This is a genomic window from Pseudomonas sp. TH41, assembly GCF_016650695.1.
GTDB lineage: Bacteria > Pseudomonadota > Gammaproteobacteria > Pseudomonadales > Pseudomonadaceae > Aquipseudomonas.
The window spans coordinates 1364311-1421093 of record NZ_JAEKFH010000003.1; the positions used below are offsets into that span (position 1 = coordinate 1364311).

General features: G+C 58.9%; 54 protein-coding genes, 1 other RNA gene and 2 pseudogenes (2 of these 57 only partly in view). 27 read left to right on the forward strand and 30 right to left on the reverse strand.

The genetic code is table 11. The annotated features are described in order from the left end of the window. Both JFU37_RS08970 and JFU37_RS08975 read left to right on the forward strand, forming a co-directional pair. On the forward strand, positions 1 to 1829 hold the 3' portion of the coding sequence (locus JFU37_RS08970; RefSeq protein ID WP_201114958.1) for an FAD-binding and (Fe-S)-binding domain-containing protein. 982 nt of this gene lie to the left of the window's left edge; only the last 1829 of its 2811 coding nucleotides appear in the window; its start codon lies off the left edge, out of view; its stop codon occupies positions 1827 to 1829. Between the two features lie 199 nt (positions 1830 to 2028). Next, entirely contained in the window at positions 2029 to 2304 is a 276-nt protein-coding gene (locus JFU37_RS08975; protein ID WP_201114959.1) for a hypothetical protein, read from the forward strand. A 696-nt stretch (positions 2305 to 3000) separates the two neighbouring features. Here the strand turns inward: JFU37_RS08975 and JFU37_RS08980 are convergent. Beyond that, the gene (locus JFU37_RS08980) at positions 3001 to 4029 is read right to left on the reverse strand and encodes an IS110 family transposase (protein ID WP_201112718.1); all 1029 of its coding nucleotides are present in this window, start codon (positions 4027 to 4029) and stop codon (positions 3001 to 3003) included. A gap of 248 nt (positions 4030 to 4277) precedes the next feature. Between JFU37_RS08980 and JFU37_RS08985 the strand changes: the two genes are divergently transcribed. The 4 genes and pseudogenes from JFU37_RS08985 (at position 4278) to JFU37_RS08995 (ending at position 5570) form a co-directional block, all read left to right on the forward strand. Continuing rightward, a complete protein-coding gene (locus tag JFU37_RS08985) occupies positions 4278 to 4556 on the forward strand; it encodes a hypothetical protein (RefSeq protein WP_201114960.1) in 279 nt (92 codons plus the stop codon). A 95-nt stretch (positions 4557 to 4651) separates the two neighbouring features. Continuing rightward, positions 4652 to 5049: a transfer-messenger RNA gene (gene ssrA, locus JFU37_RS08990) on the forward strand. Positions 5050 to 5142: 93 nt separating this feature from the next. Then, positions 5143 to 5358 (forward strand): annotated as a pseudogene (locus JFU37_RS30620) (hypothetical protein); the annotation flags it as partial. Then, positions 5355 to 5570, forward strand: a complete 216-nt coding sequence (locus JFU37_RS08995) for a hypothetical protein (protein WP_201114961.1) — start codon at positions 5355 to 5357, stop codon at positions 5568 to 5570. The pseudogene JFU37_RS30620 and the gene JFU37_RS08995, both read left to right, overlap by 4 nt. Before the next feature lie 59 nt (positions 5571 to 5629). Here the strand turns inward: JFU37_RS08995 and JFU37_RS09000 are convergent, their stop codons facing one another. Further along, positions 5630 to 6304: a hypothetical protein gene (locus JFU37_RS09000; protein WP_201114962.1), complete on the reverse strand. Its 675-nt coding sequence runs from the start codon at positions 6302 to 6304 to the stop codon at positions 5630 to 5632. A 65-nt stretch (positions 6305 to 6369) separates the two neighbouring features. Between JFU37_RS09000 and JFU37_RS09005 the strand changes: the two genes are divergently transcribed. Together JFU37_RS09005 and JFU37_RS09010 are read left to right on the forward strand one after the other, a co-directional pair. Next, positions 6370 to 7218: a hypothetical protein gene (locus tag JFU37_RS09005; protein ID WP_201116526.1), complete on the forward strand. Its 849-nt coding sequence runs from the start codon at positions 6370 to 6372 to the stop codon at positions 7216 to 7218. Then, positions 7218 to 8648, forward strand: coding sequence for a hypothetical protein (locus tag JFU37_RS09010; RefSeq protein WP_201114963.1), 1431 nt, complete (start codon positions 7218 to 7220; stop codon positions 8646 to 8648). Before JFU37_RS09005 ends, JFU37_RS09010 begins: the two co-directional genes overlap by 1 nt. Before the next feature lie 24 nt (positions 8649 to 8672). Here the strand turns inward: JFU37_RS09010 and JFU37_RS09015 are convergent, their stop codons facing one another. From JFU37_RS09015 to JFU37_RS09050, 8 genes are all read right to left on the reverse strand, one after another. Then, positions 8673 to 9584, reverse strand: a complete 912-nt coding sequence (locus tag JFU37_RS09015; RefSeq protein ID WP_201114964.1) for a LysR family transcriptional regulator — start codon at positions 9582 to 9584, stop codon at positions 8673 to 8675. Positions 9585 to 9620: 36 nt separating this feature from the next. After that, the gene (locus JFU37_RS09020; RefSeq protein WP_201114965.1) at positions 9621 to 10346 is read right to left on the reverse strand and encodes an SDR family NAD(P)-dependent oxidoreductase; all 726 of its coding nucleotides are present in this window, start codon (positions 10344 to 10346) and stop codon (positions 9621 to 9623) included. Positions 10347 to 10370: 24 nt separating this feature from the next. Beyond that, entirely contained in the window at positions 10371 to 11294 is a 924-nt protein-coding gene (locus tag JFU37_RS09025) for an NAD-dependent epimerase/dehydratase family protein (protein ID WP_201114966.1), read from the reverse strand. Between the two features lie 9 nt (positions 11295 to 11303). After that, positions 11304 to 12134 (reverse strand): polysaccharide deacetylase family protein, encoded by an 831-nt coding sequence (locus tag JFU37_RS09030; protein WP_201114967.1) that lies wholly within the window; start codon positions 12132 to 12134, stop codon positions 11304 to 11306. A 14-nt stretch (positions 12135 to 12148) separates the two neighbouring features. After that, positions 12149 to 13105 (reverse strand): agmatinase, encoded by a 957-nt coding sequence (gene speB / locus JFU37_RS09035; RefSeq protein WP_201114968.1) that lies wholly within the window; start codon positions 13103 to 13105, stop codon positions 12149 to 12151. Between the two features lie 63 nt (positions 13106 to 13168). Continuing rightward, entirely contained in the window at positions 13169 to 14593 is a 1425-nt protein-coding gene (locus JFU37_RS09040; protein WP_201114969.1) for an APC family permease, read from the reverse strand. Between the two features lie 343 nt (positions 14594 to 14936). Next, the gene (locus JFU37_RS09045; protein WP_201114970.1) at positions 14937 to 16136 is read right to left on the reverse strand and encodes a type II toxin-antitoxin system HipA family toxin; all 1200 of its coding nucleotides are present in this window, start codon (positions 16134 to 16136) and stop codon (positions 14937 to 14939) included. Beyond that, the gene (locus JFU37_RS09050; RefSeq protein ID WP_201114971.1) at positions 16133 to 16384 is read right to left on the reverse strand and encodes a helix-turn-helix transcriptional regulator; all 252 of its coding nucleotides are present in this window, start codon (positions 16382 to 16384) and stop codon (positions 16133 to 16135) included. Before JFU37_RS09050 ends, JFU37_RS09045 begins: the two co-directional genes overlap by 4 nt. A gap of 170 nt (positions 16385 to 16554) precedes the next feature. Here JFU37_RS09050 and JFU37_RS09055 point away from each other — a divergent pair, with 170 nt between their 5' ends. From JFU37_RS09055 to JFU37_RS09080, 6 genes are all read left to right on the forward strand, one after another. Then, positions 16555 to 17961 (forward strand): DUF2252 domain-containing protein, encoded by a 1407-nt coding sequence (locus JFU37_RS09055; protein WP_201114972.1) that lies wholly within the window; start codon positions 16555 to 16557, stop codon positions 17959 to 17961. A 222-nt stretch (positions 17962 to 18183) separates the two neighbouring features. Continuing rightward, positions 18184 to 18618 carry a hypothetical protein gene (locus tag JFU37_RS09060; protein WP_242485721.1) on the forward strand — a complete coding sequence of 145 codons (435 nt, stop codon included), beginning with the start codon at positions 18184 to 18186 and terminating at the stop codon, positions 18616 to 18618. Then, positions 18615 to 20075, forward strand: a complete 1461-nt coding sequence (locus JFU37_RS09065; RefSeq protein WP_201114973.1) for an ATPase domain-containing protein — start codon at positions 18615 to 18617, stop codon at positions 20073 to 20075. Before JFU37_RS09060 ends, JFU37_RS09065 begins: the two co-directional genes overlap by 4 nt. Positions 20076 to 20084: 9 nt before the next feature. After that, on the forward strand, positions 20085 to 21107 hold the full coding sequence (locus JFU37_RS09070) for a sensor histidine kinase (protein WP_201114974.1): 1023 nt from the start codon (positions 20085 to 20087) through the stop codon (positions 21105 to 21107). An 84-nt stretch (positions 21108 to 21191) separates the two neighbouring features. Further along, a complete protein-coding gene (locus tag JFU37_RS09075) occupies positions 21192 to 22703 on the forward strand; it encodes an ArnT family glycosyltransferase (protein WP_201114975.1) in 1512 nt (503 codons plus the stop codon). Positions 22704 to 22983: 280 nt separating this feature from the next. Then, the gene (locus tag JFU37_RS09080) at positions 22984 to 23244 is read left to right on the forward strand and encodes a DUF6124 family protein (RefSeq protein ID WP_201114976.1); all 261 of its coding nucleotides are present in this window, start codon (positions 22984 to 22986) and stop codon (positions 23242 to 23244) included. Positions 23245 to 23514: 270 nt separating this feature from the next. On the opposite strand, the gene JFU37_RS09085 is transcribed toward JFU37_RS09080, so the two are convergent. Together JFU37_RS09085 and pmrG are read right to left on the reverse strand one after the other, a co-directional pair. Then, entirely contained in the window at positions 23515 to 24342 is an 828-nt protein-coding gene (locus JFU37_RS09085) for a phosphatase PAP2 family protein (protein WP_201114977.1), read from the reverse strand. A 34-nt stretch (positions 24343 to 24376) separates the two neighbouring features. Beyond that, positions 24377 to 25048, reverse strand: a complete 672-nt coding sequence (gene pmrG / locus JFU37_RS09090; RefSeq protein WP_201114978.1) for a lipopolysaccharide core heptose(II)-phosphate phosphatase PmrG — start codon at positions 25046 to 25048, stop codon at positions 24377 to 24379. A 437-nt stretch (positions 25049 to 25485) separates the two neighbouring features. Here pmrG and JFU37_RS31220 point away from each other — a divergent pair. Next, positions 25486 to 26364 (forward strand): annotated as a pseudogene (locus JFU37_RS31220) (methyl-accepting chemotaxis protein); the annotation flags it as partial. Between the two features lie 201 nt (positions 26365 to 26565). After that, positions 26566 to 27270, forward strand: a complete 705-nt coding sequence (locus JFU37_RS31225; protein WP_446739438.1) for a methyl-accepting chemotaxis protein — start codon at positions 26566 to 26568, stop codon at positions 27268 to 27270. A gap of 238 nt (positions 27271 to 27508) precedes the next feature. Here JFU37_RS31225 and JFU37_RS31125 read toward each other — a convergent pair whose 3' ends face one another. From JFU37_RS31125 to JFU37_RS09135, 9 genes are all read right to left on the reverse strand, one after another. After that, positions 27509 to 27649 (reverse strand): FitA-like ribbon-helix-helix domain-containing protein, encoded by a 141-nt coding sequence (locus JFU37_RS31125; protein WP_342214943.1) that lies wholly within the window; start codon positions 27647 to 27649, stop codon positions 27509 to 27511. Between the two features lie 43 nt (positions 27650 to 27692). After that, complete coding sequence (locus tag JFU37_RS09100) at positions 27693 to 28061, reverse strand: glyoxalase superfamily protein (RefSeq protein ID WP_201114980.1); 369 nt, start codon at positions 28059 to 28061, stop codon at positions 27693 to 27695. A 217-nt stretch (positions 28062 to 28278) separates the two neighbouring features. Beyond that, the gene (locus tag JFU37_RS09105; protein WP_201114981.1) at positions 28279 to 29736 is read right to left on the reverse strand and encodes an N-acyl-D-amino-acid deacylase family protein; all 1458 of its coding nucleotides are present in this window, start codon (positions 29734 to 29736) and stop codon (positions 28279 to 28281) included. A 1-nt stretch (position 29737) separates the two neighbouring features. Further along, complete coding sequence (locus JFU37_RS09110) at positions 29738 to 30598, reverse strand: MurR/RpiR family transcriptional regulator (protein WP_201114982.1); 861 nt, start codon at positions 30596 to 30598, stop codon at positions 29738 to 29740. 15 nt (positions 30599 to 30613) lie between these two features. Further along, positions 30614 to 31963 carry a GntT/GntP/DsdX family permease gene (locus JFU37_RS09115; RefSeq protein ID WP_201114983.1) on the reverse strand — a complete coding sequence of 450 codons (1350 nt, stop codon included), beginning with the start codon at positions 31961 to 31963 and terminating at the stop codon, positions 30614 to 30616. Between the two features lie 293 nt (positions 31964 to 32256). Then, positions 32257 to 33702: a SulP family inorganic anion transporter gene (locus JFU37_RS09120; RefSeq protein ID WP_201114984.1), complete on the reverse strand. Its 1446-nt coding sequence runs from the start codon at positions 33700 to 33702 to the stop codon at positions 32257 to 32259. Positions 33703 to 33889: 187 nt separating this feature from the next. Continuing rightward, on the reverse strand, positions 33890 to 34783 hold the full coding sequence (locus tag JFU37_RS09125) for an NAD-dependent epimerase/dehydratase family protein (RefSeq protein ID WP_201114985.1): 894 nt from the start codon (positions 34781 to 34783) through the stop codon (positions 33890 to 33892). Positions 34784 to 34879: 96 nt separating this feature from the next. Beyond that, a complete protein-coding gene (locus JFU37_RS09130) occupies positions 34880 to 35797 on the reverse strand; it encodes a LysR substrate-binding domain-containing protein (RefSeq protein WP_201114986.1) in 918 nt (305 codons plus the stop codon). 125 nt (positions 35798 to 35922) lie between these two features. Beyond that, positions 35923 to 36513 (reverse strand): NAD(P)H-dependent oxidoreductase, encoded by a 591-nt coding sequence (locus tag JFU37_RS09135; protein ID WP_201114987.1) that lies wholly within the window; start codon positions 36511 to 36513, stop codon positions 35923 to 35925. A 161-nt stretch (positions 36514 to 36674) separates the two neighbouring features. Here JFU37_RS09135 and JFU37_RS09140 point away from each other — a divergent pair, with 161 nt between their 5' ends. Then, positions 36675 to 36989: a putative quinol monooxygenase gene (locus JFU37_RS09140; protein ID WP_201114988.1), complete on the forward strand. Its 315-nt coding sequence runs from the start codon at positions 36675 to 36677 to the stop codon at positions 36987 to 36989. Here JFU37_RS09140 and JFU37_RS09145 read toward each other — a convergent pair. Next, entirely contained in the window at positions 36979 to 37743 is a 765-nt protein-coding gene (locus JFU37_RS09145) for a sulfite exporter TauE/SafE family protein (protein WP_201114989.1), read from the reverse strand. The genes JFU37_RS09140 and JFU37_RS09145 overlap by 11 nt on opposite strands. Before the next feature lie 235 nt (positions 37744 to 37978). Here JFU37_RS09145 and JFU37_RS09150 point away from each other — a divergent pair, with 235 nt between their 5' ends. The 3 genes from JFU37_RS09150 (at position 37979) to JFU37_RS09160 (ending at position 39919) form a co-directional block, all read left to right on the forward strand. Beyond that, entirely contained in the window at positions 37979 to 38863 is an 885-nt protein-coding gene (locus JFU37_RS09150) for a LysR family transcriptional regulator (RefSeq protein ID WP_201114990.1), read from the forward strand. A gap of 45 nt (positions 38864 to 38908) precedes the next feature. Continuing rightward, positions 38909 to 39484, forward strand: coding sequence for an NAD(P)H-dependent oxidoreductase (locus tag JFU37_RS09155; RefSeq protein ID WP_201114991.1), 576 nt, complete (start codon positions 38909 to 38911; stop codon positions 39482 to 39484). Between the two features lie 63 nt (positions 39485 to 39547). Beyond that, on the forward strand, positions 39548 to 39919 hold the full coding sequence (locus JFU37_RS09160; RefSeq protein WP_201114992.1) for a MerR family transcriptional regulator: 372 nt from the start codon (positions 39548 to 39550) through the stop codon (positions 39917 to 39919). 28 nt (positions 39920 to 39947) lie between these two features. Here JFU37_RS09160 and JFU37_RS09165 read toward each other — a convergent pair whose 3' ends face one another. The 3 genes from JFU37_RS09165 to kynU form a co-directional block, all read right to left on the reverse strand. Then, positions 39948 to 41357, reverse strand: coding sequence for an amino acid permease (locus JFU37_RS09165; RefSeq protein ID WP_201114993.1), 1410 nt, complete (start codon positions 41355 to 41357; stop codon positions 39948 to 39950). A 63-nt stretch (positions 41358 to 41420) separates the two neighbouring features. Beyond that, the gene (locus JFU37_RS09170) at positions 41421 to 42734 is read right to left on the reverse strand and encodes an OprD family porin (RefSeq protein WP_201114994.1); all 1314 of its coding nucleotides are present in this window, start codon (positions 42732 to 42734) and stop codon (positions 41421 to 41423) included. 105 nt (positions 42735 to 42839) lie between these two features. After that, positions 42840 to 44090, reverse strand: coding sequence for a kynureninase (gene kynU, locus JFU37_RS09175; protein WP_201114995.1), 1251 nt, complete (start codon positions 44088 to 44090; stop codon positions 42840 to 42842). 174 nt (positions 44091 to 44264) lie between these two features. On the opposite strand from kynU, the gene JFU37_RS09180 reads away from it, so the two are divergent. Continuing rightward, positions 44265 to 44738 (forward strand): Lrp/AsnC family transcriptional regulator, encoded by a 474-nt coding sequence (locus tag JFU37_RS09180; RefSeq protein WP_201114996.1) that lies wholly within the window; start codon positions 44265 to 44267, stop codon positions 44736 to 44738. A gap of 127 nt (positions 44739 to 44865) precedes the next feature. Here JFU37_RS09180 and JFU37_RS09185 read toward each other — a convergent pair whose 3' ends face one another. Beyond that, a complete protein-coding gene (locus JFU37_RS09185; protein WP_201114997.1) occupies positions 44866 to 45873 on the reverse strand; it encodes an AraC family transcriptional regulator in 1008 nt (335 codons plus the stop codon). A gap of 581 nt (positions 45874 to 46454) precedes the next feature. Between JFU37_RS09185 and antA the strand changes: the two genes are divergently transcribed. Genes antA through JFU37_RS09205 form a run of 4 tightly spaced genes read left to right on the forward strand, consistent with a single transcriptional unit; the run spans position 46455 to position 50822 of the window. Further along, positions 46455 to 47843, forward strand: a complete 1389-nt coding sequence (gene antA, locus JFU37_RS09190; RefSeq protein WP_201114998.1) for an anthranilate 1,2-dioxygenase large subunit — start codon at positions 46455 to 46457, stop codon at positions 47841 to 47843. A gap of 2 nt (positions 47844 to 47845) precedes the next feature. Beyond that, positions 47846 to 48337 (forward strand): anthranilate 1,2-dioxygenase small subunit, encoded by a 492-nt coding sequence (gene antB, locus JFU37_RS09195; protein ID WP_201114999.1) that lies wholly within the window; start codon positions 47846 to 47848, stop codon positions 48335 to 48337. A gap of 18 nt (positions 48338 to 48355) precedes the next feature. Further along, positions 48356 to 49375 (forward strand): anthranilate 1,2-dioxygenase electron transfer component AntC, encoded by a 1020-nt coding sequence (gene antC / locus JFU37_RS09200; protein WP_201115000.1) that lies wholly within the window; start codon positions 48356 to 48358, stop codon positions 49373 to 49375. A 43-nt stretch (positions 49376 to 49418) separates the two neighbouring features. Then, a complete protein-coding gene (locus tag JFU37_RS09205; protein WP_201115001.1) occupies positions 49419 to 50822 on the forward strand; it encodes an amino acid permease in 1404 nt (467 codons plus the stop codon). A 235-nt stretch (positions 50823 to 51057) separates the two neighbouring features. Here JFU37_RS09205 and kynA read toward each other — a convergent pair whose 3' ends face one another. Together kynA and kynB are read right to left on the reverse strand one after the other, a co-directional pair. After that, complete coding sequence (gene kynA, locus JFU37_RS09210; protein ID WP_201115002.1) at positions 51058 to 51912, reverse strand: tryptophan 2,3-dioxygenase; 855 nt, start codon at positions 51910 to 51912, stop codon at positions 51058 to 51060. Then, positions 51909 to 52574, reverse strand: a complete 666-nt coding sequence (gene kynB / locus JFU37_RS09215) for an arylformamidase (protein ID WP_201115003.1) — start codon at positions 52572 to 52574, stop codon at positions 51909 to 51911. Before kynB ends, kynA begins: the two co-directional genes overlap by 4 nt. Before the next feature lie 286 nt (positions 52575 to 52860). Here kynB and JFU37_RS09220 point away from each other — a divergent pair, with 286 nt between their 5' ends. Beyond that, on the forward strand, positions 52861 to 53205 hold the full coding sequence (locus tag JFU37_RS09220) for a cupin domain-containing protein (protein WP_008024653.1): 345 nt from the start codon (positions 52861 to 52863) through the stop codon (positions 53203 to 53205). A 164-nt stretch (positions 53206 to 53369) separates the two neighbouring features. Here the strand turns inward: JFU37_RS09220 and mmsB are convergent, their stop codons facing one another. Together mmsB and JFU37_RS09230 are read right to left on the reverse strand one after the other, a co-directional pair. Further along, entirely contained in the window at positions 53370 to 54257 is an 888-nt protein-coding gene (mmsB, locus tag JFU37_RS09225) for a 3-hydroxyisobutyrate dehydrogenase (RefSeq protein ID WP_201115004.1), read from the reverse strand. Positions 54258 to 54267: 10 nt separating this feature from the next. Next, complete coding sequence (locus tag JFU37_RS09230; protein ID WP_201115005.1) at positions 54268 to 55794, reverse strand: CoA-acylating methylmalonate-semialdehyde dehydrogenase; 1527 nt, start codon at positions 55792 to 55794, stop codon at positions 54268 to 54270. Between the two features lie 163 nt (positions 55795 to 55957). Between JFU37_RS09230 and JFU37_RS09235 the strand changes: the two genes are divergently transcribed. Beyond that, a protein-coding gene (locus JFU37_RS09235) for a LysR family transcriptional regulator (RefSeq protein WP_201115006.1) crosses the window boundary here: on the forward strand, positions 55958 to 56783 show its 5' portion. It continues 125 nt past the right edge of the window; only the first 826 of its 951 coding nucleotides appear in the window; it begins with the start codon at positions 55958 to 55960; the stop codon falls past the right edge of the window.

A 56783-nucleotide genomic window follows, 5' to 3' on the forward strand; every position in this document is an offset into this window, starting at 1 on the left:
TGCTGATCGAATCCCGCGCGGCATCGTCCACGTTGCTGCACGAACAACTGGCGAAAATCATGGCGTCGCTGACTTCGTTTCCGGTGGAGAAACAAGTCGACTTCACCGAAGACCCGGTAGAAAACGCCCGGCTCTGGGCGATCCGCAAGGACACCTTCCCCGCCGTCGGCGCCGTGCGCAAAACCGGCACCACGGTGATCATCGAAGACGTGACCTTCCCGGTGGAACAACTGGCCAGCGGCGTGAATCGTCTGATCGAGCTGTTCGACAAACATCACTACGACGAAGCCATCCTTTTCGGACACGCCCTGGAAGGCAATCTGCACTTCGTCTTCACTCAAGGCTTCAATAACCCGGAAGAAGTCGCACGCTATCAGGCGTTCATGGACGACGTGGCACACTTGGTGGCGGTGGAGTTCGGCGGTTCGCTGAAGGCTGAACACGGTACCGGCCGCAACATGGCGCCCTTCGTCGAACTGGAATGGGGCAGCGAGGCCTACCAGTTGATGTGGCAGCTCAAACGCCTGCTCGACCCCAACGGCATACTCAACCCGGACGTGGTGCTCAGCGACGATCCGCAGATCCACCTCAAACATCTGAAACCGTTGCCGGCCGCTGACGAAATTATCGATAAGTGCATCGAGTGCGGTTTCTGCGAGCCAGTCTGCCCGTCGAAAGGACTGACCCTGAGCCCGCGCCAGCGCATCGTGATCTGGCGGGATATTCAGGCGAAGAAGCGCGCAGGCGTGGACACCACCGAACTCGAAGCCGCTTACGAATACCAGGGCATCGACACCTGCGCCGCCACGGGCCTCTGTGCGCAACGCTGCCCTGTAGGCATCAACACTGGCGAGCTGGTGAAAAAGCTCCGCAGTCGTAACGCGACTCATACGAAAACCGCCAACTGGCTGGAAGGCAACTTCGCCACCGCACTGCAAGGCGCGCGCTTCACCCTGCACGTGGCCAACGGCGCGCGAATGCTGCTGGGGGCACCACGCCTGGCGAAACTCTCGGCAACGCTCACGCGTTTGTCCAAAGGTCAGGTCCCGCAATGGACCAACGCCATGCCCCAATCGGAAAAAGCCATTCGCTTCAGCCCGACCGTGTCGGACCAACGTCCTCGTGTGGTGTACCTGGCGGCTTGCGTGTCGCGGGTCATGGGCCCCGCGGCGGGTGATCAAGAGCAGATGTCGTTGTACGACAAAACCCGAGGGCTGCTTGAAAAGGCCGGTTACCAAGTGGTCTTTCCGGACAATCTGGACAGCCTCTGCTGCGGTCAGCCCTTCGCCTCCAAGGGCTACACCGAACAGGCCGAACACAAGCGCCAGGAACTGATCGGCGCGTTGCTGCACGCCAGTCGTGGCGGGCTCGACCCGATCTATTGCGACACCAGCCCCTGCACCTTGCGACTGGTCCAGGACCTGGGCAATGTTCGACTGGACCTGTACGACCCGGTGCGGTTCATCCGTACACATTTGATGGAACGGCTGGATTTTACGCCGCAGGAAGCACCGATCGCGGTGCACGTCACCTGCAGCACTCAGCATCTCGGCGAGAGCCAGGCGCTGATCGATCTGGCGCGCAAGTGCAGCAAAACAGTGGTCATTCCTGAAGGTATTCACTGCTGCGGGTTTGCCGGGGACAAGGGTTTCACCACGCCGCAATTGAATGCTCACGCCCTAAGAACGCTCAAGGACGCGGTTCAGCAGTGCAGCGAGGGGATTTCGACCAGTCGCACCTGTGAGATTGGTCTGACGCAGCACGGCGGAATTGACTACCACGGGCTAGTCTATCTGGTGGACCGCGTTACCAAGGCCAGGGTGACCTGATCGCAAGACCTCAAGGAAGGCGTATTGAGTCGTCTTTTTAATGGTTCTTGCCGGAATCGACAGGATTACCGTAAAAAATAGAACCCTGACGTGTCGCCGCAGTCCACTGATCAACCCCCGCAAACGTGGGGCCTCCCAAAACTCGGCAGCCCGTCCTGATGGTCAGCGATGCCTAGTCCCTCAGCTCAAGGAGATACACATGAAACGTTCTGTACTGTTTGGTCTGTTCGTTACTGCCTCATTGCTGGCCTCCCCTTCGTTTGCCGCCGACAAAGATCTATGTGCGGCCAATCTGAAAACCATCGAAAACGCCAAGGCACAGATTCCTCAGGAAATGGCTGACCAAGTAGCGGACTCCGTCAAGCAAGCCAAAGCCGACCACGCAAAAGGCACCAAGAAAGGTATGGATGATTGCGTCGCCGAGACCAATCAAACCATCCAGGACCTCAAGAACGCGAACAAAGGCGGGAAGTAACTCAGCTCAGGGCCAACCATCGGGTTGGCCTTCTGAGCCTTGTTCGCGTACACCGCGCAGGCTTGTTGCTCATCTGGCAGCCGGGAATTCAAATCCCCCCGGCCCACCCAATACGACTCAAAAAAAACCCGCCAATAGCGGGTTTTGTTGCCTCTGGGGTTTGGTAATGTGAACCGCCCGTGTCGCTGTGAAAAAATGCGACACCATGCCCAAATCTGCAGAAAGAGCAAGGTTTGCCCTTGAAGAGGCCACCAGAGAAAAGGGGCAATTGCGCCTAATGCCTGTCAGTTAAGAAATCTCAGGCGAAACACGCTTCCTGTAGCAGCTGGCGAAGCCTGCGTTCGGCGGCGAAGCCGTCGTGAAATCAGCCAACGCGGTGCATCAGAAACACCTCGTGCACAGGTTTCACGACGGCTTCGCCGCCGAACGCAGGCTTCGCCAGCTGCTACATCTATGGTTACCCCCTTTTCTGCAATACTGTTTTTGATGCGTGTTTGGCTTGCTTTCATCTATCCGGCGTCTGAGTGGGGTTGTGGCCCCGCGCCTCGATGAGAATCGATGCCTAACGACCCTAATTAGATTGACGGCCTTTCAGCCGTGTAGCAGCTCAGGGTTGTCGTCAGGCCGGTTGGCCGTTCACGTCATCTGTTATCCAGCATCGCAAACCAGGTGGGTGGTGCTTGGGTGACAGCAGGGTCAGGCGTTCATCACGCTTGGCCCTGCATCGAATTCGGTGTGGTGTGCCGCAATCGCCCAGGCGATTCTTGCCAGCTTGTTGGCCAACGCACAGACCACGAGATTGGAGTGATGGTGGGACGCTAATAGCTGGCGGACCCAGTCCGCCAAAGCACCTTTCTGTCGTTCCAGCTGTATCAAATAAACACGGGCACACTGGATGAGTAGGCGTCTCTGGTTTCGATCACCACGCTTGCTGATGCCCAGCAGAACGGTCTTGCCGCCCGTGGAGTGCTGTTTGGGCACCAACCCGATCGAGGCCGCATAGCCTCGGCCACATTTGAACTGTTTGCCATCGCCCAACTCGGCAGCCAGGACGGTGGAGGTGATCGGGCCGATGCACGGCATGGTCATCAAGCGCGTTGCCAGATCATCTTCAGCGGCCTGGCATTCCATGTCTTTGTCCTGCGCCTTGACCTGCCCATCCAGATAGTTGAAGTGCCCATGCAGCACCATCAGATTTTTCTTGATGCGTTCAGAAAATGAACTCACCTCAAGCAACGCTGGAAGCTCTTTGATGGCTTTGAAGCCGGCTGCGAGGCTGACACCAACCTCCAGAAGGGCTGCGTGAATCCGATTGACGGTCGCAGTGCGGTCTTTAATGAACGACTCACGGAGCGAGTTGGACATGGCCAGCGCCTGTTGGGCTTGGGTTTTTGGCGGCACAAAACGCATCGTGGGCCGGGTCGCCGCCTCGCAGATCGCCTCGGCATCAGCGAAGTCGTTTTTGTTGCTTTTCACATACGGACGCACGAGATGAGGTGCAATGAGCTTGGGCGTATGCCCCAGCTTGGCGACCTCCTGCGCCATGAAGTGGGCGCCGCCGCAGGCCTCCATCACGACGGTGCAGGATTCCAAGTTGGCCAGGTACCGAATGAGCGTCACCCGATTGAATTTTTTGCGGCAAAGCTCATGACCGCGATCATCTTGTGCATGCAGATGAAAAGAGTGTTTTCCCAAGTCGATGGCGGCAATAGCTACTTTGGTCATGGCATCAGTCTCCGATGAGCCCCCGGTGAAAGCTTAGTGGGCGATCACAGGGGGCGGCGGGGGTAGCCATTTCATTAGATCGCATTACGCCTTAACTGAGTTTTTCATAACTTTTCTGAAAAAACCGAATTCCTGTGCCGCTTCGCAGTCTTTTAGGTAGGCCCCATCAATCGTGGCTTATTATTCGGATTCGGTCGAGCCACCCGCTCATACGGCAGCACCGAGACCATCAGTTCAAGGAGATACCCATGAAACGTACCGCACTCGCGGGTCTGTTCATTTCTGCTGCAATGTTGGCGTCTCCCGTATTTGCAGCGGACAACAACCTTTGTACGAGCAAGCTGCAAGAGCTCAAAAGCAAAGTGAATGCACTGCCGGCGTCCTCCGATAACTCCACAATGGAGATCAAAAGACTGATGGCCAGCGCCGAAGCTTCAAAAGCCTCCGGGGACAACAACAAATGCGTGAGCGAGGCCACCCAAGCCCTCACCCGCGCTGATAGTCTGAGCAACCAACCCAAGCCATAATCAGTCGCGGCCAACCTTCGGGTTGGCCTTCTCATGCGTGTTGGCGTACACTGCACAGGCTTGTTGCTCACTTTGATTCACAGAGCAATGGGCTCGGGGCCGTTTAGGATTCGACGCCGGTTGCGAAACTTTAGGTGCATGCCGAGTTGGTAACAGAACTCGTAAATCCACTGTTGCAACTACTTATAGTTGCCAATGACGAAAACTACGGCCAGGAATTCGCTATCGCTGCGTAAGCAGCCTTAGACCCTGAGCTTCTGGTACCTTCGGGTCCAGCAATCACTAGAGGATGTCTGTAAACTCGAAGTGATTGTCATATAGAACAGAATCGCCGTGCAGTACGTTGTGGACGAAGCGGCTAAAACTTACACAACTCGCCCAAAGCACCCTGCCCGTCGGGTCGCTGAGGGTTAACTTAATAGACACGGCTACGCATGTAGTACCGACAGCGGAGTACTGGCGGACGGGGGTTCAAATCCCCCCGGCTCCACCAAATCCAAAAAAAAAGACGTCCACGGACGTCTTTTTTTGTGCCTGAAATTTAGTAAATACGGGGGGCAGCGCTTTTGAGCTCCGCAGAGAATTTTTGAGTTCCAGCCGTTTGGGTATTCCAAAGGGTATTCCAAGCTCACCGGTGCTATTTCGCGAGCTACTGGCACAAGGCTTCGATCCCAAAGCGCAACGCAATGCGCGGGAGGAAGCCAAACGAACGGAGACGGAACACACGTTCGAGAACGTGGCCACCGCCTGGTTCGATCTGAAGAAGGACTCTGTCACATCGGCATACGCCGAAGACATTTGGCTGATCAGTCGGCCAGCCTGGAAAAAGCGGTCACCGACAGACTGACCAAACACGGCCAAAAACCGGGCATGGAGGAAGTCCGCGAACTACTGGAACGGGCACTGTTCTTGGTCCGCGAAGGCTACCGCCCGACCCCGAACGCATTGGTGAGCTGGGCGAGTATCCGGGGTAGCGGAGGTCCGCCAGGCCATCCCGCACGTCGTGCGGGATAGCGCATAAACATCACGACAAAATCGAGCGTCGGCATCCAAGGGGCTAAGCCGCGTGCCGCTCAAGATGGCGTGAAACCTACCCATTTGGCGAACCTTTTCTCCATGAACTCTTCGCAGCCATTCTCCAGTTGCTGTTGTTTGATGAGCGCATTGGGGGTGAACAGGCGATCGGGGAGCATACCTAAAAGGCCAAACGCCGCTTTTTGCAGGATCGTGGATTTAACGTTCAGGTTGGCAAAGTCGATTTGAGGCAGCTCCTTTCCGGAAGTGGTATTGCCTGTACTATCGGTATGGAACCGCGCTCCGCCTGTCAGCCTGATTGTGTTGTCCAACGCATCGCCCGTGGGGTAGATAAGCGCCTTGGAGCCGGTGATGGCATGAAAGCAGCCCCGGCCTTTCTCTCTGTCGTCGAATACTTTTGCGTATTTGCCCGCCGCAGGGTTTTCATCGAAACCACCGAGAAAAAGCACCCGTTGATCACTGTCCAGCGTGGCTTTATTGGCCTCGTAAAAGCTAATGTCCCAAAGGCGGCAGGTGTAGCCAGCAAACGCCTGGATTCGTGCTTCGATGATGTTGGCACCACCTTCGTAATCCTTGGCGTATACCACCGTTATCTGCTTTGCTTGTGCGCCAAAATTCATCATTCCTCTCCCTGTTTGCTGCTGTTTCAGCATGACGGCCTTTGTATCGGCAGCTATGCGTGCTTCCAGAATAATCTCATCGACTAAAGGCAAATTGCTATTACTGTCGAATTTATTAAGATATGGCTCTTTGCCATATTTGATAAGGAAGTCGCTGCATGTTCAACGGTGATCTGAAAAAACACGCACTGGAGCAACTCGACAAGGCCCGCAACCGCTACCAACTAGTAGCCGCCGATGTCGAAAAGGGCTGTACAGAGCTGCACGGTGTACGTCACCACGCCAGCACTGACTTGATGGCCACGGTTGAGTCATTCGTCAGCCAACTAGCCAACTCACCGAAAGAATTCGATAAATCCTACGGCACCTTCAAGGCGGAGACCCAGTCGTTCTGCGGCCTCGTGAAAAAGCTCAACTTTGAAGCGGCCAACGTCGAGTTCGCCGCAGGCTCTTCGGCCGTCGCTGGCGTGGCTGCCGGGGTAGGTACCGCCGCTTTCGCACCCACTGCTGCAATGGCTGTTGCGACTACCTTCGGCACTGCGTCCACTGGCGCGGCAATTTCAGGGCTTTCCGGTGCGGCGGCTACAAACGCTGCACTTGCTTGGCTGGGCGGTGGCGCATTGGCGGCAGGTGGTGGAGGTATGACTGGCGGTTCGGCTCTGCTGGCCTTGGCCGGGCCTATTGGTTGGGGTATTGGTGGTGCTGCCATCATTGGCGGCGGACTGTACGCCCGTAGCAAAAACAAGAAGGTGGCCGAGGAAGCACAAGCCCATCGCTCAGAGATTGAAGCCTCTACCCGTACATTGGGCGTCGCCAAGGACTGGGTAACCCGGATGGTCGGCTCCACTCGACAACACGTCCAAGGCATGAGCGAGCTCCTGGGGGTGCTGATCCGCACTGCGCCAAGGGACTACCAGCAGTTCAATGGGGGGCAAAAGGAAATGCTCGGCGCCCTCATCAACCACATGAACTCGCTGGCCAAACTGCTGAACAAGGCTCCTGAATAATGGCCGGAGATAAAGGCGGTACCGTCCGCGACCAGATCAGCGCAGTACTGGTTGATCGTATCAACAGCATCCGCATCGATACTACCAACCAATTCCTCAACGCCCAGGACAGCGCGTTTCGGCATGCAATCGCGCAGATCGACAAGGTCAGAGTCTTTATTGGTTCGCCGGAAAAGATCCTGGGCAATCCTTCCACCAAGCACGGTGAAATTGCCGAACAGGTAGAAGTAGGCATTCGCAACGCCCGCTCCTTGCTTGAGCAGAAAGGCTTCGTGGCTACCTTCGAAGGCGTGGGTCGTACCGCCCCCGAAGACTACTTACTGAACGGCATCGCCGTTCAATCGAAGTTCATCAACGGCGCCAGCAAAGGCCTTGATCATGTGTTGGAGCACATGGACAAGTACAAGAACTTTGGGCGTGACGGTTCGTACTACCAAATCCCCAAGGATCAATACGAAACCATCACTGGCGTGATGAACGGTGACAACGGCCCACTAAATGAAAAGTCGGTCAGGGCCATCCTGGCCAAGGTCAAGGAAATTGAGCAAGCGTCCGGGCAGCCGTTTCAGAACGTGGTCAATCCCAGCATTCAAAATTACGCCGACCCTCAGCAGGGCAAAGTCGTCGAAACCCTGAACAACGAAGAAGCCCAATTAGCCGAACGCAACGACCAACGCAAGGAGCAGATCCTCACCGACAACGGACCATCGTTGGCCGGTGCCGCCCAGGCCGCCGCGATCGCCGGCGCTGTAGGTGGGGCGGTAGGCCTCACAACTTCGTTGTATGGCAAGTATAAGGACGGTAAAAACGTCTTCAAGGGCGACTTCACCGCCGATGACTGGGCAGACGTCGGCATCGACACAAGCAAAGCCGCAATCGGGGGCGCAATCGCAGGTGGATCAATCTACCTGATGACCAACTACGCCGACATGGCGGCCCCATTCGCTGGCGCGGTCGTCAGCGCGGCCAAAGGCGTGGGCACCCTGGTCGCGGACTATAACGCCGGCAAAATCGACTTCGATCAATTCGTCAGCCTGGGCACCGTTGTCTGCGCAGAGTCCGCCATCGTCGGCATCGCCACCGCCGCAGGCCAGGTACTCATCCCCATTCCCGTCATTGGCGCCGTGGTTGGCTCCGTCGCGGGCAAAATGCTCGCCGAGTTCCTCAAGAGCCAGTCTGCACATATCCAGGCAGAGATGGATTCGCGTATGAAGGAGTACCTCGGGAAGCTCGATCACCAATGCCAAGTGGTACTGGAAGAGATAATGGGGGAGTTTGATCGTCTGGGCGACCTCATGACGGCTGCGTTCGATGTTGACCGCAATACGAAGCTGATGCAGAGCAGCGTGGCTCTGGCACTGACGTTGGGTGTTTCTCCTGCGGTGCTGATCACCAGTCATGATGACCTTGATGCGTTTATGATGCTTTGAATGGTTGGGGAGTGTGCGCGAGACCTAAGACAAATAACGCACCGCATGCGCGGTGAGCGCATCGAGAAACCGGTTCACGGTGCTCTTTTGCTCGACGCCTTGGCGGGTAATGCAATGAAAGGCCGAACGATAGGCCAGCCGCTGCGGCATTATCGACCGAAGCCTGCCTCGCTCGACCCAGCTCGCTGCGTAGTGGGTGGGCAGGTAGCCGATGTAGGTGTCCGACAATATCAGCAGTGCAATGGCTTCCATGGAAAACGCACTGACTGCACTGGCGAACCTGAGCTCGCACGGTCGTTTGTTCTCTGCGACATAACCTCTATCGACATAGTCCGCCGCGCTTAACTGTTCAAACGTCAGGTGCTGATCCGAGCCCAGGAAAAACGGATGACCGCTGCCGCAATACAAATGCTGCTCTTCTTCGAACAACGCCTGATAGTGGAGCCCGGACAAACGATGGTGGAACGCGCCAATGGCGGCCTGGATGCGTTCTTCGAGGACCGCCTGTTCAAGCTCGTCGGGACGCATGACTTGCAAATCGATATGGACGTCGGGCTGCTCAGCGCGCAACTGGGCAATGGCCGCGGGTACAGGGCTGTGTTCAAGGGTAATCAGGCTGTCGACCGTGCCGATGCGCAGCAACTCCCGATGACGCCCGCTGAGCACTGCGGTGCGTTGACGGAAATGGCCGATGTTGGAGAATAGCTCTTGGGCCGCGGCGTAAGTTTCTTCACCTTCTTCAGTCAACTGGAAACCGCTTTTCCCGCGCTTGCACAATGAGTAGCCAAGCCTGACCTCAAGGTCTCGAACGAGCACGCTGAGGCGCGACAAGCTGGTGTTCAACGGGACCTGTGCGGCCGTAAAGCCTCCAGCATCCACGATGGCGCAGAAAATCCGCAGCATGCGCAGATCCACATCCGTCAAATTCACCAGCATGCAGCCCGCTCCTCGTTTTTGTCGGCCCGATCGCCATCAGCCATTCATCACGCCGCCGCCATTAACACCCAGTATCTGCCCGGTCATGAAACTGGCCTTCTCCGAGGCGAGGAACACCACCGCGGCCGCCACTTCTTCCGCCGTTCCGAGCCGCAGCATAGGGTAACGTAACGCTTCTTCGCGAATATAAGCCTCACCCAAACGTTCGACCATCGGCGTCAATGTGCCACCGGGAGCGACCCCGTTTACCCGTACACCCTGAACCGCCAACTCTCGCGCCAATGACTTGGTCAGCGCAATGATTCCACCTTTGGCAGCCGAGTAATGGCAGAGATTAGCGCACCCTAGTTGCCCGAGGTCAGAGGCGATATTGACGATGGCCCCACTGCCCTGGCGTGTCATCAAGGTCGCCGCCGGCTTGCAAAACAGGAACGCACCATAGAGATGAACACGGATCATCCGATCCCAAGCCTCGAAACTGAGCTCGGTCAGCGGCGCCTCCTGCAAGAACCCCGCGTTATTGACCAACACATCCAGGCGGTCCAGCCCGGCAAATGCGCGTTCTGCCGTCGCAGGGTCCGACACATCGCCCACGGCAAGACGCACCTCCACGCCCCGCGCCTTCAGCTCATTGGCCAAGGCCAGCAGCGCAGGACTTTCCTGCAGGTCGTTGAGGACAGCGAGACTGCCGCGCTCACCGAGTGCGCGCGCGACTGCACGGCCGATTCCTTGGGCAGCACCGGTGACTAGATAGGTTTTCATGAGTGACCTCAGTTTTCCGATAACTTAGTAAGGATGCTGTTCCAGCCACTGCGCATACGTGGCAATGCCTTCGTGCAGATCAAATTGGGGGCAGTAGCCCAGTTGTTCGCCTGCCGCAGAAATGTCGAAGCGCGCATTTTCATCCAGCACGTTCAATGTCCCGGGGCCGATACTGAGCTGGGCATGGGGATAGACCTTGCGAACCCGGGCCGCGACCGCCCGGTAGCTGTCCTGCTCGCCGGCCGTCACATTGAACACCCGCTGGCGCAACCGCTCTTCCTGAACGGTGGCAGCCAGCAGGCAAGCGTGGGCAACGTCCACGACATGTACGTACTGAAAGGGGTAGTCGCCCCCTTCTTCCTCATGCCACGGCTCGTTGTCGATTGCGCTTCTGAGCATGCTCTTGAGGTAGCACTGCATGAACTGGCCAGGCCCATAGATCCAGCCCGGGCGCAGGGAAACCACGCTGACCTGGTACAGGTCGCTGTAAACCTGGCCCAGCTTTTCTGTGAACACTTTGGTACAGCCATAGGGCGTGGTCGGTTCAAGGGGAGCTCGCTCATCGATCACGTCCATTTCCCGGTTGGGTCCATAGGCGCATTCGGAACTGAGGTTGACCACCCGAGGGATACCACTGAGCCGGGCGCACTCAAACACATGGGTGGTGCCCAGTGCATTGGTCAGCACCGTCTGCAGGGGAATACGCCGCGAGTCCACCGGGTGCGAGATCGCCGCGGTGTGAATGATCGCGTCGACCGGACGGCTCCGACAGCTCTCCAGCAAACTCGCCAGGTCAGCCAGATCGCCTTGTACATAACGATAAGCAGCGTGCTCAATGGCGCACACCAGGCTGCGGTCGTAGCCCACCACTTCATTGCCCTGAGCCAGTAACTGCCGCACCACTTCCTGGCCAAGAAATCCGTTGGCCCCGGTTACCAGTATGTTCATGATCCGTCCTCAATAAGGATGCAGCGGCAGTGTCAAATCGCCCGCCTGCCAGCGTGAGTAGACATCGTCAGGCGTGCAGATCCAGACATCGTCATAGCGTTGAACCTGTTGGATCAGCCGCTCAAGCATCGCGATGCGTGACGCACGGCCGATCAATTGCGGGTGCATGGTCAGGATGAAATGGCTGCCGTAGTGACGCATCCCTTCCAGCTCCGCCGACCAGAGTCGAAAGACCTTTTCCGGGTCTTCGATCACACTGCCCACCGCAGGCTCTACCGAATAAGCGAACTGCTCCCAATCGTCCAGTAACCAACTGACGGGCAACTCCAGCAGGCTCCTTTCGGTGCTACCGACGCGGTACGGCCGGTCATCGCCCATCAGGCTGCTGTCACTGTGAAAGCCCAGGGCAGCGAGCGAGTCAATGACGTCCGGGGTCAGCTCCCATAACGGGGCGCGGTAATGGGTGACCGGACGATCGATGGTGGCTTCGAGTAGCGCCTTGGAGTCTTTGAGAATCTGCAGGTTTTGCTCGGGCGTCTGCTCATCAACGCGCTCATGGAAGTAACCGTGGCAGCCAATCCCGTGGCCGGCAGCGGCAATGCTGCGAACCACCTCGGGGTCGATTTCGGCCACCCGCGCGGGGATATAGAACTGCGCCCGAATACCGTAGCGGGCCAGCAACTCCAACAGGCGTGGTACCCCGACACGGCGGCCGTAGGCGCCCATCGACAGCAAAGAGAGCCGGCGCCCGGAGAGGCTTGATGGCTCCCAGGCGCTTTCTGCATCCAGGTCAAAACTCAAGGTCACGGCAAAGCGTTTGTTCTCAGGCCAGGCAGTCATCAATACGATTCCTTCTACGAGCGACGCTTGATTGAGTCGGCGAGGATGCACAGCAACTCGAACATCATGGTCGCGCCCACCAACGCCGTGGCCCCGCCCACGTCAAAGGGCGGCGAAACCTCCACCACATCGGCGCCGACCAGGTTCAGGCCTTGCAGGCCGCGGATCAGTTGCTGCGCCTGCAGCGTAGTGATGCCACCGATCTCGGGTGTGCCAGTCCCCGGGGCAAACGCCGGGTCCAGGACATCGACATCGAAGGTGACATAGGTCGGCTCGTCGCCCACGATGCGTCGCGCCTCGGCAATCGTTGCGGCAACGCCGATGTCGGCGAACTCCTCCATATGGATCACACGGATTCCACAGTCCTTGGCGAAGTCTTCGTCTTCTGCCGAATAGATCGAACCGCGAATACCGATCTGTACCGTGCGTTTAGGGTCCAACAACCCCTCCTCGATCGCGCGGCGAAAGGGCGTGCCATGGGTGTAGAGGTTGTCGCCGAAGTAACGGTCATTCGTGTCGGAGTGGGCATCGAAATGGACCATGCCGATGGGTCGGTCCCGGGCGATGGCGCGAAAGATCGGCAGGGTCACCAGATGATCGCCACCGACGGACAACGGCACCGTACCGACCTCATGGACCTGTCGATAGAACGCTTCGATGCGCTTGAGCGAGTCGAGCAGATCAATCGGGTTGACCGGCGCGTCGCCCAGGTCGCCGACCCGCACCAGGTCGTATGGCGCGATATGGCTGACGTGGTGAACCTTGCGCATCATGCTCGACTGGTTACGCACCTCGCGTGGGCCATGCCGGGCGCCTGCACGGTTGGTGGTGCCGCCGTCCCAGGGGATGCCCAGCAAGGCGATTTGCACGTCGGCCGGATCAGTGAATATGGGCAGGCGCATAAAGCTCGGGATGCCTGCAAAACGTGGGATGACGGAGGCATCCAGAGGTTGCGGGAAATCATTGGCCATCAAGATTACTCCTGGCTATCAGCAGGTGAATTGAAGATAAAGAAGGGATGTTCAGGACCGCATTCACGCCTTCGCCGGCATCGCACCGACACCTCTACGGCGGCGTTTACCCGAGAGCACGATCAGCACGCCGCTCACCAGCGACAGCGCTCCCAAATACCAGGCGGTATAGAGATCGTCCGGGGAGACCGGGTTGGCCCCTGCGGTGTAACCGATGTAGGCGAGTACAAAGAGCGCCAGCAATGCGGGGATCGAAAGCAGTGTTGCGGTGAGCGCCTTGTGTTGCTTCCAGGTCATGACCATGAATGCCGCCAGCGCCGAGATGTAGGACATCACCAGGGTGATGGTGACCACGTCGTAATACCAAACGATCTTGTCCAGCGGCTTCCACCAGAGCAACGCGATGCCGGCGAGCGACACCAGGCCCAGGGTGAACCACGGCGCCTTGAAGCGGTTGACGGCGCTGAAGGCGCCCGGAAGGTGCCCCTCTTCACTCATCCGATACAGCGTGCGCGCCGACGAATTGGAAGAAATCTGCAGGCCGGCGCACGCCGAAGTAATCACCACGAACAGCGCGAGCCAGGCCATGGCCGGTGGCAGGTAGACATTGGCGACCGCGGCGATAGGCCCTCCGTTGCCGTTTTCAACAATGGCAGCCAGTTGCTCCACTGGAACAGCGTATTGCCAGCCGATGGCAGCCAGGCTGTAAATAACGAATGCCGAAGTCAGAACGATCAACAGCGAACGTTGCACGGTGCGAACCGGCACGCGCGCCTCTTCGATGTAATTGATGGCCGAATCGAAATTCGCCAGCATCCACACACCAAACAGCACCCCCGGGCCAATCGCGGCAAGACCACCGGCACCTTGCAGCGAATACATTGAGGTCAGCGACAGGTTCTCGACCTGCGGATGGATCAGCCCCATGAACCCCAGCCCGGCGACCACGGCAATCTCGAACACCAGAAAGGTGCTGGCGAGTTTCGCGGTCACGCCGACACCGCGCACCGACACCGCAAAGAAGGTCACGATCAGCAAGGTACCGATGATCTTCGCGTTGAGTTCGCCGGCGAGCGAAGGCATCAGCGCCTGGATGTATTCGGAGCCGATCAACGCACACATGGGCGTTACCGCGATGCAGGCAACGGCATAGGTCCAGCCCAGAATGCAGCCGATATCCGGATGCAGGAAACGCGAACAAAAGGTAAAGATGCCCCCCGCCGAAGGTGCCTGGCGCGTCAGCGAAACCATGCACACGGCCAGCACCAGCATAGGGAAAAAGAACGCAATCAAGATCGCCAGGGGTGCCTGATGGCCGGAAATCGAATAGAGGATCGACATCGACGAGGCGGCCACCCAGGCCGGTGCGTTGAACCCCAACGCTGAAAAACTGACGTCCTTGGTGTTGAGCTTTCCTTTATTGAGCGCGGTATCGAGCTCACTGACTACACCGTGACGGTCGTAACCGAAAAGTTCGTAGAGTTTCATGTTTGTTCCCAGGCTCGTTTTTTATTGGCAGGTAGCGAAAACGCTTCTTGTAGGACAGAGCACTTGAGCAACACCCGCTGTTTAGCGGGCGTTAACGCCAATTCAAGATAGGGGACGGGCTACGCGGCACCAATTACCAAAGACAAAAGCTAACTTGCGCAAAACAGTACGGATGCAGGCGCGACTTCGCTGCGGCTGCTGGTCCGGTAGCCGGACAGTGCAGCACTGAGGCGAGGTCGATCTGTTGGGGATCACTCAGTGAGGTGACAGGAATCGAGTCCTGGTGTGCGGCCTCCAAATGGAGACTTGTTGGGAGCTGTAGTCGCCCACCGCAAAATGAACGCTACCTGAAAGTCAGTGCAAATGGCGCCGCCGCTTGTTGAATCGCACTGAAAACATGAGGCGCCTGCTCCCGATGTTGGGGATACCGTTCAAGCACCACTTCGAGTGCCGCCAACAATCTCTGAATACGCGCCTTCGGCTGTTCGATTTCACACGTCTGTGCAAACTCCAGCAACCCTTGCCGCGAGGCGAACATCGACTTGCTCCCTGTCAGGTCCAGCGCCAAAACATCCTCAGGAATGTAAGCCGTGGTGTTGACGATGTCGTAGGCCGGCGCCAGGCGCGCATCACGTTGCGTAGGCTCGGAGTACAGCAAACCAAAGTTTTTCAAATGAGCGTCGCCATTTCCGACGATGCAGCTCAGGGCAACGCTATCGAAGAGTTGCTCAAGTGAAGATCGCAGATGTTTTGCAGGGCAATACAGTCGAACCGCCTTGGCGATGGCTGCGTAACTTTTGCTGTATTTCTGATCGGCCGAAAGCCCCATCAGCGCTGCCATGTCCTCGAAGCCAATCGGGTTGAGCTGATCGTCTCGATCGAACCGACGCATGACAAACAGCTTGGCATTATCGGAAAGGTAAAACTCTGGAACGGGAATTCCCGACTCCTTGGCAATGGACATGCAAAGGAACTCGTTGATCGCCAAACCGGGAAACTCGTCCCGGCCACTTTTGATGATCAAGTCCGAGGTTTTTGAGATCACTCGTGGTAACTCGGCGCCCTGATGTTCTGGCACCAGCACCTTCGGTTGGACACCCGAAATGCCGGCCCGCAAGATGTATCGATCAAGAAGACCAGCGAAGATATCTTCCGTACCGTCCCAAGTCAGAATCTCTTCGAGCTTTTCTCCTGGAAACTGTTGCTCCCCAAGCAATGCATCAACCGTTTCGGAGCGTACCTGAACCCTGCCAATGGGCGAACTGCTGCCAGACAGCGCAAGGAGTAGCATCGGATCGACGTTTACGATTTTTGCCAAGCGATTACGTAGCTGCTCCAGCACATAGCCTTCGGGCAGATTCATCTGAAAAACAGGGTGCAGTTCTCGCCGACGAAATTCGTCAGCCCGCACCGGCATCGACAGGCTGATGGCCATGTTGGGCGATGCATCTTCGTGATAGCGGAAAATGAATTCCTCGGCGCCAGTGAGGATCCGGCCGCTGGCGCCCTCTGGCGTGCTGACTTTGAGGGAGGTCCTTTTCATTCGAACAATGCCCCAAGCTCTTCAAGGGTCGGCATGGTCGCCGGAATGACAGCGAACTCGCAATCCAAAGCGCCCAGGACTCGTGCATAAGCGATCATGGCGACGGTCAGGGTGCCCTTCTCCACAGCAATGACTTTCTGCCGAGTCAACCCGGCGAGTTCGGCAAGACTTGCTTGCGTTAAGCCGCGATTGATACGCCGCTCACGTATTTGGTGACCGAGGCGGGAGAGTAGCAGGGCGTAATCCATGTTCTGTTTCCGTGACATTTATAAATAAATGTATCGCAGACAGGACATTATAGCGAACCCGGCTCGTTCGTCCGCCAAAATCCTTTTCCCTCCCAAGCCTCGTCCACCCCCGCAAAGCCCTTCTACACTCAACCCGCACCCTGCCTAAAACACCCACCAAACGAGCCCTCATGACAATCCTCAACGAACGCTTGAAGCAAGGCAAGGATGCTCGCAAGCACTGCTCCCGCAGCGCGCAGGCGTCCGTTGGCAAAATAAATCGCGACCCGCTGCCGCTGATCAAAGCGTCGAGTGAAGGCCGCATCAAGTCGCTGGTCGAGCTGCGCTATGGGCGCATGCTGGTGTCGCCGTTTACCTTCTATCGCGGCAACGCGCTGCTGCAAGCCCACGATCTGTCGGGTACGCAGAACATGGGGTTGGTTGCGCCGATCTGTGGTGACAGTCACTTGATGAATTTTGGTGGGTTTGCCACGCCGGAACGCAATCTGTTGTTCAGCCTCAATGATTTCGACGAAGCCCATCCCGGGCCTTGGGAATGGGACTTGAAACGGCTGGTGGCGAGTTTCGGGGTGGCCGCGCGCGACCTGCGCCATGGCGAGACGGTCGAAGAAACGGTCTGCCGCCAAGTGGTCGGCGCCTACCAGAAGACCATGCTCGAGTGCGCCGAACAAAGCACGCTGGACACCTGGTACGAATCCATCAGTTATGACGATCTGCTGGAGCAGGCGCGCAAAAGCACGCTGGAACATGTCGAGCGCGCCATAGAGAAAGCCGAACGGCGCACCCATGCCGAATTGCTGCCGAAAATCAGTGAGCGTGATGCCCAAGGCCGTCTGATTATTCGTGATGACCTGCCGGAAATTTTCCACCTGCACAAAAACACCACGTTGCTGGATGCCGACGATGACTGGCTACGTCTCTCGGACTGGCGGCCGCTCTATGACACATTCATGCGCGACTATCGAGCCACGCTGCAAGCCGATCGCCGAGACCTGTTGTCGCGTTTTCATGTCCATGACCTGGCGTTCAAAGTGGTGGGTGTCGGCAGTGTTGGCACGCGTTGCATGGTGGCCCTGCTGACCGATGAACAAGAGTTCCCGTTGTTCCTGCAATTCAAGGAAGCACGGCGCTCGGTACTCGCCAATTACGTGAAGACAAAACCAGGGGTGCGCCACAACGGTCAACGCGTGGTCGAAGGCCAGCGGTTGATGCAATCGGCCAGCGACCTGTTCCTGGGATGGACCACCGGGCCTGGCGGACGTCAATTCTATGTGCGTCAGCTGCGCGACATGAAAATCTCCGCCGAACTCGAAAACTTCGACGCCGAAACCTTCGCCGCCTACGGACGCGTCTGTGGCCGCGCGCTGGCCAGCGCCCATGCCAAATCGTCGGGGTGTGCCGCGCAGATCAGCGGCTACATCGGCAAGGGCGACGCGCTGGCGGATGCGTTGTTCAAGTACGCGCAAAGCTACACCGAACAGAATGAGCGCGACTTCGAACGATTCCAGATGGCCTGCCGCAAGGGTCGTTTGCGGGCGCGTTCGGAAGCCGACTTTGCGGCGGATCATTTGCCGTAGCGAGTGGCGGCGCCGGAGACGGGCCCTCACCTATATAAATTTTTCTTCACCCCACGGCCCCGCGCCAACCGGTACATTGCGCTCGCTCATTCAAGAAACTACGGTTTGCCCGCCCTCCCGCGGGCTTTTTTTTGCCTGTTTTGTTGCCCATCTGACGCAAATCTCTCTCAACGCCCTCATAGGGTGTACCATCAAAGACTGTCCATCAGATATCAGTTAGCCATGTCCACGCCAAGCGAAGAGAGCCGCCGGATCGTAGCTTCTCTGATCCACCGCGTCGGCCCCAACGCTGACATTGCCAAGACCGCTCACGCGATTGTTGCAACCGTGCAGGAGATGGACACAGCCCTTACGCCCATTATCGGCCACCAAGGGGTTGCCGCGCTTTATCGCCGCAGTGTCCACCTGTGTGTCTCCACTCATCCACGTTTGGCCGGCACCTATGACCGTGTGCAGGCCGCCATGGACCTGACCGTCCTCACCTCCGTACTCGTTGAGCAAAGCGAAGCCGATGCGCTGTTTTTCGGTGAAGTATTGCTGACCACCTTCTACGAGTTGCTGACCACGCTGATCGGGCCCTTGCTCACCGCACGTTTGCTTCGTAGCGTGTGGGAACCTTCTTTGAGCGACACCCCTTCGCAGGAAATTTCGCCATGAGCACCAAAGTGACTATCAACCGCCTGGCCACCGGTGTGCCAGGACTGGACGAGGTGCTGGGCGGAGGATTGCCGGAATTTTCGTTCAACCTGATCGCGGGCCCCCCAGGCTGCGGCAAAACCACCCTCGCTCATCAGATGATGTTCGCTCTGGCGACGCCCGAACGCCCGGCGCTGTTCTTTACCGTGCTCGGTGAGCCACCGCTGAAGATGCTGCGTTATCAGCAGCAATTCGACTTCTTCGACAGCGAAGCGATCAACCACTCGATTCGTTACGTCAACCTGGCCGACGATACCCTGGCCGGAAATCTGGACGAAGTGCTGCGGCGCATCGTCAGCGAGGTCGAGGCCCACTCCCCGGCGCTGGTGTTTGTCGACTCGTTCCGTTCGGTGGTGCTGGCCAGCCAGACCCAGGACAACCCGAACAACAACCTGCCGCAGTTCGTTCAGCAACTGGGCATGTTGATGACCACCTGGCAGGCGACGACCTTCCTGATTGGCGAATATTTTACGGAAACCGACACCAACCCGATTTTCACCGTGGCCGACGGCCTGATCTGGCTGCGGCAAAGCGTTCAGCGCAATTCCATGGTGCGCAAGATGGAAATCATGAAGATGCGCGGCCAGCCAACGCTGCCAGGGCTGCACACCTTCCGCATCGCCACGTCGGGGATCAAGGTGTTTGCGCCCGCCTCGCTCAACCCGGTTGAAGCGCCGCTGGAGTTCCCCATCAAACGCCTGAAAATGGGCGTGCCGCAGCTCGACGACATGCTCGGTGGCGGTCTGCCCCGGGGTTACTCCTTGCTAGTGGCCGGGCCGTCGGGTTCCGGCAAGAGCATTCTGGCCGCGACCTTCCTCGCTGAAGGCGCGCGCAATGGCGAAACCGGCGTGATCGCGGTGTTCGAGCAACGGCCTAATCACTCCCAGAACGCCACCCTTGCTGGCCTGATCCAGAGCGGACAGGTTGGTCTGGTAGACAGCCGCGCCCCGGACCTGTCCATCGACGAGATCGTGCAGTTGCTGTTGAGCGAGATCACCCGATTGAAAGCCACCCGCTTGGTGATCGACTCACTATCGGGTTTCGAACTGGCGCTGGCGCCGACCTTCCGCGAAGACTTCCGCGAGTCGCTGTCGCGTATGGTCACTGCCCTGACCAGCGCAGGGGTCAGCGTGTTGATGACCTCGGAGCTGGAAGACCGCTACAGCGATCTGCGCTTCAGCCCTTATGGCACGGCGTTTCTCACCGACGCGATCATCGTCCAGCGCTACATTGAAGTGCAAAGCCGCCTATTGCGCATCATGGCCGTGGTCAAAGTCCGGGCCAGCGCCCACTCCGATGAATTACGCCTGTACAGCATCGACGATAAAGGCTTGCAGATCGGCGAAATGCTGCCGAACCAGGAAGGTCTGCTCGGAGGTCGGCCTACCCGGCGCCGTATGGACAATGATGAGGGATGAGCAAAAATCATGAATGAGGCCAATGGCAAGAACGAGCAAGTGATGGCCACGGCCGCTCGCGAACTGTTCCTGCTCGGCCAGAAAACCGTTGAGGCGCGCGCCGTGTTGGCGGCGTTGCAAAAAGAGCTGAACGACGCCAACACCCAGCTCGCCGACAGCCAGCAAGTCGAACAACTGATCGAGGCCAATCAGCAATTGGTCCTGGCGATTCTGTTGGCGCAGTCTGATGCGGAAAAACCCAAGCGCTCCATGGAAGAACAGCAGCGCTACCTGGAGATGCGCGAAGCCAACGAACAATTGGTCCTTGCCGTCCTCAGTGCGCAACATTTGCAAGCCTCGGCCGAGCACAGCCTGGCGGAGCAACGAAACATCCTCACGCTGGTGGCCCACGAACTGCGCAACCCGCTGACGCCGATCAGCATGATCGCCGGTCGACTGGTGCGGGTGCCCCGCGAAGAACTGCCGAGAATGCAGGCGCTGATCGAAAGCCAGGTGCAGCATATGTCGCGGCTGGTGGACGACTTGCTCGACGTCTCCCGCGCCAGCACCGGCAAGTTGCGACTGGATTGCCGCAGCGTGGACATGGTGCAGATCATTCATCAGGCCATCGACGTTTGCAGCCCGTTAATGACGGCGCACCATTTGCACTTCACCGCCGAGCTGCCCGAGTGCTCGCTCGCGGTGAACGGTGATCCGGTGCGCCTCACGCAGATTCTCGGCAACCTGCTGGGCAATGCGGCCAAATACACACCGGCGGGCGGCACGGTCACGCTTTCGGTCACCGCCGAAGCCGATCTGCTGGAGATGAGCATCTGCGATAGCGGCATCGGTATATCCGCCAAGGCGCTACCGTTTATCTTCGAGCCGTTTGTGCAGGATGTTCACGCGGTCGGCTTCAACGGTGCCGGCCTCGGCATCGGCCTGACGGTCGTGCGAGAATTGGTCGAGGCCCATGACGGCACGGTGATCGGCATGAGCGACGGTGACGGCAAAGGCAGTACCTTTATCGTGACCCTGCCGTTGGCCGTTTGAATTTTTCGCATGGTATTCACGATTCGTTAAGTATTCGCTCCGTATGCTCGCGGTTCCCGGTCTCTCTTCGGTCACCAGAAGCCTATGTCGCGCTCCACCTCTTCACTGTTTCTGCTTGCCGCCCTGCTGTTTTTCTTCGCCTTGGGCAATCACCAACTGCAAGGCTCCACCGAGGCCCGAGTGGCCGGGATCGCCATGGAAATGCACCTGGATAACGACTGGGTGACGCCCCGGTTGTTCGGTGAACCTTTTCTGGAAAAACCACCCCTGAGCCTCTGGCTCGATGCCGGGGCGATCCGCGCATTCGGCGGCACGCCATGGGCCGAGCGGTTGGCGTCGGCATTTGCAGGATTGTTCAGCGTGATGGTCCTTTACGCGATGTTGCGCAAGTTCGGCCGGCCCAAGGCAATTGCCTGGACGGCGGGGATTCTGCTGGCGACCATGGCCAGCTACTGGAGCAACGTACGCGCCGTCGGTGAAGACGCGTTACTCGCCCTTGGCGTGACCCTGGCGCTGCTGGCGTTCTTTCAAGGACATCGACACGCAAACCTGGCCAACGCACTGCTATTTGCCGCAGGCATTGCCATCGCTACGTTGAGTAAAGGCGTGTTGGGCCTGGCGATGCCGGGGGTGGTGATCTTTGCGTTTCTGCTGGCCGAGAGCCTGATGGACAAGCGCTTGAAGGTCTCGGACTGGCTGCGCCCCGGCTTGTTGACGCTGCTGGGTTTGGTGCCGCTGATGATCTGGCTCGCGGTGCTGTACCTGCGCGATGGCACCCAGGCCGTGGCGGACGTGTTGCTGACCAACAGTGTCGGACGCTTCAGCGGTTCCTTTGTCGAAGCGGGGCATCACGAACCGTTCTATTACTACCTGGCCAAACTGCCGCAAGCGTTTCTGCCCTGGAACATTCTGGTGTACCTGGGGCTGTGGCATTTCCGCAAAAGCCTGATGGCCAATCGTTACCTGTTGTTCTTCACGCTGTGGGTGCTGGCGCAGTTCGTCATGCTGACCTTGGCCTCGAGCAAACGCACGGTGTACCTGATGTCCATAACGCCCGCAGCGGCGGTCATCGCCGCCGAGTACGCGAGCGTCTTGTATGAAAGGCTGAAGGCGCGGGAAACCGCCTCGACGTTACTCGGCCGCATTGCCCGCCATCGTCAGGGCATGGCCGTTGGCGCGATGACCGTGGTGATCGCAAACTACCTCGCCGCCGCGCAATGGGTATTGCCTCAGGCGGATCGCTACGAGTCTTTCCTGCCACTGATCGAGCAGATTCAGACGACGCAAAGCAACGGGCAGCAGGTCGCGATGTTCCAGGCCAGTGAGCGGGCGGGTGGCGCCAGCGTGTTCTATACGCAAAATGTGCTCAAGGGGCTGGATACCGAGGCGCAGCTGCATGAATTCTTGAGCGCTTCACCGTCCAACGTGGCGGTTATGGGTGGCGATGCCGAACCGGCCGCACCGTTGAAAGTGCTCAAGACTGTGAAGGTGGGGCGACAGGTTTACTATTTCGTCGGCAGTGATTCATCGTTTTTCGTCGCAGGACATGTCCTACCTGTCGATGAGACAGAGAAGAAATCTCCCACAGGTATTTAAGGTTGTGGCTCGGAAGCGGGCTCTCTAGTCTTGGGTTGTCACTGAAAACTCAGTGATCGGGTGTGAGAACCCGGCAACTCATAGTCATCCAGTGCCAGCATCTGCATAATTGCCGCCAGCTTTTTTCGCTGTCTGTAAATGCGTTATGGCGGCTGTGTGCGGGCAGACTTTGGTCTGGCCGGGTGACCTATGACCGGTTTTCTCACCTCGCACATAGCTGCCACCTCTTCGCCGTGTGAGAAACGGCAAGTGGTGGCTCCAACGTCATAGGTATACGTCCTTGGATAAGTTGATCCCCGATCCCCCAGTTACCAAACCCTATCGCCCCAGCCCCTTTTTCACGGTCCTTCCCGACATCCGCACCGAAAGCCTTCTCGCCCACGCCTGCGAGTCATTGGCTTCAGCCAGCGTCATGGCGAGCGATTTCGCCACCGACCTGACCGGCCCCCAGCGCAACACGGCGCTGGCCATTGCGCAGATCATCATGCTGGCGGAGTTGGCGGTGAACCGCGCGCTGGATAACGTTGATCCGCAGGGGTAGGCAGGCTTACCGCGTCATCGTTCATCGCGAGCAGGCTCACTTCCACAGTGGATCTTCGGTGCACAAAATCAGTGTTCACACCGATCCACTGTGGGAGCGAGCCTGCTCGCGAAGGACGTTAACGATAACGCGTTCTTCCTGAATAAACGCGTTGCTCTCAAGTCCATCGCGAGCAAGCTCGCTCCTACACTCCCAGCCCACACCCATTCCAGATACAAAAAAACCCGCCATCCCTATTCGGATGGCGGGTTTTTTCATCAACAATTTAATTCAACTGGCCGTCTGAGCCGCCAACGCCGGTTTTTCATGCTTTTTCAGGATCGGCACGTCCAGCCGCGCTCGCCCATAAAACGCCAACGCCGTCAGCAAACACGCCAGCCACACGAAGATCCCGGACCAGAAGGTGTGGGACATGTAGTGCCAGCCTTGCAGAACCCGCGTCGTGCCGTAGACGAAACCAAGCAACAGCGAGCCGTACATAATGGCTTTGGAAAAGCGCCATTGGTAGCGGCGTGCCACGAAGTACAGCGCCAACATAGTGAAACCGCCCGAGGCATGCCCGCCCGGCCAGCAACGGCCATCGCCGGCTTCCTTGAACAGCTGGAAGTTGTCGTACCACTCTATATGGGCCATTTTCCCACCGTAGAGCGTCGTTTCAATCGGGCAATACACGCTGGTGTGCGACTTGAGGAAATGGATCACACCGGTGCAAATCGCAAACGCGACCACCACAAACCAAAAATCCCGACGATGAGCGCTGGCGAACCGGAGCACCGGGGCGGCTTTGCACCGCTCCAGAAAGCTGCCAAGGCGCGGATGCTTTTGCGTGTTGATCAACGGCCAGATCAACGACAGTATCGCGCCGATTATGGCAATTTCACCGGTCCAGTTCGGAATGATGCGCGCCCACTTATGGGTGATCTTTTCAAATAAGCGAACATGCTCGAGCGGAAAGCTCTTGGTGACCGGATCAAAAAAAAGATTGCTGAAAGCAATGTCGATTTTGGTCATGTCGAACATCAGGAAAACCACGGCCGCACAGGCCAGTGGAATACCGAAGTTCGCCCAATAAAAACGGTTACGAGAAGCAGTCAGCATTGTGTGTCCAGGTCCAGAGGGAGATGGGGAAAACTCATTCAGTGGTCACCGAGTGCCAGTCCGAAGCCTCGATAAAACCGAGCATGTGCGGTGCCTGAGACGCCTTCGCAGAAACAAACAAAGACGCTCCATAACCCAGCGTGGAGGTCGGCAAATTGAGGTCTTTCTCAAGTTGATCCATGCATTCGCTGTGGGTCACCAGAATCAGGTTGCGCCCGGCCACCTTATGCGCCAGCGCATCACGCAACATGGTGCCCTTGCAGCTGATCAACCAATCCTCGCCAGCGCCAACCTTGTTGAACATGAAACCGGCCGTTTGTGACGTACGAAGCATCGGACTGTTGTAAATATCTGCATGGTTCAAGCCCAGCCGTTCAAACTGCGCCCCGACTTCCACCGCAACGCTGCGCGAACGCTCGGTAATGCCATCGTTGCCAGTCAGGCAAGCGGCGTGGGAATGATCGCAGCGTTCGACGTGGCGCACCAGCACAATCATGTCACCCTTGGCCCAACCGTCAACCAGCGCCTTGGCTCCGACCACGTTGCCATTGGCCAGGTCCGGCACAGCGGCCGGATGCAGCAGCCAGAGCGTCAGCGGAACGACCAACAGTGCCGAGGCCAGCACCGCGGCCGCCGTGCGATGGCGGGCCCAGCGGCTCAGATCAATCGAGCGTTTTATCCCGAACAGACTCAGTCTCAATTCCACATCAAGCCGCCTCGCCGGCACGCATTTCTTTAATTCGATGCGCGAGGTTATAGAGGTTCGCGTCGGCAGGTAGTGAAACACATGTGAAAAAAAGCTTAAGAACACCATCAAAAGATCGCAGCCTGCGTTTCCCTGTAGGAGCTGCCGCAGGCTGCGATCTTTTGATCTTGACCTACAAAATCCTTTCAGCTCTCGCGTTTGCTGCCGATACAAACGTGCTTACAAACCTTGCTGGCGCCCAAAAACAACAATCTTCCAGCCAACTGACGATCAAGAAACACAACGTTCCTGGAGGAATTTTGATGAATAGCTGGTTCGGCAATATCAGCGTAAACCTGAAACTGGGCCTGGGATTCGGCCTGGTCCTGGCGTTAACGTGCGTCCTCGCCCTGACGGGCTGGACAAGCCTGGGCGGGTTGATTGACCGCAGCAACTGGATGAGCGACATCACCCAGCTCAATGCCGGTCTGACCAAGCTGCGCGTGGTTCGCCTGCAATACATGCTGACCAACGGCGACGAAACGGCCGCGCAGACCGTGCAGACCACCCTTGAAGCCTTCTCGGCTCAACAACAATCGCTGCTGGCGAAATTCAAGAGCCCGGAAAACCTGAAGTTGCTCAAGGCGCAAGGCGAGGTCATTGAGGCCTACAGAACGTCCCTGAATAAAATGCGCAGTGCGTACCGCACCGGCAACAGCGCGCGCGATGCCATGGGAGTCAACGCCGACACGGCCAACTCGCTGATCAACGCCATCGATACTCGCGTGCAGCAGATGCCTGCAAGCGACCAGCGCTTTGAACAATTCCAGGCCATCACGGCCGCCAGCGAAGCCTTCTTGCTGGCGCGCTATGAAGTGCGCGGCTACACCGCGACCACCAACGCCGAGACCGAGCAAAAAGCCGTTGGTCAGGTGGACGCGGCCATCGCCAGCCTGAAAACGCTCAATGTGCAGTTCGCCGACGTCCAGCTGGACGCCTTGCGTCAGCTGGAAACCGCGCTGATCAATTACCGCAGCGCCTTGCAGGCCTACAAGGCCGCCAACAACGATGCGGTGCAAGCGCGTCAGGAAATGACCGACCAGGGCGCCACCATCGTGTCCCTGAGCGATCAGCTGTATCAGATCCAGCTCGACCGCCGTGACGCCGAAAGCGCCCAGGCCCGCACCTTGCAACTGGTCAGCACGTTGCTGGCGTTGCTGGTCGGCGTCATTGCTGCAGTGATCATCACCCGTCAAATCACCGGCCCCTTGCGCGAGACGCTGGCAGTGGTCGAGTGTATTGCCAGCGGCGACCTGTCCCAGGACGTCAAGGTGACTCGCCGCGACGAACTCGGCGTGTTGCAACAAGGTATCGCGCGCATGGGCGTGACCCTGCGCGACTTGATCAGCGGCATCCGCGACGGCGTCACCCAGATCGCCAGCGCGGCCGAAGAGCTGTCGGCCGTGACCGGGCAAACCAGCGCCGGGGTCAACAGTCAGAAGATCGAGACCGATCAGGTGGCCACCGCCATGCACGAAATGACGGCCACCGTGCAGGAAGTCGCGCGCAATGCCGAGCAAGCCTCTCAAGCCGCCGCCGCGGCTGACGGTGAAGCTCGCGAAGGCGACAAGGTCGTCAACGAAGCCATCGCCCAGATTGAGCGTCTGGCCAGCGAAGTGGTGCGTTCCACCGAAGCGATGAGCGTGTTGCAACAGGAAAGCGACAAGATTGGCAGCGTCATGGACGTGATCAAGGCCGTGGCCGAACAAACCAACTTGCTGGCACTCAACGCCGCCATCGAAGCCGCGCGGGCGGGCGAAGCCGGTCGTGGTTTTGCGGTGGTTGCCGACGAAGTCCGTGGCCTGGCCCAGCGCACGCAGAAATCCACCGAAGAAATCGAAGGGTTGGTGGCCGGTCTGCAGAACGGCACTCAGCAAGTGTCGGCGGTGATGAACAACAGCCGCGTCCTGACCGACAGCAGCGTCGCGCTGACTCGCAAGGCCGGGGTATCACTGGAAAACATCACCCGCACGGTGTCCAACATCCAGTCGATGAACCAGCAAATCGCCGCCGCGGCCGAGCAACAAAGCGCCGTGGCCGAAGAGATCAGCCGCAGCATCATCAACGTACGCGACGTGTCCGAACAGACCGCCGCCGCCAGCGACGAAACCGCCAAGTCCAGTGTTGAACTGGCACGGCTGGGGAATCAGTTGCAGATGATGGTCAGCCACTTTCGGGTCTGACCTTCACTTTGCAGTGAATGAAAGGCCCATTCGCGAGCAAGCCCGCTCCCACTCTGAATCGGCGTCGACCACCTAACCGTGGTACGACGTAAATCCAGTGTGGGAGCGAGCTTGCTCGCGATGAGGACCTGATAACCGACATCAAACCCGACTATAAGACCGCTGCCACCACCCCTGCGCCCGAATCTGCCGCCCCAGCACATCCATCAGATCCATCACATTCCCTTCCCCGCCTGTTCTAGCGAGAAGGCAGCTCCAACTCCACGCCTGTATCGGCGCCGAATCGGCGAATCAGACGAGCTTCTTCTTCCATCGAACGGCCATTACGGTCTGCCGCTATGCGCAATTGCTCATAGAGCTGATGTTCAAGATTGCCAATGGTGAAACTGGACTAGCATGAGGCGTCAGTTGTTCCTGCCACCTCAAACACAAATCGCATTGGTAAACACCAACCGATTCCCGAACGGGTCAATCACGGTCATGTCCTGGCTGCCCCACGGCATCGCCTGAATCTGTGGACGCGCAAACTGATATTCCTTGGCCAGCAGTTGCTGCTGGAAGACTTCCAGTTCATCGGTCTCGATCCGTACGGCCGAGCCCGGTGTCGCGTCGCCGTGATGCTCGGACAAATGCAGCACGCACTCGCCGCGAGAGACTTGCAGGTACAGCGGGAAGTTGGCTTCGAAGCGGTGCTGCCAGTCGACCTTGAATCCCAGGAAGTCGACGTAGAACTCCACTGCCTTGGCTTCATCGAAAATTCGCAGGATCGGGGTGGTTTTGCCGAAGCTCATGAAGTTGCTCCCAGACTGGAAAGGCCCAGAATGTAGCTGGGCTAGTGTCAGCGCTTCGGCTTGGCGATGGCTTTCTTTAATTGCAATGTGCCACTACGTGAAGCAGTTCAAAAGATCGTCCGAACGCCGCCCCCTGTAGGAGCGAGCTTGCTCGCGATGGCGTGTCAGTCGACATCAATGTAGCTGACACACCTTCGCGAGCAAGCTCGCTCCTACATCAATGAAAACCTGCGCGCAAATCCCCTTCCCGCGCCAGAAACCGCCCTTCCCTTCTACCGTTCGCCTGACCTTCGCTGTAGCTCAACACACCGTTAACCCACACCCCATCAATCCCTTCCGCCGCCCGTTGCGGGTCATTGAAGTCGGCGACGTCGCGAATGGTCGCGGGATCAAACAACACCAGGTCCGCCCAATGTCCCTCACGAATTTCGCCCCGTTCCTTCAAGCCAAATCGCGCGGCCGACAGCCCGGTCATTTTGTGCACCGCCGTGTGCAGCGGAAACAGCCCCACATCGCGACTGAAATGCCCGAGTACGCGTGGGAATGCGCCCCACAAGCGAGGATGCGGGAATGGATCTTCCGGCAATCCGTCAGAGCCAACCATCGATAACGGATGCGCGAGGATTCTTCGTACATCGGACTCGTCCATTCCGTAGTACACCGCGCCGGCCGGCTGCAATCGGCGGGCGGCATCCAGCAGCGGCACGCCCCATTCGGCGGCGATGTCCATCAGGTCGCGGCCGCCCAGTTCCGGGTGCGGCGTCGACCAGGTGATGGTGATGCGATGGGCGTCGGTAACTTGCTTGAGGTCCAGGGTCGAAGAACTCGCCGCATAGGGATAACAATCGCAGCCCACCGGGTGGGTTTTCGCCGCGTGTTCGAGCGATGCCAGCAGTTGTGGACTGCGCCCCCAGTTACCGGCGCCCGCACATTTGAGGTGGGAAATGATCACTGGCGATTTCGCATGCCGGCCGATCTGGAACGCCTCGTCCATGGCCTCCAGCACCGGTTCGAATTCGCTGCGCAAATGAGTGGTGTAGACCGCGCCGAATGCTGTCAGCTCTTCGGTCAGTTGCATGACTTCGTCGGTCGAGGCCGAGAAGGCGCTGGCGTAGGCAAGCCCTGTGGACAAGCCCAATGCGCCGGCCTCCAGGCTTTCTCGTAACTGTTCGCGCATCGCGCTGATCTCATCCGGCGTGGCGGTGCGAAACAGGTCGTCGAGGTGGTTGCTGCGCAACGCGGTGTGGCCGACCAGTGCCGCGACGTTCAGCGTGGTGTTCGCCGCTTCGACCGCCGCGCGGTAATCGCTGAAGGTCGGATAAACAAACGCCGCCGCCGTCCCGAGCAGGTTCATCGGGTCCGGCGGTTCGCCCTTCAAACTCACCGGCGAAGCGCTGATCCCGCAGTTGCCGACAATCACCGTGGTCACACCCTGGCTGAGCTTGGGCAGCATCTGCGGCTGGCGGATCACCACCGTGTCGTCGTGGGTGTGCACGTCGATGAAACCCGGTGCCAGCACACGGCCGGCCGCATCGATTTCTTCGGTGGCGGTGGCATCGTGCAAATCGCCGATGCGCGCGATGCGGCCGTTCAGAATGGCCACGTCGGCGGGGTAGCCGGGGCGGTTGCTGCCGTCGATGATCAAGGCGTTGCGAATCAGCGTGTCGTACATCATGTCAGTCTCCCAGCGGCAAGTGATCGTCGCCGCCGCGGTAATCGTCGAGGGCGAGTTTGATCCGCCGCAGACGTTCTTGATTGTCTTCAGGATTGGCCAGCGCCAGCTCGGTGGCAAGCACGTCGATGGCCAGCAGCATGCCGTAGCGTGCCGCCGTGGGTTTGTAGATAAACGAAGTTTCGACGCCTTGCAGCGGCAACAGCACATCGGCCAATTGCGCCAGCGGCGAATCGGCCCGGGTGATCGCGACAATGCGTGCGCCGTAGCTGCGCGCCAGCTCAACAGCTTCGATGAGTTCGGGGGTGATGCCGGTCAGCGAGCAGGCAATGACGGCGCGCCCGGCATCGAGGCTGGCGGCGGTGACGCGCATCATCACCGGGTCGTGGCACACCGCAATCGGGTAGCCGAATCGCACCAGCCGCACTTGCAGCTCATCACTGCACAAGGTCGAGCAACCGCCCATGCCGAACGCGTGAATCATCCGCGCCTTGCCCAGCAACTTCACCGCATCGACGAAACGTGACTCATCGAACGCCGACAGATGCTGACGCAAGGTCGACTCGATATCACCGACGATCTGCCCGTAAAACGCCGACTGCTCGGGCGTGCCTGCCGGGTCCAGAAAGCGACTGCCGACCCCACTCGCCTGGGCCAGTTGCAGGCGCAAGTCGCGCAAGTCACGGCAGCCCACCGTGCGGGCGAAACGCGATAGCGTGGCGGTGCTGACTTCCGCTCTCAGCGCCAGCTCATCGAGGCTGGCGGCAGAGGCAAACCCGACGTCGTCGAGCATCAACCGAGCGATGCGTCCTTCCCCGGCGCTGAAAGAGTCCTGACGGGCGCGGATCTGGTAGAGGATGTCCATGGCAGGCGGCTCCGGTTAAATCAGGTAAGAGAGACCGACGGTCAGACCGAACGCGACCACTGAAATCAGGGTCTCGAGCACGGTCCAGGTCTTGAAGGTCTGGACAACGGTCATGTTGAAGTATTCCTTGATCAACCAGAAGCCGCCGTCGTTGACGTGGGAAAAGATAACCGAGCCGGCGCCGGTCGCCAGCACCAACAACTCCGGGTGCGGATAACCCAGCCCCATCGCCACCGGCGCGACAATCCCCGAGGCAGTGGTCATGGCCACGGTGGCGGACCCGGTGGCGATGCGCATCAATGCCGCGAACAGCCAGCCCATGATCAGCGGCGACAGGTGAAATTCGTGGGCCAGGCTGACGATCTGGTCGGTGACCCCGGCGTCCACCAGAATCCGGTTCAAGCCGCCGCCCGCGCCGACCAGCAAGGTGATGCTGGCGGTCGGCGCCAGGCATTCGTGGGTGAATTTAAGGATCGATTCGCGGCTGAAGCCCTGGGCGATGCCAAGGGTCCAGAAGCTCAGCAAGGTGGCCAGCAGCAAGGCGATCACCGAGTTGCCGATGAACAAAAGGAACTGGTTGAAACCGCTGCCCGGCGTGGAGATCAGGTTGGCCCAACCGCCGATCAGCATCAGCACCACCGGCAGCAGAATGGTCGCCATGGTGATGCCGAACCCCGGCAGGCTGTCGCGCGGTTCACGGTCGAGGAACTGCCGTTCCAGCGGATTTTCCGCCGGCAGTTGAATGCGCGGCACGATGAATTTGGCGTACAGCGGACCGGCGATGATCGCGGTCGGGATGCCGATCAGAATCGCGTAGAGCAAGGTCTGTCCCACCGACGCCTGATAGACCTGCACCGCCAGCATCGCCGCCGGGTGCGGCGGCACCAGCGCATGCACCACCGACAGCCCGGCGACCATCGGCAAACCGACCATCAGGATCGACACGCCCACGCGCCGCGCCACGGTAAACGCAATCGGCACCAGCAACACAAAACCGACCTCGAAGAACAGCGGCAGCCCGACCAGGAAGGCGATGCAGACCATCGCCCAGTGCGCGTTTTTCTCACCAAACCGGTCGATCAAGGTGCGCGCCACCTGCTCGGCGCCACCGGACTCGGCCATCATCTTGCCGAGCATCGTGCCCAGCGCCACGACCAGCGCAATGTGCCCCAGGGTTTTGCCGACGCCGGCCTCGTAGGCGCCGACCACGCCGGACGCCGGCATCCCGGCCAGCAGCGCCAGGCCGATGGACACCAGGGTGATGACGATAAAGGGATTGAGTCGGTAACGAGCGATCAACACGATCAGCGCAATGATGGCGATGGCGGCATACACCAGCAGCCAATAGCCGAAGGACAGGGTCATGCGGTACTCCTCGAAAGGGTCACGTCGAATGGATTGTGAAACTCATAAAACATTTCGAGGCATGATTTTCAAACGAGGTGAAAGTTATTTTCGTGCAGGGGCAAGGAGTGTCGCTTATAGGTATGAGCAGGCGTGGGTTATGAAAATACGGCTAGCGAATTTTCAACAATCAGGCAGAGAAAACATGAAATATGGAATCTACCCCGCATGGCTGTAGGAGCGAGCTTGCTCGCGATAAATCTGACCCCGCGGCGTTCTCAGGCCTATCGCGAGCAAGCTCGCTCCTACACCCTTTAGTTGTATTCGCCCCCGGCGCGCTTGAGCATCTGCTTGCAGCGCTCCGAAAGGTGAAACACCCGTAGATGCTTGCCGGTTTTGGCGTAACGCTCCCGCAGGGTTTTTAGCGCGGCGATGGCCGAGTAGTCGACGAATCTCAGGTGACGACAATCGACCGTCACAACGGCGGGGTCATTGGCAGGATCGAATTGATTGAGGAAAGGCGCGGTCGAGGCGAAAAACAGCGTGCCGTGCAGGTGATAGTGCTTGCTGCCGTCAGCTTCCAGATGCACTTCGGCGTACAACTCGCGAGCTTGCTGCCAGGCAAAGTTGAGCGCCGCAATGATGATCCCGCACAGCACGGCAGTGGCCAGATCGGTGAACACCGTGATGACCGTTACCGCGACGATCACCAGAACATCGTTCAGCGGCACCTTGTTCAGCACCCGCAACGACGCCCAGGCAAACGTCTGCTGCGACACCACGAACATCACACCGACCAGTGCGGCCAGCGGGATGCGCTCGATCAGCGGCGAAAGAAACAGAATGAACAGCAGAATCAGCACACCGGCCACGGTACCCGACAGCCGTCCGTGGCCACCGGAACTGAGGTTGATCACCGTCTGGCCGATCATCGCGCAGCCACCCATCCCGCCAAACACACCGGAGACCATATTCGCGGCGCCCAGCGCCACACATTCGCGATCCGGGAAGCCACGGCTCTCGGTGATTTCGTCGGTGAGGTTCAGGGTCAGCAGGGTTTCGAGCAGGCCGACCAGCGCCATCAATATCGCGTAGGGGGCAATGATGCGCAGGGTTTCCAGGCTCCACGGAATGTCCGGCAGCGCAAACGTCGGCAAGCCGCCCGCGATGTGCGCCATGTCGCCCAAGGTGCGTGTCGGCAGGCCAAGCAGATACACCGCCAGGCCCACCCCCAGAATCGCCACCAGCGCTGGCGGCACCGCACGCGTCAAACGCGGCAGCAGATAAACAATCGCCATGGTCAGCGCCACCAGCCCCGTCATCACGTACAACGGCGTGCCACTGAGCCAGGTGTCCCCGCGCTTGAAATGCTCCAGTTGAGCCAAGGCAATGATGATCGCCAGCCCGTTGACGAAACCGAGCATCACCGGGTGCGGCACCATGCGCACCAGTTTGCCCAGCTTCAGCAGCCCGAACGCCAGCATGATCAACCCACCCAGCAACACGGTGGCCAGCAAATACTGCACGCCGTGCTGAACCACCAACGCGACAATCACCACCGCCATGGATCCGGCCGCGCCGGAGACCATGCCCGGCCGCCCGCCGAAGAGCGCGGTCAGGGTGCAAATGATGAATGCACCGTAAAGCCCCATCAATGGATTGAGGTGGGCAACCAGTGCGAAGGCGATGCATTCGGGCAGCAGGGCGAAAGACGTGGTGAGCCCCGCCAGGACATCGGCGCGCAGGTGTTTTGGTTTCATGGGTTGCCCAACGAAAAAAGAGCGGCGGATGTTACGGAATTGAGGGTGAGCCGGCCAGTTGTTGGGCTGCTGAAAATGCTTTCGCGAGCAAGCCCGCTCCCACAGTTGACCGCGTCGTTCGGTCTGACATCGGACTGATGTGGGAGCGGGCTTGCTCGCGAAGGCAGCGACGCGGTCTACAGCGAACTCACACCATCTCGTCACGAATCCATTCAACCACCGACGTCCGCTTCGGCACCCAGCCCAACAATTCACGCGCATGCTTGCCACGCACCCGGCTGTTGGAGCCCAAGCCATAGTTGGCCATTTCATAACCCCACTCGGCTTCGGCATCCTTGAGCGGCCAGTCTTGCGGTTCACCCATGTTCAACGCTTGCGCGATCGCAGTCGTCATGTCGATGAACGACGCTTCACCGCTTTCGACGAAGTAGAAGGTGCCCGGTACGTTTTTGCTCAGCGCCAGCAAGTACAGGGAAACCACGTCTTCGATGTGCACGTTGGACCAGATGTTCTGACCCGTACCGACATGCCGCACCACACCACTTTTGCGCGCCTGCTTCAGCAAGCGCGGCAGTTGCACGCTGTCGCGCTTCACGCCCAGGCTGTGGCCATAGATCAGCGTGTTGCAGATGACGGCGGAGTTCACGCCGTCCTTCGCCGCGGCGAGGATCAGGTTGTCGATGGCCACGCGGGCAGCCTTGTCGACGGTGGGCTCCGGCAAGTTGTCTTCGTAGTAAATGACGTCGCTGGATTTGCCGCCCGAGGCATCGCCGACGATGCTCGATCCGCTGGTGTGCAGGAACACTTTGTTGGAACCGCGCAGTGCATTGAGCAAGGCTTCCACCGCGCCACGGTGGTCACTGCTCGCGGCGTTGATCACGGCATCGGCAGCGCGGGCCTGTTCGGTTAATAGTGCGCTGTCATCAAGCGTGCCGATCACCGGGGTGATGCCCAGTGCGCTCAGCTCCTTGGCTTGTTCGGCGCTGCGCACCAGGCCGGTGACTTTGTGGCCCGCCTGGACCAGCCCGGTGGCGATGGAGCCGCCGATAAAACCGGCGGCACCGGTAACGAATACGTTCATGGAGAAACTCCCTGCGTGAATAAGTGATGTCACGAGTATCAACGCGTCATGACTGACGAAAAATCCCCATTGACCCAATTCACTCTTGCGCAGGGATCACGAATCAGCCTTGAAGTCCGTGTTCGCATACACCGCCAATTTGCCCTGGATGAAGTCCAGGAAGCATTGTATGCGTAGGGCAAGTTGCGAATTTCGGTAGTACACCGCGTTGATCGGCTGACGATAGCCACTGTTGAAATCCGCCAGCAACACCTGCAAGCGGCCAGCGCGGATGTCGTCGATGGTCATGTAGTGCGAGAGGCAGGCAATGCCCTGGCCTTCCAGCGCCAAGTGCCTGATCGTCTCGCCGCTGGACGCGCTGATCGACGCCTGGATCGGCCAGCGATCCCCATGCACATAGCGCAGCGGCCATTGATTGAGGCCCTCGTTCTGGGTAAAGCCCAACAAGGCATGCCCGGACAGGTCAGCCACTTCAACAGGCAGGCCGTGTTTTTCCAGGTACGCCGGGCTGGCGACGATGTGCAGCGGGCTGCAACCCAGCGAGCGGGCATGCAGGGTCGAGTCGGCCAGCGTGCCGATGCGGATGGCGATGTCAGTGCTTTGTTCGAGCAGGTCGATGATCAGGTCGTTGCTGTTGAGTTCGAGCTGGATGTCCGGATAGAGCCGGCGGAACTCATCAATGTACGGAACGATGGCGTGCAGCATGAACGGCGATGCCGCGTTGATCCGCAGACGCCCGGACGGGGTTTTCTGACGTGAATTGAGGCGTTCTTCGAGCTCGTCCATCTGGTCGAGAATCAATTTGGCGTGCTCGAAGAAATACTTGCCCTCCTCGGTCAGGTCCATGCGCCGCGTGGTGCGGTTGATCAGCGTGGTGTCCAGTTTCGCCTCGAGCCGCGACAGCGTGCGGCTGACCGCCGAAGGCGTTTGCCCGACCTGCTCGGCCGCGGCCGAGATCGAACCGCACTCGATCACACAGACGAAAATCTGCAACTCATCGGATCTGGCTTTCACGTGTGTCCTCTTTCGCGAATCGGCGTGGCATCAATCGCCAAGATCGCAGCCTTCGGCAGCTCCTACAAGGAGTTGCCGCAGGCTGCGATCTTTTCCGCCGTTGCGACGGATATTAGCCGGAAAACTTAAACAGACAGGCCGAACACCTCGTTCAAGTGCTGTTCATAGCGCACCACATCCGCCTCGATAGTCGGACGCTTCATCACGTCGACGCAGAGGAAGGTCGGCAGGGCGGTCATGCCGAGGAACTCGTTGGCCTTGTGGAACGGGAAGTACACCGCGTCCACGCCCTTGGCTTCGAAGAAGTCGGACGGGTCGTCGAAGGCTTGCTGCGGCGCGTTCCAGGTCAGCGACAAGAGGTACTGCTTACCCTGCACCAGACCGCCGCTGCCGTACTTTTGCGACGCGTCGGAGCGCGTGCGGCCATCGCTGGCGTAGAGGCTGCCATGGCCTTCGGTGAACACTTCGTCGATGTATTTCTTGACGGTCCACGGCGCGCCCATCCACCACCCCGGCATCTGATAAATGATCACGTCGGCCCAGAGGAATTTGGCGACTTCTTCCGCGACGTCGTAACCCTCGTCGATGAACGTGGCTTTTACGTCGATACCGCCGCGATCCAGCACACTCAGCGCGGTTTCATGCAGGGTGGTGTTGTAGCGGCCATCGGAGTGGGCGAATTGTTTGCCGCCATTGAGCAACAGGACTTTTTTCATGAGAAATCTCGGAAGGTTAGAAATTTGATGGCGGCAGGTTAGCGATCGACCTCACGCGGAGTAAGCCCGCAACCCGCAAAATTCATTTGACCAATACGCACGAATCGACAGGCGATTGTTGCCATACACTTGCGTCGATTCTGAACTTGAGGAGATTTCTAATGAGTGAATTGCAAGGCTTCATCCTGCACGCCAAGACCCGCCCGGAAAAATCAGACGCCTTCGAAGCGTTCTTCAGCGGCTATGTGCAGGCGAGCCGTGCCGAGCCCGGTTGCATCGAGTACCACATGCTGCGCGACAAACAGGACCCGACATTGTTTATCTTCTACGAGATCTGGCAGTCCCAGGCTCACCTCGATGTGCACTCCAATCTGCCGCACATGCAACAGTTCCGCGAGATGCGGATGGAATATCTGGAACGGGATTTCGAGATCCGCGCCATCGAGATGCTCAGCCCGTCGTCCGCTACCCGCTGATCAACAAGTGGCCGCCGAGCACGCCGAGGCCGATGAAGAACACGCGCTTGAACAGCACGGCGCTGATCCGCTGGCGTAGCCATTGCCCCAGCAACAGGCCAAGCACTGCCGGGACCAGCGCCAGCATCGAGGCGCTCAACTCGCCACCGCCCAGCGCTCCGCGCCAAAACAGGCCAGCGGCGAGTGCGAGGGTCGACACGGTGAACGACAGGCCCAACGCCTGCACCAGTTCATCTTTGCTCAGGCCCAGCGTATGTAGATAAGGCACTGCCGGGATCACGAAGACCCCGGTGGCCGACGTGATGACCCCGGTGAGCACGCCGCACGTCGGCCCGAGCCAGCGCTCGGTCTGACGACCGACGCTCAAGGTCGGCAGAAACAGCCCGCTCAACGCGTAAAGCAGCAGCGCCGCGCCCAATCCCCGTACCACCCAATGACCACCGGCCATGCCGATCCACAACGTGCCGGCCCCCGTGCCGATGAAGATCGCCAGCAGCATCGGCCACAGGCGTACAACCAGCCCCCGCAAATGCCCGCCGAACGCCAATTGCCAGATATTGGTGAGCGTCGCCGGGATAATCAACAATGCCGCAGCCTGCGACGGCGCCATAGCCAGGCCAAGCAAACCCATGGCGATGGTCGGCAGGCCGAGGCCGATCACGCCTTTGATCATTCCGGCCAGCAGAAAGGTCGCGATGACCAGCAATGAAAGGGTCAGGCCAAGGTTTTGGTAGAACGCGGCGAGTGTATTCATGTGCCTATCCTGAGCCTGGATTGGCCGCGTGAAAATCTGCCATATACTGAGGTTGCCTCTTGTTTTGGCAGAGGCTTAAACCTTCATCGATACAGCTGACGCCTTCGCGGGCAAGCCCGCTCCCACATTTGATCTCCACATGACACACATTTTGTGTACGAAGAAGATCCACTGTGGGAGCGGGCTTGCCCGCGAAGGCGTCCGCCAAGACAGCACAAATCCGGAGGCTGTAATAATGCACTTCGACCTGACCGACCTGCGCCTCTACCTGAACATCCTCGACAGCGGCAACATCACCGCCGGCGCCGCTCGCAGCCACCTGTCCCTGGCGGCTGCGAGCGCGCGAATCCGCGCCATGGAATCTTCGCTCGGCATTGATTTCCTCGCGCGCGGTCGTCGCGGTGTCACGCCCACGCCCGCCGGAAAAGCACTGGCGCAACACGCCCGACTTCTGCTGCAACACGCCGAACGCATGCAGCAGGACCTCGCCGAATACGCCAATGGCGTCAAAGGTCAGGTGCGGTTGTTGTGCAACACCACGGCGATCACCGAGTACCTGCCGGAGTTGCTCGCGGACTTTCTGCGCGAGCATCCCAACCTCGACATCGACCTGCAGGAATTGCCCAGCGCCCGCATCACTCACGCCCTGCGCCAGGGTGCGGCAGACCTCGGCATCGTCTCCGATGCGGTGGACACCGATGACTTGCAGACCCAGCCGTTTCGTGACGATCCACTGGTATTGATACTGCCCCGTGAGCACCCGTTGGCCGACATCCAATCGCTCTGTTTCAGCGACACCCTGCATCACGATTACGTCGCGCTGAACGCCGGCAGTGCGTTGGCGGCATACCTCGAAGAACAAGCGTTGCACGCCGGCGCGCGCTTGCAGATCCGCATCCGTGCCGACGGTTTCGATGGCGTGATGCGCATGGTCGCCCGCGGCGCCGGGCTGGCGATTGTGCCCTTAGCAGCGGTCGAACGCTGGCCGCGTGCCCTCCCCTTCAAATGCGTCGCCCTGCAAGAACCCTGGGCGAAACGCACGCTCCAGCTCTGCGCCCGGGACTTCGCGACGCTGCCCGGTTATGCCAAGGCGTTGCTGCATGCCTTGACTCTCCCCTGAGGGGCAGACTTTACCCTTGAGTTTTCATCTTCAAGGACAGAGGCAATGGGCAAACGAATTCTGCTGATTCTGGGGCATCCGTCGAGCAACAGTTTCTGCGCCGCACTGGCCGAGCGCTACGCCCAGTCGGCGTTGGGTGCCGGGCATGAAGTGCGCCAGTTGTTTCTCGGCACAATGGACTTCGATCCAATACTGCGCGAAGGCTATCAACAGGTTCAGCCACTGGAAGCAGATTTGCGCAACGCACAGGCAGACATCCTGTGGGCCGAGCATTTGACGTTGGTCTACCCGATCTGGTGGGGCGCAATTCCGGCCTTGCTCAAGGGCTTTTTCGATCGTGTGTTCCTGCCCGGTTTCGCCTTCAAATACCGCGAAGGCAAAGCCTTTCCCGACAAACTGCTGCGGGGTCGCAGCGCGCATTTACTGGTGACCATGGACACGCCGCCTTGGTACTACCGCTGGGTCTATCGCATGCCGGGGCTGCACCAGGTACGCAAAACCACCCTGGAATTCTGCGGTATCAAACCCGGCAAAACCCTGACTTTCGGCCCGATTCTCGGCTCCAGCCCAGCGCAAAGGCAGGCGTGGCTCAAACAGGCGCATGCTATCGCCAGCCATTGAGTTTCCCGGATAATGCGCCGGCCTTTCGGGCGCACTCAGGGACATTCAAAAAAAGGATTTGTCATGTACATCGGTCAAGCTGCGCGGCTGTCGGGAAGCACCGTCAAAAGTATCCGTCACTATGAAGCCATTGGCTTGTTGCCGCCCCCGCAGCGCCAGGGCAAATACCGGATCTACACCCCGCAAAACGTCGAGCTGCTGATGTTTATCAAGTGCGCCCAGCAACTGGGTTTCAAGCTCAAGGAAATGCAGGCGATGTTTGAACCTCACCGGGGCGAGGCACTTCCGTGGGCGCTTGTGCGAGTGGCGATTACCGACAAGAAACGAGAACTGATGGACAGCATCGGCGCACTGCAACGACGCCATTGCGCACTGGAAGCCTTCGAGGCGAGCCTGGAGAATGCTCAGGATCAATGCCGGCTCGGCAGTCTTTGATTACCACCGGCCGGCAACCGATATCGCTCTAAACCTTCGGCAACGGACTCAATTCCCCGGCAGCCTTGGGCTTTCTGAAAAAGAGGCCATAGACCACCGAGAGAACCAGCAGGAACGGCACACCGAACACCAGCGTCATCTTGAAGGCTTCGGTGAAGTAGGTGGTGATCATCACCGCCCCCATCAGCATCAACCCCAACAGTGTGGTGTAGGGAAACAGGCGCATACGGAACGACAGTTTCCGCTCGCCGTTGCGCTCGTGGTAACGACGGAAACAGTAGTGGGTCAGGAAGATCATGAACCAGGTGAAGATGGCGCCGAACATCGAGATCGCCATCATCAAGGTGAAGGAACTTTCCGGGTACAGGATGTTGAGCAAGGTTGCCAGGGCGATGCCCGAACTCGACAGCAACAAAGCGTTCAGCGGGATCCCGGTCTTGCTCAACACGCCCATGGACTTCGGCGCATAGCCGCCACGGGACAGGCTGAACATCATGCGGGTGGTGATGTAGAGCTGACTGTTCATCGCCGACAACGCCGCGATCAGAATCACAAAATTCATGACGCCGGTTGCGCCAGGAATACCGATGGTTTGCATGACCGTAACGAACGGGCTTTGAGCGCGACCGGCCTGAACCCACGGCACAATCGCCAACATCAGCGCCAGGGTCAGCAGGTAAAACACCACCAGTCGCACGATGGTCGCGCGAAAGGCTTTCTTCACGGCTTGCTCCGGGTCCTGCGCCTCACCCGCGGCGACCGCGATCATTTCAACGCTCAGGTAGCTGAAGATCGACACGATCACCGCAATCCACATTCCTTGCAGGCCATTGGGGAAAAAGCCGCCATGGGACGTGTAGTTGTGCACGCCATATTCCGGGTTGCCGGAACCGAACACCACATACACCGCGAGGATGATAAAGCCGACAATCGCGCCGATCTTGATGGTCGAAAACCAGTATTCGAAAGTGCCGAACGTCTTCACGCTGATGGCGTTGAGAACGATCAGGACGCTGGAGAACGAGACGATCCAGATCCATTCCGGCACGTTGGCAAACCAGTACTTCATGTACATCGCCACCGCCGTCACTTCCGTGCCGACCGCCAGCACAATCGCGGCCCAATAGGCATAGCGCACCAGGAACCCGGCCAACGGGCTGACATAGAATTCGGCATAGGCACCGAACGAGCCCGAGGTTGAATGGGCCACGGTCATTTCCGCCAGGCAGCCCATCAACAACAGGGTGATGATCGCGCCGATGGCGTAGCTGAGCAGCACACTCGGCCCGGCATAGCCGATGGCATAGGCGCTGCCCATGAACAGTCCGGTGCCGATCGCACCACCAATGGCGATCATGCTCATCTGACCCGACGTGAGTTGGCGCCTGAGGCCTTGTTCACGTTTGGATATAGCTTCAAAACCGGTTTTGTCGGTCATTTTTCCAACCTCTGAATATTGTCTTTCTTGAAGAGAGCGAGTCGTTGGGATTGCCAGTGGGGATCAGAAAATGTTCAGCGGATACTCGATGATGACCCGGACCTCGTTGTTGTCGGTGGTATCGGCACGGGCCACCTGAGCGGTCGAACGCACACTGGCCTGACGGACTCGCACCGACAGGTCCTTGGCCTTGCCCGATTGCACGACGTAACGCGCTTCAATGTCGCGTTCCCAGCGCTTGCCGTCATCGCCGTAACGTCCATAGGCACCGTTGGGACCGCCATCGTAGTGGCTGTCATCGATATGATCGCCGCTGACGTAACGTGACATGAAGCTCAGACCCGGCACACCAAACGGCGCCATGTCCAGGTCATAACGCAGTTGCCAGGAACGTTCGTTGGGCGCATTGAAGTCAAGGACTTGAATCGAGTTGGCGAGGAAAATCGAAGTGCCCGGTTGTTGATCGAACCCCAAATAATCGAACGGCTCATCGCCATCGACGCGTTGGTAAGCCAGGGTCAACCGATGGGCGCCCACCTTGTAGGCGCCGGACAGCGACCAGGTGGTGTTGTCGATCCTGCCGGCCAGGCTCTGGCCCGCATCGTTGGTGCGGTAAATGTTGAAATCCAGGTTCAGCAACTGGTTTTCACTCACCGGGTAGGTGTAGTTGGCGTTGGCGTAGTACTGCCGCCAGATGTCGGTGAACTGCGAACCGTACAGGCTGACGCTCAACTGGTCGCCAAGCGCATAGCTGCCACCCAAGTAATCGACGCTGCGGGTTTCCACGCCGGCATACAGTGCCTTGAGGGCGCCGTCGGCATTGGTCGACGCGCTGTCGTTGCCGGAGGTGAAGTGCCCGGCGTCGAGTAACAGCCCCTTTAATTCACTGCTGGTCAGCTGAAAGCCATTAGCCTGCTCGGTGAAAAGTCGCGCGTTGCCGGTGCCGAACACCGGGTTGAGCGGCGTCAGGTTGCCGTACTTGAGTTCGGTCTTCGAGATCCGCGCTTTCAGCGCACCGCCTGCTTCGGAATACTCATCCTCGGGGTGGCCATCGGAATCGACTGGCAGCAAACCGGTGCCGGTACGCCCTTTTCCGCTGTCGAGTTTGATGCCCAACTGCGCGTAGGCATCGACCCCAAAACCCACCGTGCCCTGGGTATAACCGGAGCGATAATCGAGCATGATCCCGTGGGCCCATTCGTCCCGATAGTTCTGCCCGCCCGGATTATTGAGGTTGTTACGGTAGAAATAGAAGTTACGGTTAGTCAGGGTCAGGCTGCTGTCTTCGACGAATCCATTGTCGGGTGCGGCATAGGCCATTTGACCGAAACAAGTAGTGATGGCGAGCGGCAAGGCGGGCCAAAGGGACAGCTTCATTCTGCGTGCTCCTTATTATTGTGTTTTCACAGAACTGTTTATTGGAGGCGACCGAAGCCCTGCTGCCGGGAAAACCTCAGCAGCAAGACACGTTGGCCGGAGGTATCAGGTGACGCTGTGGCGGACCTGGAATTGCGCTTGCGACCAGGTTTTCTGATCAAGAATTTCACCGAGGACCTGCACGGCGTCCCAGACCTCGGTGAAGGTTGTGTACAGCGGGGTAAAGCCGAAGCGCATGATCCGTGGCTCGCGGTAATCACCGATCACGCCACGGGCGATCAGGGCCTGGATCACCGCATAACCTTCGGGATGCTCGAAGCTGACGTGACTGCCACGTCTGGCGTGTTCGCGCGGGGTGATCAGCGTCAACTCGTGAGCGGCGCAACGCTGCGCCACCAGCTGGATGAACAGATCCGTCAGGGCCAGGGATTTGCGGCGCAGGCTGGCCATGTCGGTCTGGGCGAAAATAGCCAGACCACACTCGACCATCGCCAGGGAGGTGATGGGTTGGGTGCCGCACAAGTAGCGTGCGATGCCGCTGCTCGGCTCGTAGCGAGACTCCATGGCGAACTGTCGTGAATGCCCGAACCAGCCGGACAACGGCTGCGCCACCAGATCACACAATTGCGGATTGACCCAGACAAATGCCTGCGAACCGGGACCGCCGTTGAGGTACTTGTAGGTGCAACCGATCGCGTAATCGGCCTGCGCCTGATGCAGATCAACCGGCACCGCGCCGGCGGAATGCGCCAGGTCCCAAATGGCCAGTGCGCCACATTCGTGGGTCAGCGCGGTCAGTGCCTGCATGTCGTGCATGTAGCCGGTTTTGTAGTTGACGTGGGTGAGCATGACCACGGCAGTCTCTTGATCAATCGCTTGCGGCAGCTCCTCGGGACTGTCGACCAGGCGCAGCGTGTACCCCTGCTGTAGCAGGTCAGCCAAGCCTTCGGCGATGTACAAGTCGGTAGGAAAGTTGCTGCTTTCGGTGACAATCACCCGCCGCGTCGGCGAACGTGTGGCCTGCACCCGAAGAGCGGCACTGAGCACCTTGAACAGGTTGATCGAGGTGGTATCGGTCACCACCACTTCCCCCTCGCGCGCCCCTATCAGCCCCGCCAGTTGATTGCCCAGACGCTCGGACAGATCGCGCCATCCCGCGCTGTTCCAACTGCGGATCAGGCCATTGCCCCATTCTTCAACAATCACCTCTTGAGCACGCGCCAATGCGGCGACGGGTCGCGCGCCCAGGGAGTTACCGTCGAGATAGATCACGCCTTCGGGCAGTGCAAATTGCTGACGCAGTGGCGCGAGCGTGTCCTGAGCATCAAGCTCCAGGCAATCGTTTCTGGTGGTCATTGAATGTCCTGTTCTTTGAAATTCGTGGCGTGTTTCAGGCGTTGTCGGCCCCTTTTGCGTGGAGAGATAATGAACGAAGCTTTGGAGAATTTTCGTGCAAAGTAAGCGTACGTATAGTAGTTATCTCGCAGAATATTCGAATTAAACGCCATTAAACGCGGATTTATACCAACCATGAATCTCGACTCGACAGACCTGCGGATCCTGCATCAACTGCAACAGGATGGCCGTATCAGCAACCAGGAATTGGCGGAGAAAGTCGCCCTGTCACCGTCGGCCTGTCTGCGCCGTTTGCGTCTGCTGGAAAGTGAGGGAATCATCACCGGCTATCGCGCGGTGCTGAATGCCGAACGACTGGGCATCGAACTGGAAGCTATCGTCCATGTGTCATTGCGACAGGACGTCGAGGACTGGCATGAGACGTTCATCAAGAAGGTTCAGCTGTGGCCGGAGGTGGTCACCGCTTATGTGATTACCGGGGCGAGCAACTATGTGTTGCGGGTCCAGGCGCGCAACCTCAAGCACTTCTCCGATTTCATCGTCAACCAACTGAATCGCACAGCGGGGGTCACCGACATCCGTTCGGAAATCGTCCTGCAGAAGATCAAGGAGCGCGAGGAGTTGCTGGATTTGGTGGTGCGTAAATAAGGGGGGCGGTGCGTCAAGATCAAAAGATCGCAGCCTCCGGCAGCTCCTACAGGGGAATGCGTACGCTCTGTAGGAGCTGCCGGAGGCTGCGATCTTTTGATCTTGACGCACTGCCTGCCCCCACCCATCACCGCATACGCCGAGCTTCGTTGCGCTGCAAGGTCATGCTCGGTGATTCGTCGAACAACTTACGGTACTCGGCGGAAAAACGCCCCAGGTGCGTGAAGCCCCAGCCCATGGCGATCTCGGAAATATTGCGCGCAGAACCGTGCTCAAGAATGTCCTGACGCACAGCGCTCAAGCGATACTTTTTCAGGTAGACCATCGGCGACAAGGCGAAGTATTTCTTGAACGCCTCGAACAACTTGAAGCGCGAAACCCCGGCCGCGGCTTCGATGTCTTCCAGGTGCAGGGCTTCCCGGGCGTTGGCATGGATATAGTGCCGGGCCCTGATCAGATAGTGCGGCAGCTTCACGCCCAACACGTCCCGCAGTTCTTCGGAATAATTGTTCGGTTGGGCGAGGATCAAACCTTTGATCAACGAACTTTCGACATCACGGGTGAAGGCCACTTGTTCATACAGTTCGCTGCTGCGCTCCAACTCGGCGATGAAGTAACGCGCCATGCGCCACCACGAAGCCGACGCCCCGTCGACCGCGTCCATCACCGACTCGAAACGCAACGGCGCATCCAGCGGCCGCTGCAGCAGTCCTTCCAAAGACTCACTCATGGCGGCGCGGGTGATCACCACCTGGACTTTGCGGCAATCGCCAGAGATCGCCAGCACCTGGTTTTCATTGGGTGAAATGATCACCCCTTGATCGCGGTTGGATTTCAACACGCTGCCGTTCTTGCTCAATTCCTGCTCGCCCACCAGAGGCAAACTCAGGCTGTAACTGCTGAAGTGCTCGGCGTCTTCGATGTCGACGGTGACATCCGTGCCGTATTCGATGGTGCCCAGTGTTGTGGCCATTGACTTGAACACATTGGCGCTGTGATGAAAGCGGATCCGCTCGGGGGTCGTGGTCACGAGTCGATGGGGCCCGCAGATACCGGACATCCAGCGCCTCGCGCCCTCAAGGTCGAAGCTATCAATACATATGTCGCGAAACTGCGAATCAGTTTTGCTACTCATCACGGTGCACCCACGGCGGTATTTTTCTGCGCGCTCTGGCGGCGCGTATTCGGCTTGAAAACAGCAAATTCCAAGCCACAAAACGGCTATGCAGACCCAGCGGATAGCAATCATCTACTAAGCGGATAACGCAAGCCGGTTTGAAGCCGGGTTGCGCCATCGAACAGCACTCGACGTCTGACGAAACAGTACCTGATTGCTGCAAACAGGGGCAGCCGTCCATCGCATGGTGCACGGTCTGAGTAGTAGCTGCCCAGCACGAGACACGGGTGTTACCCCTTCTTGCGCGGTCAAACAATTCCACGTAGCAGCTGCCGAAGGCTGCGTCCGGCCGCGCAGCGGTCGTTTCGTCAAGTCAGCACCGCAGTCTTTCAGGAAAACCCTGGATACCGAATTTACGACCGCTTTGCGGCCGGACGCAGCCTTCGGCAGCTGCTACAGGATCAGTGCACTGCCGAATATTGCTGATCTTCCCTCCAATTTTATGGACTGCCTTCGTCGACAAACCGGATAGACCCCCGCCCGCCCCACTCTCTCTAATGAGCACTACCGATTGGCCCGAATAAAAAAGGTACAGACCCATGAGGGGCGAAAAAAACGTCGAGCAGTGGAAAGCGTTTATTGAAGGCTGCCTGGACTTCCGTCCGGCAGACGGCGTGTTCCGGATCGCCCGGGATATTTTCACCGAGCCGCAGTTGTTCGATCTGGAGATGGAACTGATCTTCGAGAAGAACTGGATCTACGCTTGCCACGAAAGTGAGCTGGCCAACAACCACGACTTCGTCACGATGCGCGCCGGCCGTCAGCCGATGATCATTACTCGCGACGGTGACGGTCAGCTCAACGCCCTGATCAACGCCTGCCAACATCGCGGCACGACCCTGACCCGCGTCGGCAAGGGCAACCAGTCGACCTTCACCTGCCCGTTCCATGCCTGGTGCTACAAAAGCGACGGCCGTCTGGTCAAGGTCAAGGCGCCCGGCGAATACCCGGAAGGGTTCGACAAGGCCACCCGCGGCCTGAAAAAAGCGCGCATCGAGAGCTACAAGGGTTTTGTGTTTATCAGCCTGGATGTGCACGCCGATAACAGCCTCGAAGACTTCCTTGGCGACGCCAAGGTGTTCTTCGACATGATGGTTGCCCAGTCGCCGACCGGTGAGCTGGAAGTGTTGCCGGGCAAGTCGGCCTACACCTACGACGGCAACTGGAAACTGCAAAACGAAAACGGCCTGGACGGCTATCACGTCAGCACCGTCCACTATAACTACGTGGCCACCGTGCAGCACCGCCAGCAGGTCAACAGCGAGAACGGCACCAGCAGCGGCAGCACCCTTGACTACAGCAAACTTGGTGCCGGCGACGCCAACACCGATGACGGCTGGTTCGCCTTCGATAATGGCCACAGCCTGTTGTTCAGTGACATGCCCAACCCGACGGTGCGCTCCGGTTACGCGACGATCATGCCGCGTCTGGTCGAAGAGCACGGCCAGGAAAAGGCCGAATGGATGATGCATCGCCTGCGCAATCTGAATATCTATCCGAGCTTGTTTTTCCTCGATCAGATCAGCTCGCAGCTGCGCATTATCCGCCCGGTGGCCTGGAACAAAACCGAGATCATCAGCCAGTGCCTGGGGGTCAAAAACGAATCGGACGCCGACCGCGAAAACCGCATTCGCCAGTTCGAAGACTTCTTCAACGTGTCGGGCCTGGGCACGCCGGATGACCTGGTGGAATTCCGCGAAGCGCAGCGTGGTTTCCAGGCGCGTCTTGAGCGCTGGAGCGATATTTCCCGCGGCAGTCACCGGTGGGCAACAGGCGCCACGCCTAACAGCGAGTCCATCGGCATCGCCCCGGCCATGACCGGCACCGAATTCACCCACGAAGGCCTTTACGTCAACCAGCACAGCAACTGGCAGAAATTCCTGCTGGATGGCCTGGACGCGAAATCCCTGAAGCTACGTGAGGTGTGAACATGAATGCGCAATTGCAGTACCAGATCGAGCAGTTTTTTTATCGCAAATCCGAACTGTGCGACGCCCAGGACTGGGACGCCTACATCAAGCTGTTCGACGAGCACAGTGAATTCCATCTGCCGCAATGGGACTCGGAGCACGTCTACACCCTGGACCCCAAGCGTGAAATGTCGCTGATCTACTACCCCAATCGTTCAGGCCTGGAGGACCGTGTGTTTCGTCTGCGCACGGGTAAATCCGCGTCCTCGACGCCGATGCCGCGCACTTTGCACCTGATCAGCAACGTGCGGATCTGCGAACTCGACGGCGGTGAACTGGAAGTGCGTCTGAACTGGCACACCTTGTTCTATCGCCTGGCCACGTCCGAGCAGTTCTACGGCCCCGCGACTTATCGCCTCAAGCCCCACGCCGACAGCTGGCTGATCACCCGCAAGCATGTCCTGCTGCTCAACGACACCATCAACTCGGTGCTCGATTTCTACCACCTCTGAAACCATGGAGACCGGGGCATGAACCACAAGGTCGCATTCAGCTTTGCCGACGGCAAAACACTGTTCTTTCCCGTACAACCCAACGAAATACTGCTCGACGCCGCCCTGCGCAACGGCATCAACATTCCTCTGGATTGCCGCGAAGGCGTCTGTGGAACGTGCCAGGGTCGCTGCGAATCGGGTGATTACAGCCAGGACTATGTGGATGAGGAAGCCCTCTCCGGACAGGACCTGCAACAACGCAAAATGCTCACCTGCCAGACCCGGGTGAAGTCTGACGCAGCGTTTTATTTCGATTTCGCTTCCAGCCTGTGCAACGCCTCGGGGCCCGAGCAACTCAGCGGGACGGTCATTGACGTTCAGCAGGTCTCGGCCAGCACGGCGATCCTGCATCTGGATCTCGGCTCGACAGGTCAGCTGGATTTCCTGCCGGGGCAATACGCCCGGCTGGTGATTCCGGGGACAAAGAGCAAACGCTCCTACTCGTTCGCCAACCGACCGAACAGCAGCCATCAGCTGCAATTCCTGATTCGCCTGCTGCCCGACGGGGTGATGAGCAACTACATTCGCGAACGCTGCCAGGTGGGCGACGAAATCGTCCTGGAGGCACCGTTGGGTGCCTTCTATCTGCGGCACGTCGCCAAGCCGCTGATCCTGGTGGCCGGCGGCACCGGGCTGTCCGCGCTGCTGGGCATGCTCGACGAACTGGCCGAGCACGGATGCGCGCAACCGGTGCATTTGTACTACGGCGTGCGGGACGCTGCCGATCTGTGCGAGCGAGCACGCATCGAGGCCTACGCCGAACGCATTCCGGGGTTTCGCTACACCGAAGTGGTCAGTGATCCATCGCCGCAATGGACGGGAAAGCGCGGCTACATTGCCGAGCATTTCGACGCCAGCGAACTGCGCGATGCGCCGGTCGATATGTACGTCTGCGGGCCCCCACCCATGGTCGAATCGATCAAGAGCTGGTTGCAGACCCAGGCACTGGACAGCGTGCAGCTGTATTACGAAAAGTTCACCGAGAGTAATATCTGACGTTTCATATCAGGCCTGACAACAATAACCAGAAGGGAACGAGATGGCGGATGAAATCTTGCAACAGGGCGAGCTCAAGCGAGGGTTGAAAAATCGGCATATTCAACTGATCGCTTTGGGCGGAGCGATTGGTACCGGGCTATTCCTGGGCTCCGCCGGCGTGCTCAAATCGGCCGGACCGTCGATGATCCTCGGTTATGCGATTGCCGGGTTCATCGCCTTCCTGATCATGCGCCAACTAGGCGAGATGATTGTCGAGGAACCGGTGGCCGGCTCTTTCAGTCACTTCGCCCACAAATATTGGGGCGGTTATGCCGGTTTCCTGTCCGGTTGGAACTACTGGGTGCTGTACGTGCTGGTGGGCATGGCCGAGCTGACGGCCGTCGGAAAATACGTACAGTTCTGGTGGCCGGAGATTCCCACCTGGGTCAGCGCGGCGGTGTTCTTTGTGCTGGTCAACCTGATCAACACGCTTAACGTCAAGATCTTCGGCGAGATGGAGTTCTGGTTCGCGATCATCAAGGTCGTGGCGATTATCGGCATGATTGCCCTGGGCTGCTACATGCTGTTCAGCGGCACCGGCGGCCCGCAAGCCTCGGTCAGTAATCTGTGGAGCCACGGCGGATTCTTCCCCAACGGCACCACCGGTTTGCTGATGTCGATGGCGTTCATCATGTTCTCCTTTGGTGGCCTGGAGCTGGTCGGCATCACCGCCGCCGAGGCCAGTGAGCCGAGGAAAGTAATTCCCAAGGCGATCAACCAGGTGGTTTATCGCGTGTTGATCTTCTACGTCGGCGCACTCACGGTGCTGCTTTCGCTGTACCCGTGGGATCAACTGCTGCAAACACTGGGCGCGTCCGGCGATGCCTACAGCGGCAGTCCATTCGTGCAGATCTTCTCGCTGATCGGCAGCGATACCGCCGCGCAAATCCTCAACTTCGTAGTGCTCACCGCGGCGCTCTCGGTCTACAACAGCGGCGTCTACTGCAACAGCCGCATGCTCTATGGCCTGGCGGAACAGGGCGACGCACCGAAATCGCTGATGAAGCTGAACAAACAAGGTGTGCCATTGCGCGCGCTGGGCATCTCCGCGTTGATCACGATGTTGTCCGTGCTGGTCAACTATCTCGCCCCGCATGAAGCGCTGGAGTTACTGTTCGCACTGGTGGTCGCCTCGCTGATGATCAACTGGACGCTGATCAGCCTGACCCACCTGAAGTTTCGCAAAGTCATGGGCCAGCAAGGCATCGTGCCGAGCTTCAAGTCGTTCTGGTTTCCCTTCAGCAATTACCTGTGCCTGGCGTTCATGGCCATGATCATTTGCGTGATGTGGATGATTCCGGGGATACGCGCCTCGGTCATCGCCATCCCGGTCTGGGTGTTGATCATCTACGTGTTCTATCGGATGCGTGTGGCAAGGGATCGGAGCTTGCCAGTGCCTCAATAATCCCGCGCTCAACAAAAAGCCCCGGCATTCAATGAATGCCGGGGCTTTTTTGTTTTCGGATGTCGCGTCCTGCTCTATGTAGCAGCTGGCGAAGCCTGCGTTCGACCGCGCAGCGGTCGCAATTCGGTGAGCACGATCTGCCTGAGGAAATGCAGGTACCCATTTCACGACCACTGCGTCCGAACGCGGCCCGAGCCGAACGCAGCCTTCGGCAGCTGCTACAAGGGATCAGCGCTTAGAGAGTGGAACGCACCCGCCACAACTCCGGGAACAGCACGGTATCGAGCATCTTGCGCAGGTAACCGACACCTTCAGTGCCGCCAGTGCCCGGTTGAAAGCCGATGATCCGCTCAACCGTGGTGACGTGCCGGAAGCGCCACTGACGGAACGAGTCCTCCAGATCAATGAACTTTTCGGCCAGTTGGTAGAGATCCCAATAACGCGAAGGATCTTTGTAGACTTCGCGCCAGGCGGCTTCGACAGAGGCGTCATGCACGGTAGGGCTGGTCGGATCACGCTCGAAGCGCTGCGGGTCGATCTTCAGACCGGCGCTGACCATCAAGCGAATCGCTTCGTCATACAGTGAAGGGGTGGCGATCGCCTTTTCGAGTTCCTGCAACAGCTCCGGACGATGGGCGTGAGGGCGCAACAGGGTCGCGCTTTTGTTGCCCAGAATGAACTCGATCTCACGGTACTGAAAGGACTGGAAACCCGACGATTGCCCCAGAAAGGGTCGTATCGAGTGGTACTCAGTCGGCGTCATGGTCGCCAGCACTGTCCAGGCATGCACCAACTGATCAAAAATCCGCGAGACCCGCGCCAGCATCTTGAAGGCCGGCGGCAGTTCTCCCAGTCGGAGGTGTTCGCGGGCGGCTTTAAGCTCGTGCAACATCAACTTCATCCACAGCTCGGACGTCTGGTGCTGGACGATGAACAGCATCTCGTTGTGGTCTGGAGACAAGGGGTGTTGGGCATTGAGAATACGCCCCAGGTCCAGGTAGTCGCCGTAGCTCATGGCGTCGGAAAAATTCAGCTCGGCGTTATGCCATTCCTCGGTCTGGCCGGCAGGTGAATAGGGACATTGGCTCATTGAGCAGGCTCCTGATGTTGCGATGTATTCAGTGGACGCAAAATGGCCCTCACCGGACTGGCGTCGAGATTGGCAAAGCGCAGCGGCAGTGCGATCAATTCATAGTCACCTTCCGGGACCTCATCGAGCACGATGCCTTCGAGAATGGCCATGCCGTGGCGGGCCACAGCGTTGTGCGAGTCCATGGTCTTGGATTGCTGCGGGTCCAGCGACGGCGTGTCGATACCGATCAAGCGCACGCCGAGACGGGCCAGCAGGTCGACGGTTTCCTTGGCGACGGCAGTGAAGTGCGGATCCCAGGTCGTCAGAGGCGCCTGTCGATAGGTGCGCAACAGGACGCGCTCGGGCAGGTTATGTAAACGGCCCTCAAGTTGCTCAGGGTGCACCAACTGGCCGCTGTCCAGGCAATGCAAAACCCGGCAAGGCCCGATGTAGACATCCAGCGACACATCGCCAATGGCGGCGCCGTCCGCGCTGTAGTGCAGCGGTGCATCGACATGAGCGCCAGTGTGCGGCGACAGCGTGATGCGCCCGACATTCACTGGGCACTCAGGGCCGAAGGTCCAGACGCGTTCCTCCTGAAAAGGCGTATCACCCGGCCAGGTCGGTGTTGCGGCACTCAAGGGCGGGCTGATGTCCCACCACGACATTGTTTTTTTCATTGCAAAGCTCTCGGCCTTTTCCGAAGTGAATGATACGAGTGATGCCTGTGCATGTTCTTGCAAATACGGTCGAAAATGCCTGGGGCTTTCGCACAAACTGCCAGGAAACGGCGGTTTATCGAGAGGAAATTTCAACGGGCCCATCGTCGGTTTCCAGCGCCGAGTCTTGTGTGGATGGACGACGGTCGCTGCGTTTCTGGATACCTCAATGTCGAGCACAGACAACTGGAGCCGCACCAAGCCCTATAGGGTGCGACTTCAGTTCCCCCTAACGCTCGGAGTCATCATGTCCGCACCGATTACCGTTCTTCGCGACACTCACCCGCTGCCAGTGCTCGACGCCTGCAAATGGGAAAAACTCGAAGGTGACCCGCACACCGTCAACCTCAACGCCTACACCAGCGAAGACGGCAGCAAGATCATGGGCACGTGGATTTGCACGCCGGGCAAGTGGTATGTGGAGTACGTGAAGTGGGAATACTGCGATTTCCGCGAGGGCTACTGCATCATTACCCCAGAAGGCAAGGAACCGATCCATCTGCGCGCGGGTGATATTTTCGTCATCGAGCCGGGGATGAAAGGCACGTGGGAAGTGGTTGAAACCGTACGTAAGTATTTCGTGTTCGCCTGATACAAAAAACCGGGAGATCACCCGACGTGATCTCCCGGTAAATGTCGATGCGTATCTGTAGGAGCAGCCGGTCGACGCTCGATTGCTCGCGAAATACTCGAGAGCGACGCGGGGTGTCAGGTTCTACGCGTTATCGTTAACGACCATCGCGAGCAAGCTGGCTCCTACTGCGGTTTGCGATAGCTGTTGATGATCGCAGAGAAGTCGTTACCCCCTTCCCCACGCAGGCTCATCGCCTGATACAACTGCTGAGCCACCGCGCCGAGCACCACCGGCTGGTGCGCCTGACGTGCCGCTTCAGTCGCCAGCCCCAGGTCCTTGAGCATCAGCTCGGCACCGAAACCGCCGGTATAGCCGCGCGAGGCCGGCGCCGTTTCGACGATGCCCGGCCACGGGTTGTACATTTCCGAACTCCAGCAACGCCCGGTGGAGCTGTTGATAATCCCGGCCAGCACGCCCGTGTCGATGCCTAGGGCATCGCCCAGCGCCATGGCTTCGCTGACGCCGACCATGGAAATCCCCAGCAGCAGGTTGTTGCAGATCTTGGCGATTTGCCCGGTGCCGACTTCACCGCAATGAACGATGTTGCGGCCCATTTGTGCCAGCACTGGTTGCAGGGTGGCAAACAGTTCAGGGGTGGCACCGACCATAAACGTCAGGGTTCCCGCCGCTGCGCCCCCCGTACCGCCGGAGACAGGCGCATCGGCCACGGCCACGCCTTGCTTGGCAGCCGCCGCGGCAACATCACGGGCCGTCTGCGGATCGATGGTGCTGCAATCCACTGCCGGTACGCCTTGGGCGATGCCCGCCAGCACGCCATCTTCACCCAGCCAGACGCTGCGCACATGCACGGCGGCCGGCAGCATGGTGATCACCAGTTCTGCGCCCTGAGCCGCTTCACGGGCCGAAGCGCTGATGCTGCCGCCCAGTTGCTCCAGCTCCGCCAGAACGGTTTTGTTCAAATCCACCAGGCGCAACGAATGGCCGGCCTTGATCAGGTTACGCGCCATCGGCGCGCCCATGTTACCGAGGCCGATAAAAGCGATTTTCATGTCCGGCTCCTTAACGCAAGTTGATGGTGGTGTTCACACCGTCGTTGACGCTGTCGTCATCGAACCAACGAGTGGTGACCGTCTTGGTCTGAGTGTAGAACTGCACCACTTGCTTGCCATACGGACCGAGGTCGCCGAGTTTGGAACCACGCGAACCGGTGAAGCTGAAGAACGGGACCGGCACCGGAATCGGGATGTTGATGCCCACTTGACCGACGTCGATTTCGTTCTGGAATTTACGCGCTGCCGCACCGCTCTGGGTGAACAGGCCCGTGCCATTGCCGAACGGGTTGGCGTTGACCAGTGCGATGGCCTCGTCGAGCGTGTTGACTTCCAGCACCACCAGCACCGGGCCGAAGATTTCCTGGGTGTAGATTTGCATTTCAGTGGTGACACCGGAGAACAGCGTCGGGCCGACAAAGTTGCCCTGCTCGTAACCTGGAACCGTGATGTCGCGACCGTCCAGTTCCAGTTTGGCGCCTTCCTTGATGCCGCTTTCGATCAAATCCAGAATTCGCGCCTTGGCACGCTTGGAAATCACCGGCCCCACATCAGTGCCCGCCTCGCTGCCGGCATTCACCTTGAGTTTCTGCGCCAGCGCTTTCAGGTCCGGCAGCCATTGCTTGGCCGCGCCCACCAACACCACGACAGACGTGGCCATGCAGCGTTGACCCGCAGCACCGAAACCGGCACCGACCAGCGCATTCAGCGCTTGTTCGCGATTGGCATCCGGCAACACCACAGCGTGGTTCTTCGCGCCCATCATCGATTGCACGCGCTTGCCATGTTTGCCGGCCAGGTCGTAGACGTGTGTACCGACGGCGGTCGAACCGACGAACGAAACAGCCTTGATGTCCTTGTGGGTGCAGAGCGCGTCCACCACATCCTTGCCGCCGTGAACGACGTTAAGCACGCCCGCCGGAACGCCAGCCTCGATCGCCAGTTCCACCAGCAGCATGGTCGACAGTGGGTCCTGTTCGGACGGCTTGAGTACGAAGGTGTTGCCGCAGGCGATGGCCATCGGGAACATCCACAGCGGAATCATGGCCGGGAAGTTGAACGGCGTGATGCCGGCGCAGACGCCGATTGGCTGACGCAGGGTGTGGGTATCGACACCGCCAGCGACGTTTTCGGCGAACTCGCCCATTTGCAGCGTGCCGATGGAGCAGGCGTGCTCGACGACTTCCAGGCCACGGAAAATATCGCCTTCAGCGTCGGCAATGGTTTTGCCCTGCTCGTTGCTGAGCACCACGGCGATGCGCTTGGAGTGTTCGCGGATCAACGCCTGAAGCTTGAGCATGATGCGCATGCGCGCGCCGATCGGCGTCAGCTTCCAGGTCTGGAAGGCGCGATGGGCGGCACTGATGGCGGCGTCGACTTCGGCGGCCGTGGCAAACGGAACCTTGGCCAACACTTGCTGGGTGGCCGGGTTGACGATGTCGTGCCATTCGGTGGTCTGGGACTCGACCCACTCGCCGTCGATCAACAGCTTGACCTTGTGCAGCGTGGTTTCGTTTGGCGTGAGCGATACGTTCATGGTGGGTCTCCTGGACGTTGTTCTTATTGAGAGAGCTATCTTGGGAGCCAAGGCGAGACAGTCGCCTTGAGATGAGGCGTGTGTCGCGAATTGGTTGTCGGACTGTTTTTGGAGTATAGATGTGCAAACTTCTAATAAGAACGCACATAAAAGCCGGTCCATCATGCAAAAAAACATCACATCCTTAGGCTCGCTGAATTGGGATGACCTCAAGTTTTTCCTTGAAGTCGCTCGCACCCGCAAGGCCAGCACCGCGGCCAAGCGCCTGTCGGTCGACTACACCACCGTGTCGCGGCGCATCAGCTCGCTGGAAGCGTCATTGGGCACTTTGCTGTTCGAGAAATCCCGGACCAGCGGTTTCGTCCTGACCGCCGAGGGCCAACGTCTGCTGGGTTACGCCGAGTCAATTGAGAGCACGCTGCACATGGCCTGCGAGCAAGTTTCCGGCTCCGGCGTCGCGTTGTCTGGCCATGTGCGGATGGGCTGCACCGAAGGCTTCGGCAGTTTTTTCATCACCCCACAACTGAGCCATTTCGTCGACGCCTACCCGGCGATCTCGGTGGACATCCTGCCGCTGCCGCACTTCATCAGCCTGTCCAAGCGTGAGGCGGACATCGTCATCGCGCTGGAGCGCCCGGAGCATGGCCCGTACGTCTGCTGCAAACTCTGCGACTACCGATTGCAGCTGTACGCGACACAGGATTATCTGGACAAGCACCCACCCATCCGCCGCCCGGCAGACTTGGGTAAACATTCATTCATTAGTTATGTCGACGATTTGGCGTTCAGCTCGGAGCTGCTGTACCTGGCAAACGTGCTGCCTGGCGCCAGCGCCAATCTGCGCAGCACCAGCGTGATTGCGCAGTTCGTGGCAGCGCAGCAAGGGCGATCGCTGGCGATCCTGCCGTGCTTCCTGGCGGCGCAGGATCCACGGCTGCTGCCAGTGCTGCCGGAAGAGATCAACATCACCCGGCAGTTCTGGATGTACT

Bases quoted from the DNA above. Each gene is read 5' to 3' on its own strand.
- kynA (WP_201115002.1), bottom strand. From the start codon at position 51,912: ATGAGCCAATGTCCCTATTCACCTGCCGGCCAGACCGAGGAATGGCAT.
- JFU37_RS09040 (WP_201114969.1), bottom strand. From the start codon at position 14,593: ATGAAACTCTACGAACTTTTCGGTTACGACCGTCACGGTGTAGTCAGT.
- JFU37_RS09230 (WP_201115005.1), bottom strand. From the start codon at position 55,794: ATGAACGTATCGCTCACGCCAAACGAAACCACGCTGCACAAGGTCAAG.
- JFU37_RS09085 (WP_201114977.1), bottom strand. From the start codon at position 24,342: ATGCTGACTGCTTCTCGTAACCGTTTTTATTGGGCGAACTTCGGTATT.
- JFU37_RS09020 (WP_201114965.1), bottom strand. From the start codon at position 10,346: ATGAAAACCTATCTAGTCACCGGTGCTGCCCAAGGAATCGGCCGTGCA.
- kynU (WP_201114995.1), bottom strand. From the start codon at position 44,090: ATGACCACCAGAAACGATTGCCTGGAGCTTGATGCTCAGGACACGCTC.
- JFU37_RS09115 (WP_201114983.1), bottom strand. From the start codon at position 31,963: ATGACCCTGTCCTTCGGCTATTGGCTGCTGGTGTATGCCGCCATCGCC.
- JFU37_RS09145 (WP_201114989.1), bottom strand. From the start codon at position 37,743: ATGAATACACTCGCCGCGTTCTACCAAAACCTTGGCCTGACCCTTTCA.
- antA (WP_201114998.1), top strand. From the start codon at position 46,455: ATGAGGGGCGAAAAAAACGTCGAGCAGTGGAAAGCGTTTATTGAAGGC.
- speB (WP_201114968.1), bottom strand. From the start codon at position 13,105: ATGGCCAATGATTTCCCGCAACCTCTGGATGCCTCCGTCATCCCACGT.
- antB (WP_201114999.1), top strand. From the start codon at position 47,846: ATGAATGCGCAATTGCAGTACCAGATCGAGCAGTTTTTTTATCGCAAA.
- JFU37_RS09140 (WP_201114988.1), top strand. From the start codon at position 36,675: ATGAGTGAATTGCAAGGCTTCATCCTGCACGCCAAGACCCGCCCGGAA.
- JFU37_RS09120 (WP_201114984.1), bottom strand. From the start codon at position 33,702: ATGAAACCAAAACACCTGCGCGCCGATGTCCTGGCGGGGCTCACCACG.
- JFU37_RS09185 (WP_201114997.1), bottom strand. From the start codon at position 45,873: ATGAGTAGCAAAACTGATTCGCAGTTTCGCGACATATGTATTGATAGC.
- JFU37_RS09100 (WP_201114980.1), bottom strand. From the start codon at position 28,061: ATGAGCTTCGGCAAAACCACCCCGATCCTGCGAATTTTCGATGAAGCC.
- JFU37_RS09015 (WP_201114964.1), bottom strand. From the start codon at position 9,584: ATGCTGGTGAATTTGACGGATGTGGATCTGCGCATGCTGCGGATTTTC.
- JFU37_RS09155 (WP_201114991.1), top strand. From the start codon at position 38,909: ATGGGCAAACGAATTCTGCTGATTCTGGGGCATCCGTCGAGCAACAGT.
- mmsB (WP_201115004.1), bottom strand. From the start codon at position 54,257: ATGAAAATCGCTTTTATCGGCCTCGGTAACATGGGCGCGCCGATGGCG.
- JFU37_RS09170 (WP_201114994.1), bottom strand. From the start codon at position 42,734: ATGAAGCTGTCCCTTTGGCCCGCCTTGCCGCTCGCCATCACTACTTGT.
- JFU37_RS09070 (WP_201114974.1), top strand. From the start codon at position 20,085: ATGAATGAGGCCAATGGCAAGAACGAGCAAGTGATGGCCACGGCCGCT.
- JFU37_RS09205 (WP_201115001.1), top strand. From the start codon at position 49,419: ATGGCGGATGAAATCTTGCAACAGGGCGAGCTCAAGCGAGGGTTGAAA.
- JFU37_RS09010 (WP_201114963.1), top strand. From the start codon at position 7,218: ATGGCCGGAGATAAAGGCGGTACCGTCCGCGACCAGATCAGCGCAGTA.
- JFU37_RS09150 (WP_201114990.1), top strand. From the start codon at position 37,979: ATGCACTTCGACCTGACCGACCTGCGCCTCTACCTGAACATCCTCGAC.
- JFU37_RS09005 (WP_201116526.1), top strand. From the start codon at position 6,370: ATGTTCAACGGTGATCTGAAAAAACACGCACTGGAGCAACTCGACAAG.
- JFU37_RS08975 (WP_201114959.1), top strand. From the start codon at position 2,029: ATGAAACGTTCTGTACTGTTTGGTCTGTTCGTTACTGCCTCATTGCTG.
- JFU37_RS31225 (WP_446739438.1), top strand. From the start codon at position 26,566: ATGACGGCCACCGTGCAGGAAGTCGCGCGCAATGCCGAGCAAGCCTCT.
- JFU37_RS09075 (WP_201114975.1), top strand. From the start codon at position 21,192: ATGTCGCGCTCCACCTCTTCACTGTTTCTGCTTGCCGCCCTGCTGTTT.
- JFU37_RS09110 (WP_201114982.1), bottom strand. From the start codon at position 30,598: ATGGACATCCTCTACCAGATCCGCGCCCGTCAGGACTCTTTCAGCGCC.
- JFU37_RS09025 (WP_201114966.1), bottom strand. From the start codon at position 11,294: ATGAACATACTGGTAACCGGGGCCAACGGATTTCTTGGCCAGGAAGTG.
- JFU37_RS09065 (WP_201114973.1), top strand. From the start codon at position 18,615: ATGAGCACCAAAGTGACTATCAACCGCCTGGCCACCGGTGTGCCAGGA.
- JFU37_RS09050 (WP_201114971.1), bottom strand. From the start codon at position 16,384: ATGGATTACGCCCTGCTACTCTCCCGCCTCGGTCACCAAATACGTGAG.
- antC (WP_201115000.1), top strand. From the start codon at position 48,356: ATGAACCACAAGGTCGCATTCAGCTTTGCCGACGGCAAAACACTGTTC.
- kynB (WP_201115003.1), bottom strand. From the start codon at position 52,574: ATGAAAAAAACAATGTCGTGGTGGGACATCAGCCCGCCCTTGAGTGCC.
- JFU37_RS09160 (WP_201114992.1), top strand. From the start codon at position 39,548: ATGTACATCGGTCAAGCTGCGCGGCTGTCGGGAAGCACCGTCAAAAGT.
- JFU37_RS09060 (WP_242485721.1), top strand. From the start codon at position 18,184: ATGTCCACGCCAAGCGAAGAGAGCCGCCGGATCGTAGCTTCTCTGATC.
- JFU37_RS08980 (WP_201112718.1), bottom strand. From the start codon at position 4,029: ATGACCAAAGTAGCTATTGCCGCCATCGACTTGGGAAAACACTCTTTT.
- JFU37_RS09180 (WP_201114996.1), top strand. From the start codon at position 44,265: ATGAATCTCGACTCGACAGACCTGCGGATCCTGCATCAACTGCAACAG.
- JFU37_RS09125 (WP_201114985.1), bottom strand. From the start codon at position 34,783: ATGAACGTATTCGTTACCGGTGCCGCCGGTTTTATCGGCGGCTCCATC.
- JFU37_RS08985 (WP_201114960.1), top strand. From the start codon at position 4,278: ATGAAACGTACCGCACTCGCGGGTCTGTTCATTTCTGCTGCAATGTTG.
- JFU37_RS09105 (WP_201114981.1), bottom strand. From the start codon at position 29,736: ATGATGTACGACACGCTGATTCGCAACGCCTTGATCATCGACGGCAGC.
- JFU37_RS09055 (WP_201114972.1), top strand. From the start codon at position 16,555: ATGACAATCCTCAACGAACGCTTGAAGCAAGGCAAGGATGCTCGCAAG.
- JFU37_RS09220 (WP_008024653.1), top strand. From the start codon at position 52,861: ATGTCCGCACCGATTACCGTTCTTCGCGACACTCACCCGCTGCCAGTG.
- JFU37_RS09045 (WP_201114970.1), bottom strand. From the start codon at position 16,136: ATGAAAAGGACCTCCCTCAAAGTCAGCACGCCAGAGGGCGCCAGCGGC.
- JFU37_RS09030 (WP_201114967.1), bottom strand. From the start codon at position 12,134: ATGACTGCCTGGCCTGAGAACAAACGCTTTGCCGTGACCTTGAGTTTT.
- JFU37_RS09135 (WP_201114987.1), bottom strand. From the start codon at position 36,513: ATGAAAAAAGTCCTGTTGCTCAATGGCGGCAAACAATTCGCCCACTCC.
- JFU37_RS09165 (WP_201114993.1), bottom strand. From the start codon at position 41,357: ATGACCGACAAAACCGGTTTTGAAGCTATATCCAAACGTGAACAAGGC.